Source organism: Mucilaginibacter sp. P4_C11, from assembly GCF_056402115.1.
The window spans coordinates 1-42,042 of sequence record NZ_JBFUIA010000048.1 but is presented as its reverse complement, the minus strand read 5'-3'; the positions used below and the strand labels follow the sequence as shown (position 1 = coordinate 42,042).

Annotated in this window: 36 protein-coding genes and 1 pseudogene; 18 read left to right on the top strand and 19 right to left on the bottom strand. The window is 42.9% G+C overall.

The window, feature by feature from the left end:
- Positions 1-142: 142 nt before the first annotated feature.
- The 3 genes from AC1DU2_RS28465 (at position 143) to AC1DU2_RS28455 (ending at position 6,058) form a co-directional block, all read left to right on the top strand.
- Positions 143-1,774 carry a sigma-54 interaction domain-containing protein gene (locus AC1DU2_RS28465; protein WP_477388756.1) on the top strand — a complete coding sequence of 544 codons (1,632 nt, stop codon included), beginning with the start codon at positions 143-145 and terminating at the stop codon, positions 1,772-1,774.
- A 214-nt stretch (positions 1,775-1,988) separates the two neighbouring features.
- Positions 1,989-4,049 (top strand): sensor histidine kinase, encoded by a 2,061-nt coding sequence (locus AC1DU2_RS28460; RefSeq protein ID WP_477388755.1) that lies wholly within the window; start codon positions 1,989-1,991, stop codon positions 4,047-4,049.
- Positions 4,050-4,096: 47 nt separating this feature from the next.
- Positions 4,097-6,058, top strand: a complete 1,962-nt coding sequence (locus AC1DU2_RS28455) for a sigma 54-interacting transcriptional regulator (RefSeq protein WP_477388753.1) — start codon at positions 4,097-4,099, stop codon at positions 6,056-6,058.
- Between the two features lie 332 nt (positions 6,059-6,390).
- Here AC1DU2_RS28455 and AC1DU2_RS28450 read toward each other — a convergent pair whose 3' ends face one another.
- The 4 genes from AC1DU2_RS28450 to AC1DU2_RS28435 form a co-directional block, all read right to left on the bottom strand.
- Complete coding sequence (locus AC1DU2_RS28450) at positions 6,391-7,110, bottom strand: hypothetical protein (protein WP_477388751.1); 720 nt, start codon at positions 7,108-7,110, stop codon at positions 6,391-6,393.
- 20 nt (positions 7,111-7,130) lie between these two features.
- Entirely contained in the window at positions 7,131-7,568 is a 438-nt protein-coding gene (locus tag AC1DU2_RS28445) for a lipocalin-like domain-containing protein (protein WP_477388749.1), read from the bottom strand.
- Positions 7,565-8,107: a carboxymuconolactone decarboxylase family protein gene (locus AC1DU2_RS28440; RefSeq protein WP_477388747.1), complete on the bottom strand. Its 543-nt coding sequence runs from the start codon at positions 8,105-8,107 to the stop codon at positions 7,565-7,567. Before AC1DU2_RS28440 ends, AC1DU2_RS28445 begins: the two co-directional genes overlap by 4 nt.
- Positions 8,108-8,376: 269 nt before the next feature.
- On the bottom strand, positions 8,377-10,584 hold the full coding sequence (locus tag AC1DU2_RS28435) for a tetratricopeptide repeat-containing sensor histidine kinase (protein WP_477388745.1): 2,208 nt from the start codon (positions 10,582-10,584) through the stop codon (positions 8,377-8,379).
- Positions 10,585-10,895: 311 nt separating this feature from the next.
- Between AC1DU2_RS28435 and AC1DU2_RS28430 the strand changes: the two genes are divergently transcribed.
- On the top strand, positions 10,896-11,669 hold the full coding sequence (locus AC1DU2_RS28430) for an MBL fold metallo-hydrolase (RefSeq protein ID WP_477388743.1): 774 nt from the start codon (positions 10,896-10,898) through the stop codon (positions 11,667-11,669).
- Positions 11,670-11,688: 19 nt separating this feature from the next.
- Here AC1DU2_RS28430 and AC1DU2_RS28425 read toward each other — a convergent pair whose 3' ends face one another.
- Together AC1DU2_RS28425 and AC1DU2_RS28420 are read right to left on the bottom strand one after the other, a co-directional pair.
- Positions 11,689-12,924: an MFS transporter gene (locus AC1DU2_RS28425; protein WP_477388741.1), complete on the bottom strand. Its 1,236-nt coding sequence runs from the start codon at positions 12,922-12,924 to the stop codon at positions 11,689-11,691.
- Between the two features lie 88 nt (positions 12,925-13,012).
- On the bottom strand, positions 13,013-13,753 hold the full coding sequence (locus AC1DU2_RS28420) for an SDR family oxidoreductase (protein ID WP_477388739.1): 741 nt from the start codon (positions 13,751-13,753) through the stop codon (positions 13,013-13,015).
- Between the two features lie 382 nt (positions 13,754-14,135).
- On the opposite strand from AC1DU2_RS28420, the gene AC1DU2_RS28415 reads away from it, so the two are divergent.
- The 4 genes from AC1DU2_RS28415 (at position 14,136) to AC1DU2_RS28400 (ending at position 16,578) form a co-directional block, all read left to right on the top strand.
- On the top strand, positions 14,136-14,738 hold the full coding sequence (locus AC1DU2_RS28415) for a TetR/AcrR family transcriptional regulator (RefSeq protein WP_477388736.1): 603 nt from the start codon (positions 14,136-14,138) through the stop codon (positions 14,736-14,738).
- A 187-nt stretch (positions 14,739-14,925) separates the two neighbouring features.
- Positions 14,926-15,723: an alpha/beta hydrolase gene (locus AC1DU2_RS28410; protein WP_477388734.1), complete on the top strand. Its 798-nt coding sequence runs from the start codon at positions 14,926-14,928 to the stop codon at positions 15,721-15,723.
- 69 nt (positions 15,724-15,792) lie between these two features.
- The gene (locus tag AC1DU2_RS28405) at positions 15,793-16,137 is read left to right on the top strand and encodes an EthD domain-containing protein (RefSeq protein ID WP_147051932.1); all 345 of its coding nucleotides are present in this window, start codon (positions 15,793-15,795) and stop codon (positions 16,135-16,137) included.
- Between the two features lie 24 nt (positions 16,138-16,161).
- Positions 16,162-16,578 (top strand): nuclear transport factor 2-like protein, encoded by a 417-nt coding sequence (locus AC1DU2_RS28400; RefSeq protein ID WP_477388732.1) that lies wholly within the window; start codon positions 16,162-16,164, stop codon positions 16,576-16,578.
- Positions 16,579-16,702: 124 nt separating this feature from the next.
- Here the strand turns inward: AC1DU2_RS28400 and AC1DU2_RS28395 are convergent, their stop codons facing one another.
- Both AC1DU2_RS28395 and AC1DU2_RS28390 read right to left on the bottom strand, forming a co-directional pair.
- Complete coding sequence (locus AC1DU2_RS28395) at positions 16,703-17,764, bottom strand: zinc-dependent alcohol dehydrogenase family protein (RefSeq protein WP_477388730.1); 1,062 nt, start codon at positions 17,762-17,764, stop codon at positions 16,703-16,705.
- A 60-nt stretch (positions 17,765-17,824) separates the two neighbouring features.
- On the bottom strand, positions 17,825-18,964 hold the full coding sequence (locus AC1DU2_RS28390) for an alkene reductase (protein WP_477361854.1): 1,140 nt from the start codon (positions 18,962-18,964) through the stop codon (positions 17,825-17,827).
- A gap of 232 nt (positions 18,965-19,196) precedes the next feature.
- On the opposite strand from AC1DU2_RS28390, the gene AC1DU2_RS28385 reads away from it, so the two are divergent.
- Complete coding sequence (locus AC1DU2_RS28385) at positions 19,197-20,681, top strand: aminotransferase-like domain-containing protein (protein ID WP_477388728.1); 1,485 nt, start codon at positions 19,197-19,199, stop codon at positions 20,679-20,681.
- A gap of 54 nt (positions 20,682-20,735) precedes the next feature.
- On the opposite strand, the gene AC1DU2_RS28380 is transcribed toward AC1DU2_RS28385, so the two are convergent.
- Genes AC1DU2_RS28380 through AC1DU2_RS28365 form a run of 4 tightly spaced genes read right to left on the bottom strand, consistent with a single transcriptional unit; the run spans position 20,736 to position 24,460 of the window.
- Positions 20,736-21,863, bottom strand: coding sequence for an alkene reductase (locus AC1DU2_RS28380; RefSeq protein WP_477361850.1), 1,128 nt, complete (start codon positions 21,861-21,863; stop codon positions 20,736-20,738).
- A 35-nt stretch (positions 21,864-21,898) separates the two neighbouring features.
- A complete protein-coding gene (gene ahr / locus AC1DU2_RS28375; RefSeq protein ID WP_477388726.1) occupies positions 21,899-22,921 on the bottom strand; it encodes an NADPH-dependent aldehyde reductase Ahr in 1,023 nt (340 codons plus the stop codon).
- Between the two features lie 32 nt (positions 22,922-22,953).
- Entirely contained in the window at positions 22,954-23,280 is a 327-nt protein-coding gene (locus tag AC1DU2_RS28370; protein WP_477361846.1) for a hypothetical protein, read from the bottom strand.
- A gap of 46 nt (positions 23,281-23,326) precedes the next feature.
- On the bottom strand, positions 23,327-24,460 hold the full coding sequence (locus tag AC1DU2_RS28365) for an alkene reductase (protein ID WP_477361844.1): 1,134 nt from the start codon (positions 24,458-24,460) through the stop codon (positions 23,327-23,329).
- Between the two features lie 448 nt (positions 24,461-24,908).
- Here AC1DU2_RS28365 and AC1DU2_RS28360 point away from each other — a divergent pair, with 448 nt between their 5' ends.
- From AC1DU2_RS28360 to AC1DU2_RS28350, 3 genes are all read left to right on the top strand, one after another.
- Positions 24,909-27,488, top strand: coding sequence for a sensor histidine kinase (locus tag AC1DU2_RS28360; protein ID WP_477388724.1), 2,580 nt, complete (start codon positions 24,909-24,911; stop codon positions 27,486-27,488).
- Positions 27,489-27,698: 210 nt separating this feature from the next.
- Positions 27,699-28,391: an alpha/beta hydrolase gene (locus AC1DU2_RS28355; RefSeq protein WP_477388722.1), complete on the top strand. Its 693-nt coding sequence runs from the start codon at positions 27,699-27,701 to the stop codon at positions 28,389-28,391.
- Entirely contained in the window at positions 28,388-28,807 is a 420-nt protein-coding gene (locus tag AC1DU2_RS28350) for a nuclear transport factor 2 family protein (RefSeq protein WP_477388720.1), read from the top strand. Before AC1DU2_RS28355 ends, AC1DU2_RS28350 begins: the two co-directional genes overlap by 4 nt.
- A 345-nt stretch (positions 28,808-29,152) precedes the next feature.
- Here AC1DU2_RS28350 and AC1DU2_RS28345 read toward each other — a convergent pair whose 3' ends face one another.
- The 6 genes from AC1DU2_RS28345 to AC1DU2_RS28320 all read right to left on the bottom strand — a co-directional run bounded on the left by AC1DU2_RS28345 (position 29,153) and on the right by AC1DU2_RS28320 (position 36,802).
- Positions 29,153-31,312: a glycoside hydrolase family 3 C-terminal domain-containing protein gene (locus AC1DU2_RS28345; RefSeq protein ID WP_477388718.1), complete on the bottom strand. Its 2,160-nt coding sequence runs from the start codon at positions 31,310-31,312 to the stop codon at positions 29,153-29,155.
- Between the two features lie 66 nt (positions 31,313-31,378).
- A complete protein-coding gene (locus AC1DU2_RS28340; RefSeq protein WP_477361834.1) occupies positions 31,379-31,687 on the bottom strand; it encodes an AtuA-related protein in 309 nt (102 codons plus the stop codon).
- Positions 31,677-33,011, bottom strand: coding sequence for an acyclic terpene utilization AtuA family protein (locus tag AC1DU2_RS28335; protein WP_477388716.1), 1,335 nt, complete (start codon positions 33,009-33,011; stop codon positions 31,677-31,679). The genes AC1DU2_RS28340 and AC1DU2_RS28335 overlap by 11 nt, the downstream gene beginning before the upstream one ends.
- Positions 33,008-34,303: a CitMHS family transporter gene (locus AC1DU2_RS28330; protein WP_477388714.1), complete on the bottom strand. Its 1,296-nt coding sequence runs from the start codon at positions 34,301-34,303 to the stop codon at positions 33,008-33,010. The genes AC1DU2_RS28335 and AC1DU2_RS28330 overlap by 4 nt, the downstream gene beginning before the upstream one ends.
- 3 nt (positions 34,304-34,306) lie before the next feature.
- Complete coding sequence (locus tag AC1DU2_RS28325; RefSeq protein WP_477361828.1) at positions 34,307-35,170, bottom strand: alpha/beta hydrolase; 864 nt, start codon at positions 35,168-35,170, stop codon at positions 34,307-34,309.
- A gap of 12 nt (positions 35,171-35,182) precedes the next feature.
- Positions 35,183-36,802, bottom strand: a complete 1,620-nt coding sequence (locus tag AC1DU2_RS28320) for a carboxylesterase/lipase family protein (protein ID WP_477388712.1) — start codon at positions 36,800-36,802, stop codon at positions 35,183-35,185.
- A 72-nt stretch (positions 36,803-36,874) separates the two neighbouring features.
- Here AC1DU2_RS28320 and AC1DU2_RS28315 point away from each other — a divergent pair, with 72 nt between their 5' ends.
- The 6 genes from AC1DU2_RS28315 (at position 36,875) to AC1DU2_RS28290 (ending at position 41,925) form a co-directional block, all read left to right on the top strand.
- The gene (locus AC1DU2_RS28315; protein WP_477388710.1) at positions 36,875-38,158 is read left to right on the top strand and encodes a hypothetical protein; all 1,284 of its coding nucleotides are present in this window, start codon (positions 36,875-36,877) and stop codon (positions 38,156-38,158) included.
- A gap of 201 nt (positions 38,159-38,359) precedes the next feature.
- Positions 38,360-39,106: a hypothetical protein gene (locus tag AC1DU2_RS28310; RefSeq protein ID WP_477388708.1), complete on the top strand. Its 747-nt coding sequence runs from the start codon at positions 38,360-38,362 to the stop codon at positions 39,104-39,106.
- Between the two features lie 265 nt (positions 39,107-39,371).
- On the top strand, positions 39,372-39,638 hold the full coding sequence (locus AC1DU2_RS28305; protein ID WP_477388706.1) for a helix-turn-helix domain-containing protein: 267 nt from the start codon (positions 39,372-39,374) through the stop codon (positions 39,636-39,638).
- Entirely contained in the window at positions 39,635-39,943 is a 309-nt protein-coding gene (locus tag AC1DU2_RS28300; RefSeq protein WP_477388704.1) for a hypothetical protein, read from the top strand. The genes AC1DU2_RS28305 and AC1DU2_RS28300 overlap by 4 nt, the downstream gene beginning before the upstream one ends.
- Before the next feature lie 398 nt (positions 39,944-40,341).
- Positions 40,342-40,893, top strand: coding sequence for a BfmA/BtgA family mobilization protein (locus AC1DU2_RS28295; RefSeq protein WP_477388702.1), 552 nt, complete (start codon positions 40,342-40,344; stop codon positions 40,891-40,893).
- Positions 40,894-40,932: 39 nt separating this feature from the next.
- Positions 40,933-41,925: a DUF5712 family protein gene (locus AC1DU2_RS28290; protein ID WP_477388700.1), complete on the top strand. Its 993-nt coding sequence runs from the start codon at positions 40,933-40,935 to the stop codon at positions 41,923-41,925.
- Here the strand turns inward: AC1DU2_RS28290 and AC1DU2_RS28285 are convergent.
- A pseudogene (locus tag AC1DU2_RS28285) lies at positions 41,855-42,042 on the bottom strand (IS256 family transposase); the annotation flags it as partial. The gene AC1DU2_RS28290 and the pseudogene AC1DU2_RS28285 sit on opposite strands and share 71 nt — an antisense overlap.

Sequence of the window (42,042 nt, the reverse complement as noted above, 5' to 3'; positions counted from 1 at the left end):
ACACACCACTGATAATGAGCAACATATAAACTGGCTTGATTTTAGCATCTGAGTATTTTTGAGGTTGACCATTTATTTACCAATACCTTGTTCTATTGAATGTCAATTTCAGCTTATCAAATAAACTTAAGCTAAATATGCCATGATGAATTCGGAATCCGCTGTTATAAATTCCATTAAGAATCCGGGGATTCTGCAATCTGACCCAGAGCTATTGCCAATTCATGAAAAAAATGCAGAGCCATTACTTTCGATCAGCAAAAAAATGGCGATGATTGGAGACAAAACCAAGTTATCCATTGCAATTAGGGGTTTATTTATACATACAACGCAAATAAAAAAATACTACGTAAGTATATTTGACCAGGAAAGGACCTCCTTAAATACTTATCTTTTCGACTTTGGAATTGGTTTCACCAATCTTCCTCAACTTGAAACGCTTTTATCGGTAAAATCGTTAAAAGACGGCATTATTGATCGCATAATGCGGTCTCCCGGCCCACTTGAATTTGACACAGATAGATTGGTCAGATCCGGGCAGGCCCCATCGTATGTGCAATTGTGGAAGCAGACAGGATTAAAAAAAGTCATTGCCTCAAACTTAATCTGTGGAGGCGAAACAATGGGCATTATATGGATAGAGCCGCACTTGATGAGCATTAATTTAGCGGAGGCTTTTTGCATGCCTATTGCAGCTACTATCGCAACTATACTAGCCAAACAAAAAATACAAACCCAAATTCAGGAAATTAATAACTTAAAACAAAAGCTGGAAAATGAAAATTTGCATCCACCTACGCAGATGCAAAGTATGACTAATTATGGGGAAATAGTGGGTTCCTCCGAATCCATGAAAGCAGTATATCGCCTGGTTTCAAAAGTGGCAAAAACACAGAGCACTGTGATTATCATGGGCGAAACCGGCACAGGAAAAGAGCTAATTGCAAGGGCCGTGCATAAGGCTTCTATCAGAAAAGAAAAGACCATGATTAAAATCAATTGTGCCGCGCTGCCCCCAAATCTGATAGAAAGCGAGTTATTTGGGCACGAGCGCGGAAGCTTTACCGGAGCAACCGAACGCAGGATAGGTAAATTTGAACTCGCCAATAAAAGCACACTCTTTTTGGATGAAGTTGGCGAATTGCCGCTTGAATTGCAGGCAAAACTTTTACGGGCTTTGCAGGAAAAGGAAATTGAAAGGGTTGGTGGGCAAGCTGTCATTAAAATCGATGTAAGGATAATAGCAGCCACCAACCGCGATTTGATGCTCGAAGTGCAAAAGGGAAATTTCAGAAGCGATCTTTACTTCCGGCTTAATATTTTCCCGATAATTATGCCTCCATTGCGGACAAGAAAAGAAGACATAGCCGACCTTGCAAAGTATTTTTTGCATAAATATGCCCCCCGAAACTTAAAAAAACTGCCTGCATTTTCGAGTAAGGTTTTAAAACAATTAACAGCCTACAGTTGGCCCGGAAACGTTAGGGAATTGGAGCACCTGATTGAAAGGTCGATTGTGTTAACCCCTGGTGCTGTTATTAATCAAATTAATTTACCTGATATATCTGAAGATGGCACAGCCCGCGGCAACGTGGGGAGCCATATAAAAACTATTGACGAAGTTGAGCGGGAGCATATTATTGCGGTTTTAAAATATTGCAACGGCAAGGTGGCAGGAATAGGCGGAGCTGCAGAAGTTTTAAAAATACCCTCGACAACGCTCAATTCTAAAATAAGAAGATTGAACATAAAAAAAGAGCACCGATTGAAGTGATAAACACCAGATGACAAATTTCTTTAAAGCTCGATTTATCGTTTTCTTTCTTTCAATATGTCCTTTAGGAGCTGTTGCCCAACCACGAACAGACCGATCTCCGAAAGACTTATTTGCTCTTATAAGTAATACCAACCCAGATACCAATCGGGTTAAATTGTTTATTGAATTAGGATTTCATTACCTGGTAAAGCCAGGGACTTATAAAACTAATATGGATAGCGCGTTTACACAGTTTAATAAGGCTATGAAACTAAGTGAGTTACTACATTCAGAGAAATGGAATAATGAAAGCCTCAGGGTACGCGGGCAGGCTTACCTCAAACAACGCGATTTGGTACGTGGTCGGGCAGATTTCATGATGGTGATCAATAGGGAAATACAGGCCGGCAGGCTAAAGGATGAGGCGCGCACGTGGATGCGGTTAGGGCTGGCTTTGCAAAGCAATGACACCGCCAGTTATAAGGTGAGACTAGAGGCCCTGCAAACAGCATACACCCGGTTAAAAAAACTAAACGATATTTTTAACCAACTGGAAACATTAAGAGCTATTGCCGATGCAGACCTTAACCTACGCAGACTTAGCCTCGCAGAAACTGAATATCTGCAAATTGTATCCCAGTCAAAGAGCTTACACTACAAGCATCTTTTTTATATATACAGCTCGCTGGGAGATTTAAATAAGCTACGCGGAGATTTAAGAACGGTTTTATACTACAGGATAGAGGCCGTTAAAACCTTAGAAGATCCTACAGATATTTACCGGCAAAAACTGGCATACTACAAACTTGGGCAAATTTATTTTGAACTCAATCAATTTGATAAGAGCCTTGCTTTTTACCAAAAAGCGCTCGCCTACAAAAAAAGCGCGGTAAATGTTGATTATCGCTTATACATGGCCTATACACGCACACTAATTGCTTTAAACAGAAGCGGCGAAGCATTAGAGTTTTTGAAATTAAAAGCCAAAAGCTTATCCCCTACTTTACTGCCAGAAAATCGAATGATAATCAAGTCCTTAGCTTTGTGTTATACCGCGCTGGGGCAGTTTAACCAGGCCGAAAAATGTCACCTCCAAACACTCAGCATCGATGATCAGATCTTTAAGGCAGAAATGTATCTTGATGTGCAGAACTACGTGGCCGACTACAACGACATCTGCGATTTTTTAATAAAATTCAAGCAATACAAAAAAGCAGAAGCTTTCATGGGCAAATTCTTTCGATTAAACCAAAGTATGGTAAACCCTATTGCCCTCAGTCATGCCTACCTTGTAAAATTTAAAATTGATTCAGCCTCGGGCAACTACTTCTCTGCCATCAATAACCTCGAACGGCATAATCTATTGAACGATTCACTTTTCAACGATACCAAAAGCAACCAGATCTCTGAATTGCAAATAAGATATGAAACTGCTCAAAAAGAAAAATCGATAATGACCTTGCAAAGCCAGGGCCAAAAACAACACGTTGCTTTGCAAAAATTAAATCTTGAGAGAAACCTGGTACTGTGCAGCGTTTTGGTATTGCTGGTTATTACCGGCTTGGTGTACAACGGCTTTCGCCGCAACAAAAAAAACAGTCTTAAGCTTCAACGTCAGCAAACTGAGATAAACCTGCAAAACATTTCATTGCATGAGCTTAACAATAAACAACAGTTACTGCTTAATGAAAAGGAATGGCTTATTCGTGAAATACACCATCGTGTAAAAAACAACCTGCAAACCACCATGAGTTTGCTCAACATGCAAACAGCCTATCTTTCAAATATTGATGCCATAGATGCTATAAACAGTAGTCAACGCCGGATGCACGCTATGGCACTTGTTCATCAGGAGTTATATCACTCTGCAAACCTGGCATCCATTAATATGAAGGTGTATATCCGGGAGCTTGTAAATTACCTGGGAGAAAGCTTCGAACGATCTGGTGAAATTAAATTCGATTTACTTACAGAGGCTATTCAACTTGATCTTGCAATGGCAATACCTATTGGGCTAATCATCAATGAAGCAGTTACAAATTGCATTATGTATGCTTTCCCTGATAGTAAAAGTGGTACAATTACTATAAAATTCACAATTGGTGTTAATGATGACTTCATTTTATCCGTGTCAGATAACGGCATCGGTTTACCAAAATCTATAAACCATGAAACAACGCGATCTTTAGGTTTAAACCTGATTAAAGGATTGACAGACCAAATACAGGGCAGTTTAGAAATTCAAGGTTTGCATGGGATGCAGATAACGATAACGTTCAAAAATATCAAATAAAAGAAACAGCCCTTTGGATAAAATTGCTGAAATTTAATTTATATTATATGGAAGGTAAAATACTTATTGTTGAAGACGAATTTATCATAGCCAGCGATCTGCGAATGATCCTGGAGCGGGCCGGATATGAAATAGCCGGCATTGCCTCTTCGGTGTCTAAGGCGCTGGAGATCATCAGTCTCAAAAAACCGGCCTGGGTATTTTTAGATATTTATTTAATTGGTAAATTAACCGGCATAGATCTGGCCAACCAGCTTGTTGAAATGCGGATTCCCTTCATTTACGTTTCGGCAAACTCCAATCAAAGTGTTCTGGAACTGGCAAAGGCCACCAAGCCATACGGTTTCCTGGTGAAACCGTTTCGTGAAAAAGATGTGTTGGTTACGCTTGATGTTGCAAAATACCGGCATGAGCATGACCTGGAAGCAAAACTTTTTCGTGAAACAATGCTGCAAGACGATGTAATGCGTGTACTTGCAGGTGTAGGTAGCAAAAATGAAAAATTGTTAAAAATCATTTCATCATTGCAACAATACATTCCTTTTGATTTCTTTTTGATATGCTGGAAAGGTGAGGAAGAACAGGTAGTTGACGGTTTAGGATTTTATAAGAAAAACGAACAGGATTTTGAACTTATAGACAAAAACGAATTTGTTGAACAGAGCGGAAAATCAACTGAAGAAAGTAACTCCTGGAACAAATATGTAACGCCGGACTCTAAAAGCGTTTTACTAAAATCACATGATTTTAGTAAAATGTGCAGAACATATAAAATGGATAAGCAAATTGCTTTAGCTTTTAATCTGCAATCCATATTGGCTAAGTCGATACCCATTAGCGATTCCAAAATATTAACTTTTTCGTTTTATGGCAGGGCTACAGATGCGTTTACCCTGGATCAGAGCGCTTTATTAAACAGGCTAAATCTATTGCTGATCAAAATTTGTGATTGTATCCCTAACCTTGCCGATTTTATCGAACTAAAATCAATCGCAAAAGTTACTACTACCGGGGATCTTAAAAGCATAGAAAAAAGCTTGACCAAATTAGGGACTGATGAAACACTTGGCCTTATAGGCAATAGCCCTAATTTTAAAGCGATAAAGGACAAGCTAAGCACAGTAGCCTCTTTTGATATATCGGTACTTTTACTTGGTGAAAGCGGCACCGGAAAAGAAAAGATAGCCCGCGCAATTCATAAGCTATCCCCAAGGGCAAACAAGCCTATGATAAAAGTTAACTGCGCGGCCATACCGGCTACTTTAATTGAATCTGAATTATTCGGGCATGAAAAAGGGGCATTTACCGGTGCTGTTGATTTGAGGATAGGTAAGTTTGAGCAAGCCATAGGCGGAACTATTTTTTTAGATGAAATAGGCGAATTACCGCTTGATATGCAAGTGAAATTACTATGTGTACTGCAGGAGCGCGAAATTGTGAGGCTAGGCAGTAATAAGGTGATCAAAACTGATGTAAGGGTCATTGCTGCCACGAATTTAAATTTAGAGAAAGCTATTGCCGAAGGCAAATTCAGGCTTGATTTATACTATCGCCTTAACGGCTTCCCCATATGGCTTCCCCCGCTGCGGGAACGAAAAGAAGATATACCGCAATTGGTTGCCTATTTTTTATTGTATCTATCAGACAAAATGGGTAAAAAACTTCAAAAAGTATCAACCCAGGCTATGGACGATCTGATTGGCTACCCGTGGCCAGGTAACATTCGTGAATTAGAAAACCTGATAGAAAGGAGCATCGTACTCAATGAAGGAGATACCATTAAGTATATTGATCTGCCCATTATTTCAACTACCGGAACGTCGCCGGTGCAGGTAAATAGCTCCGTTAAAACGATAAAAGAAATGGAAAGAGACTATATCATGGAGGTCCTTAAAAAATGTAATGGCAAAGTATCTGGCCCGGGTGGTGCAGCCGAATTATTAGACATTCCTCCTAATACGCTGGTTGCTAAGATCAAGAAATTAGGGATCGTCAAAAACTATTTGTAACATGTATTAAACATGGGTAGTCACCTTGCGATATTATTTTTGTACACTGTTTTTATTCCATGGGGTTTTCATTTTCGTTGCCTAATTATCAGCAATTAAAATACGCTGTTAAAAACAGCAAAAGATATAACACGGCCTAAACACCACCGATAATGAGCCGGTATTAGGTCATCAGCACAGGCGCTATAGAAAATGAGTTGATAATCCGTAAGTTATATAAAAAAGGAGCTTGATGTATCGAAAATAACCATATCACTAGCAATGATCAGGCCCACGCAAATATTCCGGTCTTCTGAAATACTTACACGAACTTTACATTTAGGGACAATATGTTAGCTAAGCGTGATCTCGCCCATATCAATAGCTACCAATAAAGGATCGCTAATCACTTGATGACCATCTCCTTCGTAGGCATAGATCCGCCTGGTTGTGGGTATGATAACGCCATTTACATCACGGTAATTGGTGGCGTAATTTGCCCCGGTAGCGCCCCCAAGAATATCAACTGTATAATCGTGCCGGCGAATGAGACCATCAGGGCCAAAGTACGATACCTGTTCGCGCGTATGGCTGGCTATATTATCAGGGAATATTATTTTTAGCCTGCGCCAGGTTTCGCCATTTTCCTGCCAGGGGGCAATCTCTTCGGTGATAAAGCCGGGATACGTGTAAAGGAATGGAGTGGTGAGATAGGTCCAAAGCGCTTCACCGCTAAAATAGACTACATGTACATCTTCCCAGGGCGTATGCAGGGAATGTCCGTCAAACGTGAGTTCTGGATTTTCCCATTTTTCAACATCGATGCCCCCATTTTTGGCCACCGAAATAAGTTCTGGCTGAAAGGTGGACGTTTTATCCTGGCCTGAAAACACCATAACCACTTTTTCATGCTGAGTTTGGGCATCAATAATCACATCTTTCAAAACATCGGGGCGACTTTTAACATACCAGATGCCGCCAGTTATGGAAGCCTGAACCTTTATTGATTTTAGTTGATTCCAACGCGCAAGGCCGCCATGGGCTTTAACCGCCAGGTTGAGTAGTTCATTCATCTTATTTGAATTATATTATATTAGTCGTTTAAGGCGCGCTTCCAAAGCAACCTGAATTGAATTTTTTGTGGCCCTACCGGGCCGTTTGAACTAAGCTGAAGATGTTCTCCGTCCAGTTTAATTAGCCTAACCTGCTGCCCTCCTATCCATTCGGGGTATAAGCTTATTTCAATATGATGGGTCATTATCCGATTCTCTTCATCAATATGATATCGACCTGAATAAGCCAGGTAACCCAGGTCTTTGTATTTTAACTGCTTATCCTTATAAATTAGTTCATCTACATTTTCTGAACGGTTTACATCCATAATATGGACAGATACATAACCGCTGGGCAAATAATAAATTGAACCTTTTGCGTCATCGCCTAATGGATATATGATTTCTCCCGCCTGGCTTTCCTGTTCGAAAGAAACCAGGGTCCAGGCACCAATAACCAGATTTTTTAGGGCACTCATATCAAATCGGGGGCCAGCGGAAAATCAATCTCAAACTCGCCCAGGGCCGCATGCATATAGTTAGTTACCCCTCTTAAGTTGATGAGCAAAATGGTATCGATAACTGCTCCTTTTAAGTAACCTGCGTCTATAAGATTATCCACCAATTCGCCATCAATATGACCACGTTTTTCGACGATGTTTTTGGTGAATTTTACCAGCGCATCCAGTTTGGGGTTAAATAACGCGCTCCCTTTCCTGATCTCGGCAAGTTGATCGGACCCTAACCCTAATTTTTGGAGGTAGTTGTAGTGAAAAGCGGTGCAATATCTGCATGCATTAACTCCGCTAACAACAATGTTAATCACTTCCTGCTCTTTGGTGGTTAAGGAGCTTTTACCAAACTCGGCCTTAACATAACGGCTTAATGCAAATTCTGAATTTGCGATAACGCCATACATGTTGGGTACAAAACCAAGTTGCTTAGTTGCCGAATTATAAACAGCTTGATCGGCCACTGATACCTCTTCTCTTTTTTTGATCTCAAATGTAGTTTTCATTTATTAATATGCTTTTGTTATGGAACGCTATAGTTTAAATTGTATACCAGCTGAGATTGGGCCATACTAAAGTTTAGTCACGTCTCATCTGCATATAACAACTATTGCTTTGCCACTTTTATGCCATCATACAAAAAACTACATATCAAACAGTTACATAAATATTGTAAAATTTTAATTATCTTATATCGTAATTCTACGCGGGATTTCACGAACGATACAGGGGTGCTTTGAACACACCGGAAACCGGGGAGGAGAGGAAAGGTTAGTTAACTAACCAATAGAATTCGTGAAAATTTAACGCTGACAGTTGTTCCCGGCAAACTTTGTAAATCAAAATCCCCATGAACCTGATCGGCTAAGCCTCTCATTAGTTTTATACCCAGCGAGGTGTGCTCATTAAATTCATCTAAAGGGAATCCGATTCCATTATCCTGGATAACTAATGAAATCATTTGATCGAATTTTTCGATCAAAATTATCTTAAGTAAGCCCTTGCTATTACCTGGAAAAGCGTATTTAAAAGAGTTCGTTACGGCCTCGTTTATAATCAATCCCAGCGGAAGCGCCTGTGCTACGTCAAGATCTATCGGATCTATTGAAACATCCATCCCAATATTTTCGCGACCTGTGAAACTTTCCTTCAGGTAAACAACCAATTCATTGATATAGATCTGCATATCAATAAGCGTCATACGCTCTGATTGGTAAAGCCGCTGATGAATTAACGACATCGAAAACATCCTGCGCTGGCTATCTTTAATGGCGCTTAACGCTTCGTTATTATTGATATGCGCCGATTGCATGTTAAGCAAACTGATACTGGTTTGCAGGTTGTTTTTTACCCTGTGATGAATTTCGCGCAACAGCCATTCTTTTTCGGTAAGCAAGCTATTTTGTTTATTGTTCAGCTCTTGCAGGGCGTGGTTTTGGTCATCAATCTCATTTCGTTGTTGTTGCAGTAACAGGTTACTACGTTGCTTAAGTCTGTATCGGTTATAGAGTATCCCTAACAATAGTAATACCATAAACAAGCCACCAATTACCAGGTTTCTGACCAATACGGTTTGCTTTACCAGTCCTTTTTGAAGCACAAGCTCCCTGTCTTTTTGCTCGGTTTCTGATTTATAGATCAGCTCATCTACCTTTTTGGTTTGTTCAATGTTGTAAACAGAATCTTTTAGCCGGCCATATTTTTTTAAGTGACCTATTGCAGTTTCAAAATTCCTCGAAGCAGAATCTGTTTGATATAATGATAGCTCATAATTGGCCAGTGAAATCGGCGATAAACGCTCTTTGGGCAACGGGATAGTCTTTTTTAAATAAAGAGATGCATTCTTAAAATCACCCTCAGCTATAAATAAATCTACCAGGTTCATGATATTTGAAAAATGTAAACCACCGTTTATAGACTTTAGTAGATATGCGGAATCTGAGAGCGTAACCGAATGCCGATAATAATTTTCGGCCAGTTTTGTTTGCCCAAGTTTTTGATAACAATGTCCAAAAGCTTCATCAATAAATATTTTGTCCTGAAGGTTAAGCGGTGGCTGCTTTTTAATTGCTTTTTGTAAAACATCCAATGCATCTCCAACCCTGTTTTGGGCAATCAAATTATCGGTAAGAGCCGTTGTAAACCTGAAATAATAAAAATAATAAAATTGCGAGCCATTTGATTGCAGAGCCTTTCGATAATAAAACTCCGCCTTTTTTAGCAGCCCCAAACTGGCATAGGTGCCGGCAAGCGAGCCATAAAAATCCATCGCATGTACAGAATCCTTTGCAGCTTCCATACTTTTAATCACCAACAAGCGGTAATAAAGCTGATCCCGAAGATTTGCCTTTAAGCGGGCAACCCCGGCAAGTAAATCGTAAGTGTAATGCAGGTTCTTAAAGTTGGCGGCTTTGTATTCGGATACAACTTGCAACAATAACTTTTCTGCTTCGGGCAAATTCCTTTGGTTTAAATAAACATCGGCTATTTTTTTCAATACCTCAATGGCTTCCAACTGCTTGCCGGCTTTCTTGTACAAACTTTGCGCTTGCCGGTAGTAGCCAATCTTCAAATCATCATTTGTTTTACTATCAGGCGTTATCAAATCGCCTAATGATGCCCGGGTTTCAGCTTCTTTGGCTGTAGCCCCCGTTTGATGATAATGGTTAATGGCTTTCATAAAATACGCCTGCCCGTTTACAAAATCATTCATCCTGATGTAGGTGTAACCCTTCAGTATATATGCTTCATAAACAGATTCGGTTTGATGCAACAAGGTACTCAGGGCGATAGCCCTATCGGCAAACTTCATGGCGCTATCAAGATGAGGTTTGGGCACCTGGCTAAACTGAAGGTGATCGTCGCCAATCTCTATAAGTATCCGGATACGACTGGTATCCGGCTTGCTTTTCTTTAATTGATCCAACAAGCTTTGCGGAACGGGCGATACTTCCGCCTGCGCGAAGGCCTGTTGCCCTAACAAAGAGGATAAAATACAGAGGAATAAAAAACGGCTCCATTTTTTTAAACATTGTAAATTATTTTTTAGGGGGAATTCACAATGGTTTACCATTTGTTGCCGGGGATAATGTGATGTACAATTGATGAAATTATGGATAAATATCAGTTTATGCGCCAACGGCGGCCGTTTTTGATGAAAAAACGAAATAAAGTTTAAAAGGAACTGTAAATTCCAAACAAATAGCTCATTATCATATACTTAAATATTGGTACATTTTTGGGAGCTATGATTTTACTAACGTTAAATCATCGCGTAAAACACTTAAAATCAAAATGAGCAACCCAATCAACGTAACTTACCTTGGCGGACCGACTGTTATTTTAGAAATAGGCGGCTTAAGGATCATGACTGACCCTACTCTTGATCCCTCGGGAACGTTATTCCCCATCAGCCCGGTGGTATCTATAGAAAAACTTTCTGATCCGGCGTTAACCGATTTTGGCAAGATCGACCTTGTACTTTTAACGCATGACCAGCATGGTGATAACCTTGATCATGCCGGCAGGGAACTATTAAAAATTGTTCCTCAAACCCTTACAACCAAAATAGCCGCCGAACGATTACAAGGCGCGTCCCTTGGCATGGCCCCCTGGGAAAGCGTGGTTATCAATACCCCCAACGGCGATGAGCTAACTATCACCGCAACCCCTGCCAGGCATGGGCCAACCGGGGTAGAAAAATTAGCCGGTGATGTAATTGGCTTTGTGCTTATTGTAGCCGGTAACAAACTGCCCCAGATCTACCTTACCGGCGATACCGTGTTTTACGATGGAGTAAAAGAAGTTGCAGCGCGGTTTAACCCCAAATACGTATTCATTTTTGCCGGCGCGGCAAAACTTATGACACCGTTTAGCCTCACGATGAACTCAAATGACGCTATTGATACCGCTTTTACATTCCCGGATTCAGCCATTATTCCATTGCATTTTGAAGGATGGTCGCATTATTCTGAAACTGGAGAAATGCTGGCCCAATCCTTTGGCGCATTTGGGCTGATAGATAGGTTAAGAATGTTACCGGCCGGCGAAAAAGCCGAGCTACTTTAAGTTTGTATATTCAATATCATCAGGAAACAGCATTGCTTAAAACCATTGCTGTTTCTTGTTTTTGATGATAACCATTCCTGGCTTTGGTAAATAAAGCAAACGTAATACAAGCCAGCACCGCAAAAGTGAGGTAAGCTATACCCAAAAACTCCTGGTTTTTTATGGCGATAACATTTACAATGCCATAGCTAAAAACAGAAGTAATGATGTACAATGAACCTCCGGTAACGCCACTTGCTATACCCGCGTTTTTTGAAAACCGGCCTAAACAATAGGCAAATATATTGTTGAAGATAAAGCCTGATAAAAGATGTACCGCGGCTGTAAACATCATTAATGTAACCAGGTTGGTTTTAAATGCCGATGCAACAACCATCAGCGCCGCAAAGGTTGTTTGTAAAGTAACGGCTACCCAAACTTTTTTCACCAACGGCTTTTTAATGAGCGTTTTTGAAATGATGCCGCCCGTCATTAATGATACACCCGATAGCAGCGAACAGTACCCCGTGACCACAGGTGATAAATGAAACACATGTTCGATAATAAAAGGGCTGCTCATACCATACACTATAAGCATGGCGTAGCTTAAAGCGATCATGACTAACCCCAAAGAAAAATCCAGTGTGCTCAATGTAGACCAGTAAACCTGCAGGATGCTTTTTGCTTTAAATGGCTGATAATTTTTGAGTGATTCGCCGCTGTACACCAACTCCAGTACAAGTAAGGTAAAGGTGGCAACACCCAAAAAATAAAAATTAGCCTGCCAGCCAAAAGCAGTTTCCAGGTACCCGCCTATAAATGGTGCAACTATGGGTGCGGTAGCCCAAATGATAGAAAACAAGCTGGTATAGTGCTTCAGCTTTTCGCCGGTGTAAGTATCCATAAAGTATGCCCTTTTGCCTACCACAATCAAGGCTACGGTTATCCCCTGCAAAACCCGCATGGCGTAAATGAGCTGAATGCTATGACTAAGTGCTATGCTAATACTGGYCAGGGCAAATACAAATAGTGATATGGTGCCTAAGCGGTAACGACCAAAACTATCAAGCAAACTCCCTACAAACAATTGACTAATACCCGAGCTTACCATAAAAACAATTAAGGAAAGCTGCACTGCAGCGTTGGTAACGCCTAAATGAGTGGCCATTGACGGCAACGATGGAATATAAATATCGGTAGCAAAACCGGATAACGGAATAAGGGCAAAAGCCAATATCGTACTGATACCTCTATGATTCTCTTTAATAATTTTCATAACAAATAATTTAATGCAAAAGCCCAAAGCTTTTGCAGCTACCATACAGGTATCGCAAAAGCTTTGGGTTACTACTTATAGGCAATATTTACCAGGGCAGTTCTTCGCCCATGTGAATAAACCTTCCGTTAGGGCCATCCTCACTTAAAAGGGCCAGTTCAACGCTGGTTTTTGCACCATCGGTAATACTCATTGGGGCCTGTTCGTTGCCGCCAAGTTCGGTTTGTACCCAACCCGGGTGAGCGGCGTTCACTTTAATACCGGTACCTTCTAATTCGGCAGCCAGGTGAATAGTAAATACGTTAAGCGCCGCTTTGGCAGAATTGTATGACAATACACGGAAGCCCGCTATAGGGCTTTCTGGCTGTGCATGAATAGTTAATGAACCAAGAATACTTGAAAGGTTAACAATACGGCCGGCATCGCTTTTCTTTAATAAAGGCAACAGCTCGTTGGTTAAGTAAACCACGCTAAACAAGTTGGTGTTGTAAATGTATTGAAACTCTTCTTCGGTTGTTTCGGCTGTTTTACTTACAAATAAGGACTCTTTTGGCGCTACACCAGCATTGTTAATCAAGATATCCAGTTTGCCGAAATTTGACTCTATGTAAGCGGCGGCAGCTTTTCTGTCATCTGCATTAGTTACGTCTAATTTAATTCCGTAAGCGTCAATTCCTGATTTATTTAAGCTGGCGGCAGCATCCTGTGCAACGTTTAAATCACGTGCGGTTAAAATTACGGTGATACCTTTTTCACCAAGTTGTTTTGCGGTTTCAAAACCAATACCACGATTTGATCCTGTTACCAGGGCTACTTTTTGATTGTTCATTTTTGTTTTTTTATAAGGGCATCCGACAGACCAATTAGTCTAATTTTAACAAACAAGACTTACGCTTTCGCCTATCAGATGACGACACAAACATAGACCAATTAGTTTATTTTATAAAACTATTTAGTCTATTTTTATCTTAATTACAATTTGATGTCAATTCACTTTTTTTATAGATCAGGAAGAGCCACTCTAAATACAACAAGGTTTTTTGCTTGATTTAATGCCTAAAACAAGCAAATTCAATCTTTATTCATTGGCATATAAGTTCAAACCGAGGTCGATAGCGTTTTTAACATTAATGTAAAATAATTTCAAAACGCGTTATCAAATCACCTAATTTAAACCGTTTAGTCTATATTTACATTATAAATAGATAGAAATGAGTAAAGCAGAAGAAAAGAAACAGCACATTATAGAGCGGGCTGCCATTTTATTTAACGAAAAAGGGATTGCCGGTACTTCTGTTGACGAGATCATAGCAGCCTCTAACACCAGCAAGGGCTGTTTTTACGGTCATTTTGAAAGCAAGGAAGAGATAGCTCAGGATGCAGTTGATCTTTTATTTAAAAAATTAACCGACCGAAGAACCATCACCCTTAACAAGCATAGCACCGCTATTGCTAAACTTGGCGCGTTTATGGACAATAACAAGAACCCGCTGGCCAGTTATATTGATGGGGGCTGCCCTATTGTAAATTTTTCTACCGAGGCTGATGATACCAACCCCGTGATTAAAAAAAAGGTAAAAACAATGGTTGATACTACTATTAGCCTGTTTACAAACATTATACAGGATGGAATTGATAGCGGCGAACTATCTGCTACTATCATCCCCAATGAATTTGCAACCCGTATGTTGGTGTCTATTGAAGGGGCAAATGCTATTTGCCGGGTGTTAAACAGCACTAAACCGATGCTGATGACCATCAACAGCTTAAAAACTGAACTGGCATCTTATGCCTCAGTAAAACAAAATCCTTAATAAATAATTCCTTGCGGATAATCTCCAGGTTACACCAAATATTGACAGCGGCTTGATGAAAATACGATATAACGCCAGTTTACGATTAGGATAAAACCACAAGCCACTCCATATCAGTAAATTAACTACTGGTATACATCTTGCCTCCTGATTGAATATTAAATCATCAAAATTTAAACATTCAATCATGAAAAGTAAAACCCAAACTAAACATTACGGTACAACACAAGGGAAAGGGGCATTTTTAGGTATGCTCGCCATTTTCCTTACTTCTTTTTTTATTACCAACCCTGCAATTGCCCAGGTTAAAAACATTGTATTGGTGCATGGTGCCTGGGGCGATGTATCTGGCTGGGAAGGCGTTTACAAAATATTAAATGCCAAAGGTTACCATGTAGATGTGGTAAGCAACTCAGACCTGAGCCTGGCCGACGACGTAGCCTCGGTTAAGGCTGTATTGGCACGCCAAAAAGGCCCGGTGATCCTTGTGGGTCACTCCTATGGGGGCGCTGTGATCACCGAAGCCGGCGATACCTCAAGTGTGGCCGCATTGGTTTATGTATCGGCCTTTGCGCCAGATGCAGGCGAATCGTTATTGAGCCTGCAGAAAGCCGGTCCGCCAAACCCGGAATCGGGCATTATGCCGCCGGTGAGAGGATTGCTGTGGTATGATATGGCCAAGTATTACAAGGATTTTTGCCCCGATCTATCGCCAGCCCAGGCCGACTTTATGGCACATTCTCAAACCCCGCTTGGAATTGCCGCCGCTGTTACACCTATCAGCGTTCCCGCCTGGAAAACAAAACCAAGCTGGTTCATTGTATCAACCGAAGACAGGATGATCCCACCGGATGCAGAACGTTTTATGGCCAAAAGAGCAGGATCGAAAGTAACCGAAATTAAAGCCAGCCACGTAGCCTTTATATCACACCCTAAAGAAGTAGCTGCAGTAATTGAAGCTGCTGCCAATAGTGTTGCAAAATAATTCAATCCAAACAATCCCGGCTTTTCCAGCCGGGATTGTTTATCCCTTTATCTCCTTTAAAATAATATCATGATCAAATTATGTATCCTCGTTCCTAAACGGGCCGACCTTACTCTGGACGAATTTAAAGCCCATTGGAAAGACATTCACGGTCCATTATTTTCCAGCCAGGCCGAAGTAAAACAATATGTTAAAAAATACACCCAAGTGCATAGCACCGGCGAAAGCCTTGATCAGTTTCCGGTAGCGCCTTTTGATGGCATAGCCGAAATTTGGTTTGAGCAGATGGAAGATATCAACAAGGTGTTTGCATCCGACAATTATTTTAAAACCATAGCGCCAGATGAGGCGCTGTTTATTGATCGCGAAAAGATCCTTTGGATTTACGCTACTGAAAACGTGGTCATTAGTTAAACACTTCTTTTAATTTAAGATACCATGATTGACCAACATTTAACAGACCGTAATAAAGCTTTGGTACGAAGCTTTTACGAAGGCGGTACCGATAGTGAAGCAAAGGCATATGGCGAGATATTTTTGCCGGAATTCGAAGTTACAGCACCCAATTATTTACCATGGGGCGGCACCAGCAACCTGCAAGCTTACCTTGATGATGTATTGCACCAGGTTACCGCCGTGCTTGATTTTAAACGATGCGAGATCATTTCCCTTGTAGGCGAAAATGAGCACATAATCATACTTATTAATATTGCGCTGGTGGGTACGGCCGACAGGATCAAGATATCTGAACATTGGACCATCAAAGATAACAAGGCCCTTTCTTTATGGGTGGCTTATTTTGAACCGGAAGCGTTAATGCAATTAATCGCAAAAAACGCGGCCGCGGCAGTGTAAGCAACCTAATTGGATGCTATGAAAACCGTTTTGAAACCAGGGGAAGGGATAATTAATATCTCAACTCCTGGTTTTATCAGTTCAAAACGGTATCAAAACAAATCAACAATTATTATTACCGTTATCAAACGGTTACCACTATTTTACCTATTTGCTGGTTAGATTCCAGGAACCGGTGAGCATCAACAATTTGCTCAAAAGCAAACTTTTTGGCTATCATGGGCTTTAACGCGCCGGATGCGATCCCGCTAAAAACAAATTTCCTTGCTTTTTCTACCCGTTCAGGGTCTTTGGTAATATCCCATACAGTATAACCCTTTATAACAGGCACCTGGTTTAAAACATCGATCAGTTGCAGCGGGGTTACTTCATCGCTAAGTGCGCCATATAAAAACATTTGCCCGCCGCGGGTTAACGCCAACAACAATTGGGCAAATAACGGACCACCAACCGGGTCAAAAACAACATCGGCACCGCGGCCCTTCGTGATTTCTTTTACCACGGCAACAACATCCTCTTCTTCAGTAGCTATCACATAAGCTGCACCTGCATCTAAAAGCTGTTCTTTTTTGTCGCTTTTACGTGTCAACGCTATGGGAACAGCACCCACCATATTGGCAACCTGGATAGCGGCAAGACCTACACTGCTTGAAGCAGCCGTAATTAAAACCGATTGGCCTGCATATAAATGAGCGCCATCAATTAATGCACCATAAGACGTAATAAATGGGTTCCATATAGCTGCTACCTGCTCAAAGCTTAGCGATGGGGGACTTTTGATAACCGCGTGTGCAGGCATCAATATCAATTCGCCATATACCCCGTATTCGTTTTGAGAAAAAGCGGGAATGGTACCCACTTGATCGCCTACCGCAAAATTCTTTACATTGCTTCCTACTGATTCAATGATCCCGGAGGCATCGTACCCAAGTTTAGCCGGTAAAATAGGTTCTTCTATATAGGCGCCAGATCTCCACATGGCTTCAGCACGGTTAAGGCCTATCGCTTTAACCAGGATGCGTACTTCGTTGGCGGCAGGTGCCGGTATATTGATGTGATTTATGGCAAGTACTTCGGGACCGCCGGTTTCTGAAAATGTAACGGTGCGGGCTATTTGTGATTGATTGGCCATAAGCCCATCAATGGATTGAAGATAGTTTAACATCTCTCTTTTATTAGCTTTCATTATTAAATAAGACCATTAACAACGAAGGCCGCTATAACGTAGCGGCCTTCGACGTATTTATTATACAGTTACCTGTTCCTCGTAAACAGGGTAGTCGTTATAACCACGGGCATCGCCGGCATAAAAAGTATCGCGGTCATATGCGTTTAACTCAAAACCGTTTGCAAAACGGTAAACAAGGTCGGGATTGGCTATAAAGTGACGGCCATAGGCAACCAGGTCGGCATTACCGTTTTCAATAATGGCATTGCCTTTTTCAAAATCAAAGCCACCGGCGGCTATGATAGTTCCTTTAAAAATCTTCCTCAGGTGCATGGCGGCCACCGGCTCCAAACCTTCAACTTCTTCAACAGCGCCTTTAATGCGCGGCTCAATAATGTGCAAATAAGCCAGGTTGAATTTATTCAGTTGTTCGGCCGCATAGCTGAACAAGGCGATGGGGTCACTATCAAACATTGATGCAAAAGTACCGCTTGGGCCTACCCTTACGCCCACTTTATCTGCACCCCATACGGATACCAATGCCTCTACAATCTCCAGCATAAAACGCACCCTGTTTGCTATCGAACCACCATAAATATCAGTTCTTTGGTTTGATCCATCCTGTAAAAACTGATCTACCAGGTAGCCGTTTGCACCATGTAATTCAACGCCGTCAAAACCGGCTGCTTTAGCGCGGATGGCTGCCTGGCGGTAATCTTCTACCAGTTGTTTAACCTCTTCGGTGGTTGTAGCACGGTTAATATCGGCAGGTAACCAGCCTGTTGGAGTATATACAAAATCTTCAAATGGAACTACCGAAGCGCCAATTGGTGAAGCATTGTTAGGCTGAAGACTGTTATGTGACTGGCGACCGACGTGAAACAGCTGATCAAATATGATCCCGCCTTTGGCATGTACAGCTGCAGTAACCCTTTTCCAACCCTCTACATGTTCATCAGTATAAATTCCGGGCGCGCCATAATAGCCATGGCCTGTTGCTGAAATTACGGTACCTTCTGCCACCATGTAGCCACCTTTGGTTGCGCGTTGTGAATAATGGTCAACCATCAGATCATTAGGGATAAAATCAACCTCGGTACGCATACGGGTTAATGGAGCCATCACTATACGGTGATCTAATTGATAGGGGCCTAATTGAACAGGGGTAAATAGTTTTGAGTTATCAGCAGTATTAACTGCATTAATTTCTGATTTCATTTTTTTATTATTTGACTTGTTAGCACCGGTGATCTTTAATAATTATCACCGATTTGATATGTCAAAGGTCCGCTTAAAGGGCATGCAGAAAAAGATACAGTAGGTGTCAAAAATCTAATACCAGTTGGTATATTTTATATAATTTCACTATGTTATAGCAGTGCAATATTAGTTGGTAAAACAGGTTTAACAGCATATTAAGGCTTATATTTGTTATCCAGATACGATATAAATGCCACACAAAACCTTCCGGTACGAACAGGTCGTCAGCAAGATAGAAGAAACGATCAGCGGCCTTCAATTGCAGCCCGGCGATAAAGTACCTTCTGTACGTAAAGTAAGCGAAGAGCTTAAAGTGAGCCTTACAACCGTTAAACAAGCTTACGGAATATTGGAGGCCAAAGGAGCTATTGTATCCCGGCCCGGTTCGGGCTTTTATATCAATACCTTTATAAAAAGCATCATTAAAAGAACGGCAGTAGAAAGTTATGTTCCGCTGCCTGAGTTTATTGAAGTAAATACCATGGCCGCGGCTATGGTAAAAAATACGGCTAAGTATAGCGTGATCAATTTTTCATCACTTGCCCCTGCAAATGAATACCTGCCCATCAGCAGGATCAATAAAGTGATGCAGGCTTCTATAAAAGAAGAGCGTAACATTTTTCAATATTCTTTCTTAGAGGGGCATCCAAGGTTGATTAAACAAATAGCCCTGCACACGTTCGACTGGAAACACAGTATTAAGCAGGACGAAATCCTGATTACCAACGGCTGTATGGAAGCTATAAGTCTTTGCCTGGAGGCCATAACCAAACCAGGCGATATTGTGGCTATCGAAAGCCCGGCCTATGCCGGTGTTTTGCAATGCCTGGAAAGCAAAGGCTTAAAAGCATTAGGTATTAGTGTTGAACCGGTTACTGGTCTCAACCTCGACGAACTGGAAACCGCCCTGGCAGCCAATAAAGTTGCAGCCTGCTTATTTATGCCGGTGTGTCAAAACCCTTACGGCTGCGCTATGCCCGAGGAAAATAAGATAAGACTGGTAAAATTATTAGGCGAATTGAATATCCCGTTAATTGAAGATGATGCCCTAGGCGAGCTATCCTACGACAAAACAAGACCATTACCGGTCAAGGCTTACGATACTTATGACAATGTGTTATTTTGTTCATCATTTTCCAAATCATTGATGCCCGGGTTCAGGATAGGCTGGGTTACGGCCGGTAAGTACCAGGCACAAATTGAGCGGTTGAAATTCGCGGAGAATATATCAACTAACGGTCTGTTGCAGGATACCATTGGTCGCTTTTTAGAAACCGGCGAATACAATGCGCATATTAAAAAACTGAGGCAGTTTGCCCAGGCACAAACTACCAGGTACAGGAATGCCATCCTTGAATATTTTCCTGATGATGTAAATATCTCGGTGCCTGCCGGCGGTTACAGCCTTTGGGTAAAATTGCCAGAAAATGTCAACGCGCTGGAATTACAGCGGGAAGCGCTCAAATTCGGGATAGGCTTTTGCCCCGGCCAAATCTTTTCGGCAGCTAATCATTATCGAAATTTCATGCGCATTAATTGCTGTCCGTTATGGAGTACCAAAATAGAAGACTCGCTAAAAACTTTGGGGAAACTGGTCAAATCGATCCTGCAAAAAACAGCATCTGTTATCCCGGTGCATGGGCTTGAAGCATCAGCGACCCAAATCCTATTATAAAAATATCCCATCCCCGCTTTTAGAGGAAATGGGCATTATGAATGGTATAGGTAATTATTCAGCAACTAATTCCTCGCTGTAAAAAGGATAATCGATATACCCTTTTGCGTTTCCGCCATAAAAAGTATCCCGGTTATATGGGTTTAACGGCAAGCCATTTTTGAAACGATAAGGCAAATCCGGATTGGCTATAAAATACCGCCCAAAAGCAACCAGATCGGCATAGCCTTTCTCGAGTATCTCGTTACCCTTTTCAAAATCAAACCCACCAGCTGCAATGATGAGGCCCTTGAATATTTTACGGAGATGTATCGAGGCAACGGGCTCCATGCCATCCACTTCCTCATAACTGCCTTTAATCCTTGGTTCGATCAGGTGTAAATAAGCGATGCCGAATTGATTAAGCTGATCGGCCGCATAACCAAAAAGCGCGATTGGATTGCTATCAGACATGGAATTAAACGTGCCGCTTGGCCCCAGCCTGACGCCAACACGATCCGGCCCCCAAACAGCTAACATGCCCTCCACTACTTCCTTCATAAACCTTACCCTGTTTTCCATTGGGCCACCATATTTGTCGGTGCGTTTATTAGAGCCATCTTGTAAAAACTGATCAACCAGATAACCGTTGGCACCATGAAGCTCTACCCCGTCAAACCCGGCATCCTTTGCCCTTTGGGCAGCTTTACGGTAATCTTCAACCAGGGCTTCTACTTCTTCTGTTTCGTAGGCCCGGTTCAAATCTGCAGGCACCCAGCCTTTTTGGGTAAACACCAAATCTTCATGCGGCACAACAGAAGGCCCACCAGGTAATGCGTGGTCGGGCTGAAGATCCCTGTGCGATTCGCGGCCCACATGAAAAAGCTGCAAAAATATAATCCCCCCTTTGGCGTGCACTGCAGCGGTTACTTTTTTCCAGCCTTCCGTCTGCTCATCGGTATAAATACCTGGCGCGCCGTAATAACCGTGACCTGTCTCGGATATCACGGTACCTTCTGTAACCATAAACCCGCCGGGTGTGGTACGCTGGGCGTAATATTCAACCATCAGGTCATTAGGTATAAAACCTGTTTCGGTACGCATGCGCGTTAACGGTGGTAAAACTACGCGGTGCGTTAGCGCATAAGCGCCCAGTTTAATTGGCGAAAACAATTTGGTGTTACTGTTATCCTGTGTTTTCATATGACTATTGTTTTGTGTTGATTTAACAGATCATGTTATTTAAAATCAGCATCGAGGATGATCCTGTAATTGGCTTTCCCTGCCTCTAAATGGGCAATAGCATCGTTTATCCTGCTCATGGGGAAATGCTCTGTAACTGGTTTTATTTTGTGATGGGCTGCAAAACGCAGCATTTTATCTAACACGCCCCTTGAACCTCCGGGCGATGCAGATATCGATTTTTGAACGCCTAACAAAGCAATCACCGATACCGGGATAGGCTCATAAACAATACCTACAAAGTGCAGGCGTCCCTTTGGCCCAAGCATGGCAATAATTTTATCCCAGTCAAGCGGTACGGCTACGGTTACAATGATGATATCAAACTTTCCTTTCAGGACATCCCATTCACTGGTATCCCGGCTCGAAACGATATGATCGGCACCCAGTTTTTTTGTTTCATCGTGCTTGGCCGCGTTAGATGAAAAGGCCGTTACTTCGGCCCCCCAGGCATGGCAAAACTGAATAGCAAGGTGACCAAGGCCGCCGATACCGAATACTCCTATCCTATCGGTTGGCTTAACGCCATACTCCATCAGCGGTGAAAAAACAGTGATGCCCGCGCAAAACATCGGGCCTGCGTCGGCGGGGTCCAATCCATCTGGAATAGGTACAGCCCAAATCCAATGTGCTTTTACCCTGCTTGCAAAACCGCCGTGGTGCCCCCAAATGGTAGCCTTTACGTTTTCGCAAAGGTTTTGATCGCCATCCAGGCAAGGGCCGCAATGCCCACAGCTGCCATTAGTCCAGCCAATACCTACGGTTTGGCCAATACGGAGTCCTTTGGTTTTAGCTACATCCCCAAGTGCGACAATCTTCCCGGTAATTTCATGCCCAGGCACCAATGGAAAGGGTATGGTACCCCATTCATTTTTAATAAATGCAATATCGGTATGGCATAAGCCGCAATATTGTACTTCAACCTCTACTTCTTCGGCATCTAATGGCCCCATTTCGTAGGTAAATGGTATTAATTCGGCACCCGGTTCAAGAGCTGCCCATGCTTTTACTGTATTCATATGATTACTATTTGGGTTTATAATTTGTTGCTTTACGTTATTGATGATCGCCATAAATCGTCGACCGACGCGCAGAGGTCAACCGCGGCATCTTGCTGGGTCATTTTTATAACTGTCAAATCCGGCTCGTCCTTCAAAACATTACTTTGAACCCTAATTATCCGCAGATAATTCTCTAACCTGTTTTTAAAATTTTCCCGGGCATTCCCGGCAACTTGCACTGTAGTTATCGGCGACAGCACAATGCGTTCACTATCTTCTTTTGATACGCCCGGTTTTAATGACGCAACGGCGACCTCGTTTACAGCAAAAATTAAAATCTGCTGAAATTTGATTATTGATTTTTTGCTGTTGACCATGGCGATTTTAAAGAAGGTTTTTTAATGAATGTTCAATCTTGTTTGGTTACCGGCTTGTAAGATCATAGGTTGGGAAATCAATGTAAAAATGTTCGTTACCCCCCCAAAAAGCATCGCGTTCATAAGGGGTAAGCGGGAGGTTGTGCCTTAATCGCTCGGGCAGATCGGGGTTTGAGGAAAACCAGCGACCAAATGCCACCAGGTCTGCATCGCCACTTTGCAATATGGCCTCAGCGCCATCACGATCAAACCCACCGGCAGAGATGATTGGGTTTCTGAAGATCTTGCGCAGAAAAGCAGAAGCTACCGGGCTTTGCTTTTCATCCAGCGTTTCGGTTCCCATTACCCGGGGTTCAATCACGTGCAGGTAAGCCAGTCCGAGTTTATCCAACTGTTCAACGTAATAACCAAAGGTGGCTTTGGGGTCCGAATCCGAAATGGCTCCCCATTTTCCACTTGGAGATACCCGAACCCCGACCCTATCTGCCCCCCATACAGATACCAGTGCATCCACCAGTTGCAACGGCAGCTTAACACGGTGCTCTATCGATCCGCCGTAGGCATCGGTTCTTTTGTTGGTGCCATCCTGCAAAAAAGTATCGGCCAGGTAACCGTTGGCATTGTGAAGTTCGACGCCGTCGAAACCAGCGAGCAAAGCCCTTTCTGCTGCTTTTCTGAATGTTTCTACCAACGCGGGGATCTCTGAGATATCAATAGCCCGGTGCGGTGTAACAGGCACCCAACCATTTGCTGTAAATGATAACCCCTCAAACGGCACAACAGATGGCGCGATTGGTGGCTGCCCATTACTTAATGATTCATGTGATTGGCGGCCATCGTGAGAGATCTGCATAAAGATAAAGCTCCCTTTTGCATGTACCGCATCAACTACTTTTTTCCAGCCTGCTATGTGATGATCTTCGTAGATGCCGGGTGCACCAATATAACCGCGGCTATCATATGAGGGATGGGTAGATTCAGTGATGATAAACCCGCCATCAGTGGCACGTTGGGTGTAATATTCGATCATCATATTGCTTACACTATCATCCGGGTTGGCCCGAAGCCGGGTTAAAGGAGGATGCACCACCCGGTGCTTTAATGTTAAACGACCAAGTTTTACCAGCGAAAATAACTTCATCCCGGTTGCAGGGTTTTCAAGAGTCTGATTTGTTTCCATTTTTAGTGATAACCTTATTATTTAATAGCATTAAAATTTAAAGCAGCGCTTTCGACGCAGAAGATGCCACTTTGATGCCATTAAATAAATCACTAACTACCAGCACATTATGTATAAAATATTAATTTTATGGTATTTTATATCGTAAAATCCTCAAATGAGTTTATGACAAATATATCGGCGTAAATATGGATAGTGAAAATGCAGGTCTTTGTTTTCGGGAATATTATGCCGGAAATGGAGTTACTAACAAACAAAACCCTTTAAATGATGAGACATACCCTCCGGTAAATCCATCATAGATTTGGTAAAAACACGAGATAAAACACCAAAAACAAAATCAGCACACACTAAACAACTCATTATCAAAAGAATAAACATCGGTATACTTTTGGGTAATTATGGGCAGATTTAATGATGGATGTGTACCATCGCTACCTCGCTGTACATGAAACCTGGAAAATATAAACTTATCGGCAGCTACTTACCCGCCTTTCACAATACCACTCAAAATATAAAATACTTATTCCTGGCTGTTCATACCCGTATATCTTGCAATGGCACAATGCCTTCCTTGTTAAAACGATCATCCCTGTTGCTGCTATTTACCATCTTTGAGCTTTCCACCCAGGCCCAAACTGCTGAAAAATACACAGGCAGAACTTTACTACAACTGAGTTCGGGATTTAATACGGTATTGAGGGACGCGCGCGTGGATTTAGATAGCAGCTTATTTATCACTAGCAAACGTTATAAACAGAGCCGCGTATCTACAATCGCAGAAGGCATTGACGATGCCTACACCCTAAAAAATTGTGGTTGGATGGATACCGGAAATATAGATAGCGCAAAACGACAGCTAGCTAAAATTACAGGAGCCAATCATGCCCGGCTTTTGCTATTAATAGGCGCATACTACGCGTTTCACCCCGGCTTTCATCAATATGATAGCGACAGGGGAATTGCTTACCTGCTACAGGCAAAAAAAGAGACTGATGCACTTAAACTTGCTAAATGGTCGGCCCAATGTGCTTGCCTGTTGGGGAAATGCTATTTCAAAGAAAATAATATCCCCGAAGGCAAGCGCTGGTTTAGTACCGTTACCAATGATGAAAGACTAATCACCGATAAACAAATTCAGGCAAAATGCTGGAATTACGAGGGTATGTACTGCCCTTTTGTCGCGCAGACAACACTTTTCAGAATTGATTGCCTAAACAAAGCCTTAAAGTTTTATAAAGCGTTAAATGATAGCGGCAACCAGGCAAACACACTGATGGATATCTCTTACCTAAGTTTTGCCGGCGGCAAAATGAACGAAGCCAAAGACGCTGCAACCCAATCGCTTGCATTGCAAAAATCGGCTCAGTTTCCATATACTCAGTACAGTTATGACCTATTGGCCTTTTATGCGTTACTGGCTTCAGACTCGCCCAAAGAACTTGAAATGGCCTTTGCAGCATTAAACAGCGCGGAAAAAACGAACGACTCGCTTGAAATGGCCCATTTCTACAAAAGGATCTCGAACGGCTTCATCCGGCTGAACAACGAAACTGAATATAACCGCTGGGAAAAAAGAGCGATGGAAGCTTACGAAAAACACGGTGGCGACTCTGAGTTTTGGGACTTGCTCACCTCATTTTCAAATCAATATGCCACGCCCGAAGACGGGAAAAAAGTACTCAACCTGATCAAAAAAACATGGAAAAACTATCCTCCGGCTAACCCCGTTGAAAAACAAACCGCCTACCTAGCCCTGGGGAGTTGTTATCAACGAGCACGAAATTATAAGGAGGCTCATAACTATTACCTGCTTGCCGAAAAGCTGGAGCAACAAAACCAGGTTTTAAAAGGCGGGATGATCAATCACTATTTAACCTTCAAACTTTCCGCGTCCTATTACTTCATGAAAAACTACGCAATGAGCCGTAAATATGCAAAGATGCTCGTCTATCGCCCGGTTAATGATATCCCGGCCGGCAAGGATGATTTTTTGCGTTACTATTTCCAGATGCACCAGTTAGATTCTGTTGCACATAACTATAAATCATCTATTTATTACCTGCATAAGTACGCCAATCTTTTAGATACCATTAGCAGTAAAAACGAAAGCAGACAGATCATCGATATCAACATTAAGTATGAAACCCTGCAAAAAGAAAAAAAACTACAAGAGCTGAAAACACAAAACATCCTGGAGCGTCAAAAAGACGCGCTTACAAAAAAAATCTCATATGCCGGTTTTGGTTTATTGCTTTTTGTAATTGTGATGATTTACAGCAGGTATTACTTTAACAAAAAAAGTAACGCCCAATTAAAGAAACAAAAGGAAGAAATTGACGATCAAAACAGTTCGCTTCAAAGCATGAACCAAAAGCAACAATCGCTTTTAACAGAAAAAGAGTTGCTTTTAAAAGAGATCCATCACAGGGTAAAAAACAACCTGCAAACATCCATGAGCCTGCTCAATATGCAATCGGCCTATGTAGATAATGAAGTGGCTTTAGAAACCATTCGTATTAGCCAGCGGCGGATGCACGCGATGTCGCTCATTCACCAAAAGCTTTATCAATCAGAAAAACTTACCTCTATCAATATGGCCATTTATATTGATGAGCTAACCATTTACCTACGGGATAGCTTTATAGGCCCCGCCAATATCAGCTTTGAATTACGCATACCACCCTTAGAGCTGGATATAGCCCAGGCCCTTCCCCTGGGCCTGATCATCAATGAAGCCATTACCAATTCCATTAAATATGCCTTTCCCGATAGACGTAAAGGAATGATCTATATTTTTTTGGAGCACACGACAAATGAACACTACTTACTTACCATCAAGGATAACGGTACCGGCTTACCGGATAGTTTTGATAGCGATAGTACCAACTCATTAGGTATGAATCTCATGCGCGGTTTATCAGAACAGTTGCAGGGCGAATTTATCATTCAAAATAACCATGGCACCCAAATAACGGTAACCATTAAAAAAACCGAACCTGCCGACAATAACGATTTACATAAATAAAAAGCTGATTTAGTATGCCATTCACGCTTCAGTTTTGGATGAACTATTTGGAAGGCCCACCTTAATTCATTGGTATCACTAACATGAATTTACGATATAAAACACCGTTATTTTCGCAACGATCCGGTAAATAATTGATAGTCAAATACCTAAAAAATGGCGCTACAATTGCCCATTTATATAAAATCAATCAATTTTTATAATCATATTATGGAAACAAAATTTAATATCGTGCTGGTGCACGGCGCGTTTGGTGACGGCTCCCATTGGAAGCATGTAATTCCCCCATTGGTTGCAAAAGGCTATAATGTGAGGGCCGTACAATTACCCCTAACCTCTTTGGCCGACGACGTTAAGCGCGCAGGCGATATGGTAGCTGCGCTTGAAGGGCCAACGCTTTTAGTAGGTCACTCTTATGGAGGGATGGTAATTTCCGGCGCGGGTAACCAGCCAAATGTAGTAGGGCTTGTTTACATAGCAGCTTTTGCACCTGATGAAGGCGAAGCAGCAGGCGGCCTTTTAGGTTTACGCGATGCACCCGTAGGCATAGCCAGTGTTAAACCCGATGCGCAAGGTTTTCTTTATGTGGACCCGGCGAACTATCATGAAGTATTTTGCCAGGGTGTTTCTGATGAGGATGCTTTAGTGATGGCTTTATCGCAAAAACCAATTAGCGGACAGGCTTTTGGCGATCCATCTGGCGCACCGGCCTGGAAACAAAAACCAAGCTGGTACCAGGTATCTGCTAACGATAAAATGATCCCGCCCGAAACCGAAGCCTGGTTTGCGGAACGGATGCAGGCTAAAAAAACAATTACGCTGGATGCAGGGCACGCGTCTTTAGCTTCAAATGGCAAAGAAGTTACTGATTTTATTATTGAAGCAGCCGAATCACTCATATGAGCAGCGTAGATTTAACCGTACCGGAAAATAACAAAAGCATTGTCAGGGAAGCTTTTGAAGCCGTTTTTAACAAGAGGGAACCGGGTGCTTTCGAAAAATATTGGTCGGCAGATTATATACAACATAGTGCGCATATCCCGCCGGGGCGCCAGGGCCTACAAAGTTTAGTTGCGGCATTACCGCCGGAAGCGCGTTACGAATCGTCGATTATGATGGCCGAAGGCGATTTTGTAATTGTGCATGGCCGTTACTACGGCATACCCGGCCCAAACTGGATAGTTGTTGATATTATTCGCATGGAAAATGGCAAACTGGCCGAACATTGGGACGTTATTCAGGATGAGGCTACAGAGGCGTCGTCAAAAAGCGGCTTACCCATGTTTGGCGACCATTTTGGTGTAAAACCGATCTTCTGATTATTAAACTAATATCTTAACTATTAAAAACCCGCTATCCTATATTGAAGAGCTGAATATCGGCTTTTTGATATGGGATTGCCGTCTTTAATGCAATCTAAGAACTGTTGATACAGGCTTTAGTATGATTTATCGGCAACATTAGGTTGTGATTTGTTTTTGGACGGAATTCGAACCAATTTTTAAAGGACCTACGGTTCTTAAGTAATTCTAAGATGTTATAAAGGTGGTTTCTATTTCTTAGCAATTAAGCACTGGTAGTAAACCCACGAAAATAGCACACCGTATTTATTGAAAAATGAAATTCAAAAACCCAATAATTATTGTTTCAAATTATATTAAAGTTTAGTTGACCTTAAAATTTATAGTTTGTGTAATATCTCTTGACGATGTCCCTGCCACTAATTGGTATTTGCCAGGTTCAACGATCCATTTGCTGATTTTTTCTTCATAATATGCCAAATCTTTGACAGGAATAAACAAGGTTACATTAGCCGTTGCCCCCGGCGCAACCATGATCTTTTTAAATGCCTTCAATTCCTTCGCTGCTCTTTCAACTTTTGAACCGATTTTACCTATGTAAAGTTGAACGGTTTCTTTTCCGGCATATTTTCCGGCATTTTTTACATTAAGCGTAACCATTATCTTATCATTGGAGCTAAAGACTGCTTTGCCCGTTTTTAGCGCCGAAAGCTTAAAATCGCTATAGGAAAGGCCGTAGCCAAAGCAATATAAAGGTTCTATCTTTTTTGTATCGAACCAGCGATAACCAACAAGGATACTCTCTTTGTAGTCTACCTTCAGGTTTTCACCTGGGTAGGCGTCCAAAGCATGCGCGGGTGAATCTTTCAAATCAGCGGGGAAAGTAAATGGTAACTTACCTGAAGGGTTTATTTTTCCGGTCAGAACATCTGCCAATGCATTGCCATTTTCGGAACCATTATACCAGGACCAAACGATGGTGCTGTTGTTCTTTTTGATCTTGCCGATATCATAGGGGGCGCCACCAACGATCACTACGATAGTTTTTGAATTGGCAGCCGTTACCGCATCAACCAGTACCTGTTCGCTGAAAGGCAGGCTCAGATCCTTGCGGTCCCGGCCCTCGCTTTCATATTCGCGGTTACCCCCGATAAACAGGATAGCGATATCAGCGCTTTTAGCCGTTGCCACAGCCTGGGCAATCATTGCTGAATCCGGTTTGGTTTCCGGGTTCGGGTTTTTTCGTGACGGCCTGTAAACGCCTGAATAGCCCTGGGCATAGCTAATAGATATGGATTTACCCATCCTTTGCTGTAGCCCTGCCAGGGCAGTTACTTCGTATTTGGCTTTTACGCCCGCACCAAAACCTCCTAAATGAAAAGTGTGTGTCGCGTTGTCGCCAATTACGGCTATACTTTTTATTGATGACGTATTTAAAGGCAACAAGTGCTCATTATTTTTCAACAATACAATCGATTCAGCGGCAATATCATAAACTGTTTTGCTGTGTTCAGGTGTATTCATTTTCCCGGCGGGCGGGTTATTGCTTAAAGAAGTTTGATACATTACCCATAAAATATGTTTTACCTTAGCATCAATTACTTTCATACTTACTTTTCCTGCTTTTACCGAATCGAGCAGCTTATCGGCAAAATAATAGCTGTTATAGGGCGGCCTTGAACCCATCTCCAGATCAAGGCCATGGTTCGCCGCGTTAACGGTACTATGGGTACCGCCCCAATCACTGATCACGATGCCCTTAAATTTCCATTCATCCCTTAATATTTTATTAAGCAGGTAATCATTTTCAGAGCAATATACGCCGCGAAATTTATTATAGGCCGACATAATGGTCCATGCGTCACCTTCTGTTATGGAAGCCTTGAAAGCCGGTAAATAGATCTCCCGTAATGCACGTTCATCCACATCAACACTTACGCGGCTTCGTTCAACTTCCTGGTTGTTTACTGCATAATGTTTTACGCAAGCCGCTATGTGCTGACTTTGTATTCCTTTTACGGATTGTACTGCAAGGCGTGCGTTCAAAAACGGATCTTCCGAATAATATTCGTAGGTCCTGCCGCAAAGCGGCGTGCGCGCTATATTGAATGCCGGTGCAAGCATGATATATTTTTTGCGGACCCTGGCTTCTTCAGCCATGTCATGCCCATAACGGTACGCAAGTTCCGGGTTCCAGGTGGCCGCCAACGCCGACCCATTGGGAAAAAAAGTTGCGGAGTCCGTCGTGAGGTTTGCTGAACCCCAGCCTTCTTTAACATCTTCTCGTACACCCAAAGGCCCGTCATCGGTCATCAGTCCGGGGATGCCCAAACGGTCAACACCCGCAGTACTGAAAATGCCATTAGCATGAAGCAATCCTATTTTTTCCTCCAGCGTAAGCTGTTTGATGACGGCTGCTATTTTAGCATCCGTTGCTTTCTCATTTTTTACCTGTGCCTGCAATCGAACGGCAAACAAAGTCAGGAAGCAAATAGACAACCAGGTGGTGATTTTATCTTTCATGGTGCTTAAATTTAAATATAAAGTCAACGGTATAATTTATATCATTCGTTATCAGGCAGTTTCCGGCTATTCAAGATTCATCTCCAACAGTGCATAACTTAAGGTTTTGCCGTGGGTATCCATCACTAAGGAAGTAGTAACCCCGCCTGCCAAAGCTTGCAGGCATACAAACTGCAGCGCGCAAATATTAGGAAGCTCATACCGGACAATTTCGCCATGTATGATCTCTTTGAAATGTTCCTTCACTTTAGCCGCAGTCACCACATTACAGAGCAGCTCATAATCCTTTTCATTGTAGGGTATCAGTGATAAAATCAAGGTATTGCCTTTATCACCTGCTCGGCTGTGCGCTATCTCATAAAGTTTAATGCCCATAACTTTTCACTATTACCGATGGCTTTATTTTGTTCCTGTCGATCAGTACCGACACTATACCGATCACCTCATGTACGTATTTTCGCACCCCGCCACCACCCGCCGGCCCATTGGTATAAAGCGCTTCCACTTCTTCACCTATAATCGCAGCCTGATCAGCAGTGGCACCCTTTCCGGCTATGCGCAAACGTACTTCATAAGGCTGACATTCATTTGCAAGCGAAGAAGGATGAACCGATGTATGGCCGATATAGTCGGTCCTTAAATCAGTAAATTGGCTTTTTAATCGTTGCTGAATAATTTCACCTGCTAAATGCGCCCTTTCTCGTGCGCCTGCCCCCGCATAAGTGATCTCCCCTTCGCCGGTAAAGCCTGCCTTATACCCAATGCTGACTTTTAAGGTGGATGGCTTTTTATTGCCGCTGCCGCCTGTTACCTTGATACGATTTTCCCCATCCTGTTTCAAGTATACTGTGGTGAAATCTGCTGATACATCGGGCGTCAGGTATTGATAAGGATTTGTTACTTCATACAACAGCTGTTCTTTAGCAGTTGCCAGGGTTAAACGTCCTCCTGTCCCGTCAACTTTGCTTATAGTTGCACTGCCGTCCGGGCAAACATCTGCAAAAGGATGGCCCAATGTGCTCATATTCTCGATTGGCTTTTTAACCGGATCGGCAAAATAGCCCCCTGTAATTTGCCCCGCGCATTCCATCAGGTGCCCGGTTACCGTTGCTTTGGCAATTATATCCACATCATCCAAAGACCAGCCGAACTCATGTGCCAACGGCGCGACAAATAACGATGGATCGGCGACACGCCCGGTTATGATAATATCGGCACCTGTTTCCAGCGCAGGCAAAATAGCATCCGCACCTAAATAGGCATTGGCTGAAATGACTTGTCCTGACCGGGAAATAGGATGGCCTGTTTCCATAGCGATCTCATCGCCGCTGATAGATTTCAAAACATCGTCGCCGGTAACTGCCGCAACTTTGATGGTTATACCTTGTCTTTTTGCTATTCCAATAATTTTATCCGCTGCCGCGACCGGGTTTGCCGCCCCCATATTGGTAATGAGTCGGATTTTATTTTTTTTAAGCAAGGGCAATAGCAACACTATGCGTCGCTCCAGCAGCGGATCATACCCTTGCGCCGGGTCTGTCGCTTTTCTTTTTTGAGCTAACGCGATGGTACGCTCGGCCAGGCACTCCAGCACCAGGTAATCCAAATCACCCTTTTCGGCTAAAATCACGGCGGGTTCGAGCCTGTCTCCCGAAAAACCTGCGCCACAACCAATACGGACTTTATCTTTCTGTTTCATATACTTATTGCGCCGGTTAGGATTGCTATAAGAGTCATCACGAGCGTTGTTCCGAACGCCCATTTGAAAGTGAATTTCTGGTGATCTGACAATTCAACCTCCGACAATCCCACCAAAACAAAWGTTGAGGCGGTTAAGGGGCTTAACGGGAAACCCGTCGTCATCTGCCCTAAAATTGCTGCCCGGCCTATTTCTATGGAATTTATGCCATAATGGGTAGCGGCTGTTTTTAAGACCGGGATCACCCCAAAGTAATAAGCATCTGGTGTAAAAACCAAACTTAACGGCATACTGGTGACACCCACCAACGCTGGCAAATAACCCGCATGCGCTTTGGGAATGATGGAAACTATCGATAAAGCCATAGCGTCGATCATTTTAGTTCCGGTGAGGATACCGGAAAATACCCCGGCTGCAAAAACGATGATTGAAACCGAAAACACATTGGCAGCATGTGCATGTATCCTTTTTCTTTGTTCGGCCTGCGAGGGATAGTTAACCAGTATCGCTACGGCAAAGCCGATAATGAATAAAGCCGATGGGGGTGCCAGCGATAAAATAAGCGCTGCGATCAAAATAACGGTCAGAACCGCATTGAACCAGAATAAGGCGGGTCGGCGGCTTTCTTTTTGTGCGTCAGAAAGTTCCTGGCGGTGATCGTACTCCAGCTGAACAACGCCTAAACGCTTACGCTCTTTTTTACCAAGCCAGAATGCTACAAATAACACCCAAAGAATTCCGCCGATCATGGACGGCAGAATCGGGATGATCAAATGCGCAGGGTCAGTTTTCATCACATTTAAAGCCCTGGCTACAGTACCCGACCAGGGTACTAAATGCATAACGCCCGCACTGAGCGCGACGATGCAGGGGAGTATCAGCTTCTTCATTCCCAACTTTTTGTAAACAGGGAATAAAGCGGTGATGGTGATCATAAAAGTGGCCGTACCGTCTCCATCCAGGTGAACCAGCATGGCCAAAATGGCGGTTCCCAGGGTAATTTTCAACGGATCGCCTTTGGCAAGGTTAATAATGCCCCTGATCACTGGGTCAAATAATCCGGTATCAATCATCAGGCTAAAGTATAATACGGCAAAGATCAACAGGATACCGGTGGGTGCTACTTGTTTGATCCCGCCCAGTACCATTTCGCCTATCTCTTTCACCCCAAAACCACCGATCAATGCAAATAAAACCGGTACCAGGATCAATGAAAGCAATACCGACAGACGCCTGGTCAGGATCAATCCTAAAAAGACACAGATGGTTAAAAAGCCGAGGATGGATAGCATTGATTAAAATATTACGCCATTGGCTTTTAAACGTTTACTAAAATACAAAACCTGGTAAGGCAAGGCATCCTGCCAGAATTCCCAGGTATGGCCGCCCGGCCGTTCTGTATAATCATGCAGGGTATGGTTATATACCAGTCGCCGGTGCAATTCCCGGTTGGGTTCAAGTAGAAAATCCTCCACCCCGATATCCATTACAATGGGCAATCCATTTTTTCTGATCTGATCAGCCATATTTACTACGGAGTAAGGCAGATAACTATCCGGCGTCATCGGCCCCATTATTTTATCCAGGAACTTTGTAAGACCATTAAACCGTTCCGGGGTCAGGTTCCAGGTGGTCATATTCGGATCGAGCGCTCCGCTCATACTGCCGGCCGCCGCAAATAACTCGGGATGGCGGGTAGAAAGGTAAAGCGAACCATAACCGCCCATGGATAAGCCGGTGATTACCCGTCCCTTTTTGTCTTTGACCGTGTGGTATTTGCTGTCGATAAAAGGAACGACCTCTTTGATAATATAAGTTTCAAATTTGCTGTTTGAATCAACCGGGCTATCGATATAATAACTGAATATTTCTCCTTCCGGCATTACAATAATCATATTGTATTGGTCGGCCAGGTTACGCACCAGCATTTTATCAGGCGTTTTCAGCAGCCAGTCGTTGAAGTGCCCAAAGCCGCCATGTAGCAGGTAAAGTACGGGGAAGTCCTTTTTGCTTTTGTTATAGCTATCTGGTAATACAACGGCCGCTTTGTAAGTTTTATTCATGGCCGCGCTCGGTATCTCAACGGTATCCACCTTTGAAGCATAGCATAAGGGGCTGCAAAGCATGGCGAGCGCAAAAACATAGCAGAGTCTTCTCATCGTTGATAATTTTTATTGTTTTTTGGGAGCGTTGACTATTTTAAGCAGTTCGGCATCCGGGTGATCACGCATTTCACATTTGTTATCCAGGATCATCGTCTCGCCATTTGCAGACGTATAGGCGGGCCATTTTGGCAAACCTGGCGTATTGGGATTACCACTCCGGGCAAAACTGACCCAGGCACTGCTTATTTTCGAGGCAAGTGCATAGGCATCCTTGCCACCGCCTGTCATTTCCTCGCAGCGGCGTATATTATCAAACTGAAAAGCGATATCCATACAATGCATAGCTTTATACTTGCCATCGTTAACAGGAGACTGCCAGGTAAACAGGTACATGTAAACCGGTGCCGCACCGCTTAACCCGGATTTTTGATCGGCTTGTTTGATGGCTAATGAGCGAAAACCGAATTCGATATCATTGTATTCAAACGGTTTGCTGGTATTTGGGTAAGCTTGCTTCACAGCTGCCATATATGCGTCGGTCTGGTCGCCATATTTTTTCTGTAAAATAACCTTCACATCTTCTATGGTTTGGCCCTTCGGGGTCGGCGCGAAAGCTGCAAACTCATTTTTAGTGGTACCCACCAGCAGCGGTATATTTTTTGAAAGGTCCATGGCGGCCTGATCGGTTGGCTGATTAGGGAACATATCGCCATCCAGTACCGCGTTCCAGCCCACATTTACCGGTTTTCCTTCTTTTCTCAACGCTGTTCCTACTTTTCTTAGCGCCCTATTACCGGCGGCATTCAATTGATCATAGGGTATTTTTTGCAGAGAGTCGACTTGGGAAGCCTGCAAATGTAATTCATCCAGCAAAGCCGCCGCAACGCGCTGCGAAATGGATTTATCCGTAAAGGAAGTGATATAACTGCCGCTTTCTACGATGGCTTTGTTAAATAGCCCCTTCGCCTTGGCTGTATTCATCATACAGGTTACCTTTCCGCCCCCGCCGGATTGCCCGAATATCGTGACGTTATCCGGGTCGCCGCCAAATTGCGCGATGTTGTCTTTTACCCATTGCAAGGCCGCAACGATATCAGCCAGACCGGCATTCCCTGAGTTTTTATATTTATCCCCATAAGCAGAGAGGTCGAGGAAACCCAGGACATTCAACCGGTGATTTATCGAAACAAGTACAACGTCCCCTTTCTTAGCCAGGTTCTCCCCGTCATAGGATGGCAGTTCAATAGACGAGCCGGCCGTAAAGCCGCCGCCATGCAACCATACCATCACCGGGCGTTTCTTCCCGTCATTTAATTTCTGCGTCCATACGTTCAATGTTTGACAATGCTCATTGGAATAACCCAGATCATGATTAAAAGCAAATTCAAACGCATCGTTCACTGTCGTAGTCGGATCAGTGGGGCAAACCGGCCCATAGGTCATCGAGCTCCGCTCGTCATTCCAGGCTTTGGGTTTGCGTGGTGCAGTAAACCGGTCAGCTTCCGCATAGGGGATTCCTTTAAAGGTGAAAATTCCATTATGAACATAGCCCCTGACTTTTCCGTTATCAGTAGAAGTGACCGCAATACCTTCACCGGCTTTTATAGGATCGTTACTTTGGCAAAGGGCCGTTAAATTTAAAATGCAGATGGCTGCCATTAACAACAGTGTAGTTTTTCTTTTCATAATAATTGGTTTTATCAGGAATGACAAATCTATATTTACACCTTCAATTCCGTCTTTTTTAAAATTGCTGAATTGTATATAAATTTATTGCTTGATTTCCGAAACGTTTCCGAAACCGGGAGCAAACCTGAAATGCCTAAAAATCATATGAAGCTCAAAACGGGAAAGGACGAAATTGTATACCTGCTGACAAAGGTAGTGCTGAAATACGAGGCAGCAACCGGCCAGGGTATTAAACGAAATACGAACAGAAAGAATTATGAAGACCTGGCGCGCATGTTAAGCGAGATCAGTAACGGCCTTCCCAATACCAGTGAAACGCTTTTCCATAATTATTACGCGCCGGGAGAAAACAATGCGTCTGCAGTTTACCCATTCCGCAAATATGACATAACCGGCGGTCAGCTAAAAGATGCTATTAATGGGATCGTGTCGAACCCGCGCCCATTTTTGGTTGATGCTTGTTACATTTATTTATATGGACAGGGTAGAAAGGGTTTTGCACAAGAACCAGTTGATGCAGGGTTAGTGGATGAGCCGGCAACTGTTGAAATACCAAATATTGATGTGCTTCTTACTGAAGGCAGTAGATTATTGCTGTCCAAAAAGATCAAAACATATCGGGCAATTGTAATCCTGCTTTGTTTTATTTTATTAGTTGGAGGGATTCTTTGGGCTGAAGAAAATTCAAAGGAAAAAAAGCTATTCCGTGATTTAAGCATTTTGCCCTACCGGCCCTCAAGCGCCGAGATCGACAGCCTGGAGGGAATCTGGCTGTGCTATACCGGATCGCCGCAGGCCCGAACGTATGATGCCGGACGATTCCATAAAATTGTTTCTAATATCATGGATGTGAAATACCAGGATGGTTACTTCAAATTCATCCGTTACGGGTCTAATTTCGAACATGCGGGCTATATGCAGTTTGAGGCGCCCTGGCTGGTTTCCATTCACTCGCACGTCGTTAACGCCCGAGATAGCATCGAGTCGCCTAAACTATCATTGATGCGTTTGGATGAAGGCAGGCCTTATGTGGATGTTATATCCGCTTCCTGGAACTTTGACCAGGGGAAAAAAAACAGGATCATCGGCATACGGGAACTTTTCATCAAACAAGGCAAAAGGGGACGGATAGAGGAGATTATAAATACGCCGCAAAACGCAGCTTGTAGTTGTAAAATAATTAAATGGCATGCCCCTGGCAATGCTATTCGTTTTTTTTATTTGAAAAATGAACTGCTGGATACGATTGGCGACAAAAGATTGAAACAAACACTCGATGAGAAAAGTATTTTACTTTCTCAGCCCGGTGATACAACCTTATTGCTACCTGAACATTTTACAAATAGGCATTGAGGTATTATTCGAATTATAAATGTCTTGGATGCTGATCTGTTATAGCGAGGCAATCCCGAGTCAGATAATTTTTATTTACCGTTAGGTTGAAAAGCTTCCGGAGGCTGGCCTCGAACCACTTATTTATGAAGACGGTCCTTGAATTCACTGAGTCTTATAAACTAAAACTATGTTAAGTCGTTTATCAAGAAATATAATTGTATGCCTTCAGAAACCTACTTCAAATTCCGTGGACGCTTTGAGCTATTTCCTCATCGTTACGATATCGGCTGGTTGATATTTACAGACAGGATTTTCGGTTTAAATTTCTTTGTCAATAAGGTTTATAAGATCAAAAAAGATGAGTACGCTACGTTTTACAATTACCAGTTAAGTCATTACCTTGAGGGAAACGCCGGACAGGAAGAGGCTTTTTTCGATCATGTTTATGATATTGTAAATACCAGGATTGAATTCTACAAAGGGCTTAAGCCGACCGCCCAGGGATTGAAATTTACCGCCAAACTGGAAGCATTTCTGGCATACTTGGAAAGTATTGATCAGTGGCACAAAACACAGCCCTTGGAATCAGTCATCGCTGATAAAAATAAACAGATTGACCAGTTAGAAGCAAAAATCAAAGAACTGGAAAACCAGATTAAAGATTACGTTAAATATGAAGCTGGAGAAAAGATCGTCATCAGCAAGGACGGTCTGCCGGTGCTTATTGATTTGATCAATCAAATAAGAGAATTGAAATTGCCGAATGGCAATAAGCTGGTGAACAGCCAAACGGCAAGCCCCTGGTATAAATTGATCGCCAAGAATTTTTTAAACGGAGATAAACCTATCGCTATAGGCACCGCCCAGAATTATTTCCCGGCCGATAAAGACAATCCGCCACCAAAATACACGATCATCGCCGAAAAAGACAAACTCTTCAAAATTATCCAAAAGCCTAAAAATTAGGCTTTTGTCTTTTCATTCGTGACCAAACGCCTCCAATGGTCATTCATTTTGCTGTTTTAGCCCTCACTTTTGAATCATTGTATTCAGTGGCTGGCATTTTATTGTTCTGCTGAACGGGTTTAATAAAGAAAGGAGGTTATCACGGTGCGAAACTAAACAAGATGTAATAAACAAAAATTGGGGGTCACCCTATTAAAGTCCCCAAGCAATAAAATAGGGCTTGCTCAAATTTGGGCAAGAATTATTCACTAAAAAAATATCAACTATGACAGCAATTGAATTGATCACTAAGGAGGATTTAAGGGAGTTTAAAGGGGAGTTATTGAAAGAGATCAAACAACTGATGCAGCCAGGACAGGGGCAATCTAAGAAATGGCTGAAGAGCGTCGAAGTGCGGAAGCTGTTGGGCATCTCGCCCGGCACACTTCAAAACCTACGAATTAATGGAACACTGCGTTTTACCAAAGTAGGCAGTATCATGTACTACAAGCTGGAAGACATCAACAAGATCCTGGAGGGTGAGGGCAAATGAAGTTGCAGAAGGACATTGTTAAAGAGCTGGCAGGATATGCCAGCCTCGTTAAGCGAATGGAAAAGGACAGGCGCTTACTGCCAACGCATCTCGGTTTGTTCACGGGTTTGTTTATCTGTTGGCAGCAGAATGGTTTTACAAGTCCGTTCAGTGTGACCCGGAAAACGCTCATGGCGTTTTCCAAGGTCGCGTCAATTGCAACGTATCACAAGTGTATCAAAGAACTCGATGAATATGGTTACATCCGCTATGAGCCATCATACCATCCCAAACTCGGCAGCCAGGTTTACTGGCCTGCCAGTTGAGAAGTGTAGCCCGATACTTTGTATCGGCATATCTATTTATCGGGCTATCCTAATAGCTGCATATCGGAATAACTGGTTATTCCGATATATGGATAGGCAGATATACAGCTATATGAATCCGGTGCAGCCAATGGCTGCACCGGTAATGATTTGCTTTGCAAATCAGGAAGAAGAGCGGTGGTCGCTTCGTGAAAGCGAAGGGAGCAAGCGGAAGTTGGGCAGAGCCCTACTTTGCTTGCCCTACGCTTCGCTACGGGGGTTTTACGTATCCTCCGGGGATACTTTAAGGCGTTTCCGCCTTTGAAATAAAAGAAAACAGGATACTCGGCGGTATCCTGCATATAGGAATAAAGGCATAGCTGCATAGACAGCTATTTGGCCGGTTTGAAAATATGAACATGGAAGATATCAATGTGAGATCAGTGAGATACCCTGTTACGGTAGATCAGAAGTTTGAAAAAATCGCCCTTAAACTGGGCAGGACAAAGCGGCAGGTGTTTATCCAGATGGTTGATTACTTTTATAAAAGCAAGAAAGATCCCCTGGACCTGAATGATGAGTTATTAAAAAATGCCCTGATGAAGAATCACCAGCAGTATATCGGTTTTATCAAAAGCCAGGAGGACATGCTGCTCATTCCAATCAAAACGGAAATGGATAGGGTATCTGTATCACAAGCCAAGATCATCGAAAGATTTAATACGCAAATCCTCAAGGCGAATACGGACTTGTTAAATACCCAGCATGCTTTGGTGCAAAAGTTAACCGGGATAGATGCCTTTATGGATACGATATCGAAAAGCCAAAAAAGTAAGGAACAGCTGAAAAAACAGTTCCTGTTTATCCTTGACGGTTACATCAAATCGAGGGAGGCTTTCGGGATGATGACATCGGGCCGGGAAAAAGATGAGCTGATCGCTGTTACCAGATCACAGGTCAGTTTGCTTTAATCATGTATTTAATTTCCCTTTCAGGAGGAGGGGTATTTTATGTTTATCAATATTACGGACAGCAAAGAAGCGGCGAACAAAGGCGGCAGCGCGGGGCTGGTGAATTACCTGGAAAAAGAAAACCGGACCGACATAAAACAGGAACCTGAACACTGGTTCAATGGTCAGCAGATTAGGATCGAGCCTTATGAGGTGATGCGCAGTATCGATAATAATGTCGCCAAGCTGGGTAAAGATGATGCTAAGTTTTTCCTGGTTAATATCAGCCCGAGCCAGAAAGAGATCAGGTTTCTAAAAGAACAGTATGGCGAAGAAGGTGCTAAAGAACAAATGAAAGGCTTTGGGGTCAGGGTGATGGATGCCTATGCAAAAAACTTCAACCGGAATGGTGTGAACAGTAACGAAGACTTGTTATGGTTTGCCAAGCTGGAAAACTACCGTTACTACAGCTATACCGACCCGGAGGTAAAACAAGGTTTGAAACAGCGGGGCGAACGTAAAGAGGGTGAGCAAATGCATGTTCAGGTTATCGTAAGCCGTAAGGATATAACCAATAAGATCAAGCTTAGCCCGATGAATACGTCAAGGGGAAAGAATGCAGAGCATTCCAAAAAGATGGGGCAGTTTGACCGGGTAGCATTCAAACAAAGCGGGGAATCTCTTTTTGACAGCCTGTTTGGATTTGACAGGCCGCTTAAAGATACGATGGCATACGCCAATGTGCAGAAGAATGGCGAGCTATCACAGCGGGAACAATTAGGTGTGTTGGCCGAAGGAGCTTCGCAAAATTACAAAAGCAGGTCGGTGGCTAATGAACTCGCTCAGGGAGTTGCGGAAGGCTTATTTACGACAACAGCGAGTATGCTATCGGCAGCGGGTAAGACAGCCGCAAGGTACTGTCGGGTCTGTAAAATAAACTGTGTCAGGCCCTGCCGGCCCATGGGCCGGCAGGGCCTGATTGCTACATCAAATCTAATATCATTCTCCCAGGAAACCAAATGGCCAGCTTCTGGGCCGTTGTCGCCCAATTAGCAAGTGGCATCGTCCATTTTTGTTTAATGTTGTTATGAGCCAGATAGATCAGTTTTAACAGAGCCATATCGGAAGTGAAACCACCTTTGGTTTTGGTTACTTTTCTGACTTGCCGGT

Coding starts and splice junctions, on each gene's coding strand:
- AC1DU2_RS28400 (WP_477388732.1), top strand. CDS start 16,162: ATGATTGACCAACATTTAACAGACCGTAATAAAGCTTTGGTACGAAGC.
- AC1DU2_RS28340 (WP_477361834.1), bottom strand. CDS start 31,687: ATGGGCATTAAACTTTATGAGATAGCGCACAGCCGAGCAGGTGATAAA.
- AC1DU2_RS28325 (WP_477361828.1), bottom strand. CDS start 35,170: ATGAGAAGACTCTGCTATGTTTTTGCGCTCGCCATGCTTTGCAGCCCC.
- AC1DU2_RS28455 (WP_477388753.1), top strand. CDS start 4,097: ATGGAAGGTAAAATACTTATTGTTGAAGACGAATTTATCATAGCCAGC.
- AC1DU2_RS28385 (WP_477388728.1), top strand. CDS start 19,197: ATGCCACACAAAACCTTCCGGTACGAACAGGTCGTCAGCAAGATAGAA.
- AC1DU2_RS28310 (WP_477388708.1), top strand. CDS start 38,360: ATGCCTTCAGAAACCTACTTCAAATTCCGTGGACGCTTTGAGCTATTT.
- AC1DU2_RS28355 (WP_477388722.1), top strand. CDS start 27,699: ATGGAAACAAAATTTAATATCGTGCTGGTGCACGGCGCGTTTGGTGAC.
- AC1DU2_RS28320 (WP_477388712.1), bottom strand. CDS start 36,802: ATGAAAAGAAAAACTACACTGTTGTTAATGGCAGCCATCTGCATTTTA.
- AC1DU2_RS28415 (WP_477388736.1), top strand. CDS start 14,136: ATGAGTAAAGCAGAAGAAAAGAAACAGCACATTATAGAGCGGGCTGCC.
- AC1DU2_RS28345 (WP_477388718.1), bottom strand. CDS start 31,312: ATGAAAGATAAAATCACCACCTGGTTGTCTATTTGCTTCCTGACTTTG.
- AC1DU2_RS28445 (WP_477388749.1), bottom strand. CDS start 7,568: ATGAGTGCCCTAAAAAATCTGGTTATTGGTGCCTGGACCCTGGTTTCT.
- AC1DU2_RS28465 (WP_477388756.1), top strand. CDS start 143: ATGATGAATTCGGAATCCGCTGTTATAAATTCCATTAAGAATCCGGGG.
- AC1DU2_RS28295 (WP_477388702.1), top strand. CDS start 40,342: ATGGAAGATATCAATGTGAGATCAGTGAGATACCCTGTTACGGTAGAT.
- AC1DU2_RS28410 (WP_477388734.1), top strand. CDS start 14,926: ATGAAAAGTAAAACCCAAACTAAACATTACGGTACAACACAAGGGAAA.
- AC1DU2_RS28305 (WP_477388706.1), top strand. CDS start 39,372: ATGACAGCAATTGAATTGATCACTAAGGAGGATTTAAGGGAGTTTAAA.
- AC1DU2_RS28440 (WP_477388747.1), bottom strand. CDS start 8,107: ATGAAAACTACATTTGAGATCAAAAAAAGAGAAGAGGTATCAGTGGCC.
- AC1DU2_RS28405 (WP_147051932.1), top strand. CDS start 15,793: ATGATCAAATTATGTATCCTCGTTCCTAAACGGGCCGACCTTACTCTG.
- AC1DU2_RS28300 (WP_477388704.1), top strand. CDS start 39,635: ATGAAGTTGCAGAAGGACATTGTTAAAGAGCTGGCAGGATATGCCAGC.
- AC1DU2_RS28420 (WP_477388739.1), bottom strand. CDS start 13,753: ATGAACAATCAAAAAGTAGCCCTGGTAACAGGATCAAATCGTGGTATT.
- AC1DU2_RS28365 (WP_477361844.1), bottom strand. CDS start 24,460: ATGGAAACAAATCAGACTCTTGAAAACCCTGCAACCGGGATGAAGTTA.
- AC1DU2_RS28430 (WP_477388743.1), top strand. CDS start 10,896: ATGAGCAACCCAATCAACGTAACTTACCTTGGCGGACCGACTGTTATT.
- AC1DU2_RS28390 (WP_477361854.1), bottom strand. CDS start 18,964: ATGAAATCAGAAATTAATGCAGTTAATACTGCTGATAACTCAAAACTA.
- ahr (WP_477388726.1), bottom strand. CDS start 22,921: ATGAATACAGTAAAAGCATGGGCAGCTCTTGAACCGGGTGCCGAATTA.
- AC1DU2_RS28450 (WP_477388751.1), bottom strand. CDS start 7,110: ATGAATGAACTACTCAACCTGGCGGTTAAAGCCCATGGCGGCCTTGCG.
- AC1DU2_RS28290 (WP_477388700.1), top strand. CDS start 40,933: ATGTTTATCAATATTACGGACAGCAAAGAAGCGGCGAACAAAGGCGGC.
- AC1DU2_RS28370 (WP_477361846.1), bottom strand. CDS start 23,280: ATGGTCAACAGCAAAAAATCAATAATCAAATTTCAGCAGATTTTAATT.
- AC1DU2_RS28380 (WP_477361850.1), bottom strand. CDS start 21,863: ATGAAAACACAGGATAACAGTAACACCAAATTGTTTTCGCCAATTAAA.
- AC1DU2_RS28350 (WP_477388720.1), top strand. CDS start 28,388: ATGAGCAGCGTAGATTTAACCGTACCGGAAAATAACAAAAGCATTGTC.
- AC1DU2_RS28395 (WP_477388730.1), bottom strand. CDS start 17,764: ATGAAAGCTAATAAAAGAGAGATGTTAAACTATCTTCAATCCATTGAT.
- AC1DU2_RS28360 (WP_477388724.1), top strand. CDS start 24,909: ATGAAACCTGGAAAATATAAACTTATCGGCAGCTACTTACCCGCCTTT.
- AC1DU2_RS28460 (WP_477388755.1), top strand. CDS start 1,989: ATGGATAGCGCGTTTACACAGTTTAATAAGGCTATGAAACTAAGTGAG.
- AC1DU2_RS28335 (WP_477388716.1), bottom strand. CDS start 33,011: ATGAAACAGAAAGATAAAGTCCGTATTGGTTGTGGCGCAGGTTTTTCG.